This is a genomic window from Tabrizicola thermarum (assembly GCF_003574395.1).
Classification (GTDB): domain Bacteria; phylum Pseudomonadota; class Alphaproteobacteria; order Rhodobacterales; family Rhodobacteraceae; genus Tabrizicola; species Tabrizicola thermarum.
The window spans coordinates 55,399-108,337 of sequence record NZ_QMJY01000078.1 but is presented as its reverse complement, the minus strand read 5'-3'; the positions used below and the strand labels follow the sequence as shown (position 1 = coordinate 108,337).

61 protein-coding genes (2 of these 61 running past the window's edge) are annotated in these 52,939 nt (G+C 66.4%); 36 read left to right on the top strand and 25 right to left on the bottom strand.

What is annotated here, in order from left to right; genetic code table 11:
• Together hemF and D5084_RS12790 are read left to right on the top strand one after the other, a co-directional pair.
• Positions 1 to 606, top strand: the 3' portion of a protein-coding gene (gene hemF, locus D5084_RS12795) for an oxygen-dependent coproporphyrinogen oxidase (protein WP_128515881.1). Its footprint begins 255 nt before the window's first position; 606 of the gene's 861 nt are visible here — the last part of the coding sequence; its start codon lies beyond the left edge, outside the window; the stop codon is at positions 604 to 606.
• 4 nt (positions 607 to 610) lie between these two features.
• Entirely contained in the window at positions 611 to 964 is a 354-nt protein-coding gene (locus D5084_RS12790; RefSeq protein ID WP_128515880.1) for a hypothetical protein, read from the top strand.
• A gap of 54 nt (positions 965 to 1,018) precedes the next feature.
• On the opposite strand, the gene D5084_RS12785 is transcribed toward D5084_RS12790, so the two are convergent.
• Genes D5084_RS12785 through D5084_RS12760 form a run of 6 tightly spaced genes read right to left on the bottom strand, consistent with a single transcriptional unit; the run spans position 1,019 to position 4,302 of the window.
• The gene (locus tag D5084_RS12785; protein ID WP_128515879.1) at positions 1,019 to 1,294 is read right to left on the bottom strand and encodes a hypothetical protein; all 276 of its coding nucleotides are present in this window, start codon (positions 1,292 to 1,294) and stop codon (positions 1,019 to 1,021) included.
• Positions 1,291 to 1,965, bottom strand: a complete 675-nt coding sequence (locus D5084_RS12780) for a hypothetical protein (protein WP_128515878.1) — start codon at positions 1,963 to 1,965, stop codon at positions 1,291 to 1,293. Before D5084_RS12780 ends, D5084_RS12785 begins: the two co-directional genes overlap by 4 nt.
• A gap of 39 nt (positions 1,966 to 2,004) precedes the next feature.
• Positions 2,005 to 3,441: an APC family permease gene (locus D5084_RS12775; RefSeq protein ID WP_238382640.1), complete on the bottom strand. Its 1,437-nt coding sequence runs from the start codon at positions 3,439 to 3,441 to the stop codon at positions 2,005 to 2,007.
• Positions 3,434 to 3,619, bottom strand: coding sequence for a hypothetical protein (locus D5084_RS12770; RefSeq protein ID WP_128515877.1), 186 nt, complete (start codon positions 3,617 to 3,619; stop codon positions 3,434 to 3,436). Before D5084_RS12770 ends, D5084_RS12775 begins: the two co-directional genes overlap by 8 nt.
• Positions 3,620 to 3,625: 6 nt before the next feature.
• Complete coding sequence (locus tag D5084_RS12765) at positions 3,626 to 4,003, bottom strand: hypothetical protein (RefSeq protein WP_128515876.1); 378 nt, start codon at positions 4,001 to 4,003, stop codon at positions 3,626 to 3,628.
• Positions 4,003 to 4,302 (bottom strand): hypothetical protein, encoded by a 300-nt coding sequence (locus D5084_RS12760; RefSeq protein ID WP_238382639.1) that lies wholly within the window; start codon positions 4,300 to 4,302, stop codon positions 4,003 to 4,005. The genes D5084_RS12765 and D5084_RS12760 overlap by 1 nt, the downstream gene beginning before the upstream one ends.
• A 230-nt stretch (positions 4,303 to 4,532) precedes the next feature.
• Here D5084_RS12760 and D5084_RS12755 point away from each other — a divergent pair, with 230 nt between their 5' ends.
• From D5084_RS12755 to glnT, 4 genes are read left to right on the top strand one after another with little or no spacing between them, the layout of a single operon-like run.
• The gene (locus tag D5084_RS12755) at positions 4,533 to 5,429 is read left to right on the top strand and encodes a class II glutamine amidotransferase (protein ID WP_128515875.1); all 897 of its coding nucleotides are present in this window, start codon (positions 4,533 to 4,535) and stop codon (positions 5,427 to 5,429) included.
• Positions 5,430 to 5,433: 4 nt separating this feature from the next.
• Positions 5,434 to 6,123, top strand: coding sequence for a GltB/FmdC/FwdC-like GXGXG domain-containing protein (locus D5084_RS12750; RefSeq protein ID WP_128515874.1), 690 nt, complete (start codon positions 5,434 to 5,436; stop codon positions 6,121 to 6,123).
• Between the two features lie 10 nt (positions 6,124 to 6,133).
• Entirely contained in the window at positions 6,134 to 7,462 is a 1,329-nt protein-coding gene (locus D5084_RS12745) for an FMN-binding glutamate synthase family protein (RefSeq protein WP_128515873.1), read from the top strand.
• A gap of 47 nt (positions 7,463 to 7,509) precedes the next feature.
• Complete coding sequence (gene glnT, locus D5084_RS12740) at positions 7,510 to 8,817, top strand: type III glutamate--ammonia ligase (protein ID WP_128515872.1); 1,308 nt, start codon at positions 7,510 to 7,512, stop codon at positions 8,815 to 8,817.
• A 253-nt stretch (positions 8,818 to 9,070) separates the two neighbouring features.
• On the opposite strand, the gene D5084_RS12735 is transcribed toward glnT, so the two are convergent.
• On the bottom strand, positions 9,071 to 9,433 hold the full coding sequence (locus D5084_RS12735; RefSeq protein WP_128515871.1) for a cupin domain-containing protein: 363 nt from the start codon (positions 9,431 to 9,433) through the stop codon (positions 9,071 to 9,073).
• A 109-nt stretch (positions 9,434 to 9,542) separates the two neighbouring features.
• Here D5084_RS12735 and D5084_RS12730 point away from each other — a divergent pair, with 109 nt between their 5' ends.
• From D5084_RS12730 to D5084_RS12695, 8 genes are all read left to right on the top strand, one after another.
• Entirely contained in the window at positions 9,543 to 9,956 is a 414-nt protein-coding gene (locus D5084_RS12730; RefSeq protein ID WP_128515870.1) for a universal stress protein, read from the top strand.
• Positions 9,957 to 10,136: 180 nt separating this feature from the next.
• The gene (locus D5084_RS12725; RefSeq protein ID WP_128515869.1) at positions 10,137 to 11,480 is read left to right on the top strand and encodes a trimethylamine monooxygenase; all 1,344 of its coding nucleotides are present in this window, start codon (positions 10,137 to 10,139) and stop codon (positions 11,478 to 11,480) included.
• Between the two features lie 317 nt (positions 11,481 to 11,797).
• A complete protein-coding gene (locus D5084_RS12720) occupies positions 11,798 to 13,561 on the top strand; it encodes a trimethylamine N-oxide permease (protein WP_128515868.1) in 1,764 nt (587 codons plus the stop codon).
• Positions 13,562 to 13,718: 157 nt separating this feature from the next.
• On the top strand, positions 13,719 to 14,855 hold the full coding sequence (locus D5084_RS12715; protein WP_128515867.1) for an aminomethyl transferase family protein: 1,137 nt from the start codon (positions 13,719 to 13,721) through the stop codon (positions 14,853 to 14,855).
• Between the two features lie 55 nt (positions 14,856 to 14,910).
• Positions 14,911 to 15,537, top strand: a complete 627-nt coding sequence (locus tag D5084_RS12710) for a dimethylamine monooxygenase subunit DmmA family protein (protein WP_128515866.1) — start codon at positions 14,911 to 14,913, stop codon at positions 15,535 to 15,537.
• Positions 15,534 to 16,496: a PDR/VanB family oxidoreductase gene (locus D5084_RS12705; RefSeq protein ID WP_128515865.1), complete on the top strand. Its 963-nt coding sequence runs from the start codon at positions 15,534 to 15,536 to the stop codon at positions 16,494 to 16,496. The genes D5084_RS12710 and D5084_RS12705 overlap by 4 nt, the downstream gene beginning before the upstream one ends.
• Positions 16,497 to 16,505: 9 nt before the next feature.
• A complete protein-coding gene (locus D5084_RS12700) occupies positions 16,506 to 17,576 on the top strand; it encodes a heme-dependent oxidative N-demethylase family protein (protein ID WP_128515864.1) in 1,071 nt (356 codons plus the stop codon).
• Positions 17,569 to 18,573: a GlxA family transcriptional regulator gene (locus D5084_RS12695; protein ID WP_128515863.1), complete on the top strand. Its 1,005-nt coding sequence runs from the start codon at positions 17,569 to 17,571 to the stop codon at positions 18,571 to 18,573. The genes D5084_RS12700 and D5084_RS12695 overlap by 8 nt, the downstream gene beginning before the upstream one ends.
• Here D5084_RS12695 and D5084_RS12690 read toward each other — a convergent pair whose 3' ends face one another.
• Positions 18,574 to 19,431, bottom strand: a complete 858-nt coding sequence (locus D5084_RS12690; RefSeq protein WP_128515862.1) for an EamA family transporter — start codon at positions 19,429 to 19,431, stop codon at positions 18,574 to 18,576.
• A 126-nt stretch (positions 19,432 to 19,557) separates the two neighbouring features.
• Here D5084_RS12690 and D5084_RS12685 point away from each other — a divergent pair, with 126 nt between their 5' ends.
• The gene (locus tag D5084_RS12685; RefSeq protein ID WP_128515861.1) at positions 19,558 to 21,927 is read left to right on the top strand and encodes a trimethylamine N-oxide demethylase; all 2,370 of its coding nucleotides are present in this window, start codon (positions 19,558 to 19,560) and stop codon (positions 21,925 to 21,927) included.
• An 89-nt stretch (positions 21,928 to 22,016) separates the two neighbouring features.
• Positions 22,017 to 22,400 carry a group II truncated hemoglobin gene (locus D5084_RS12680; RefSeq protein ID WP_128515860.1) on the top strand — a complete coding sequence of 128 codons (384 nt, stop codon included), beginning with the start codon at positions 22,017 to 22,019 and terminating at the stop codon, positions 22,398 to 22,400.
• On the opposite strand, the gene D5084_RS12675 is transcribed toward D5084_RS12680, so the two are convergent.
• From D5084_RS12675 to cbiB, 3 genes are read right to left on the bottom strand one after another with little or no spacing between them, the layout of a single operon-like run.
• On the bottom strand, positions 22,397 to 23,302 hold the full coding sequence (locus tag D5084_RS12675; RefSeq protein WP_128515859.1) for a glycosyltransferase family 2 protein: 906 nt from the start codon (positions 23,300 to 23,302) through the stop codon (positions 22,397 to 22,399). The two genes, D5084_RS12680 and D5084_RS12675, sit on opposite strands and share 4 nt — an antisense overlap.
• The gene (locus D5084_RS12670; RefSeq protein ID WP_128515858.1) at positions 23,302 to 24,459 is read right to left on the bottom strand and encodes a lytic murein transglycosylase; all 1,158 of its coding nucleotides are present in this window, start codon (positions 24,457 to 24,459) and stop codon (positions 23,302 to 23,304) included. Before D5084_RS12670 ends, D5084_RS12675 begins: the two co-directional genes overlap by 1 nt.
• A 22-nt stretch (positions 24,460 to 24,481) precedes the next feature.
• Positions 24,482 to 25,381, bottom strand: a complete 900-nt coding sequence (gene cbiB, locus D5084_RS12665) for an adenosylcobinamide-phosphate synthase CbiB (RefSeq protein ID WP_128515894.1) — start codon at positions 25,379 to 25,381, stop codon at positions 24,482 to 24,484.
• A 223-nt stretch (positions 25,382 to 25,604) separates the two neighbouring features.
• On the opposite strand from cbiB, the gene D5084_RS12660 reads away from it, so the two are divergent.
• Positions 25,605 to 25,958: a hypothetical protein gene (locus D5084_RS12660; RefSeq protein WP_128515857.1), complete on the top strand. Its 354-nt coding sequence runs from the start codon at positions 25,605 to 25,607 to the stop codon at positions 25,956 to 25,958.
• A gap of 81 nt (positions 25,959 to 26,039) precedes the next feature.
• Here D5084_RS12660 and D5084_RS12655 read toward each other — a convergent pair whose 3' ends face one another.
• Positions 26,040 to 26,579 (bottom strand): L,D-transpeptidase family protein, encoded by a 540-nt coding sequence (locus D5084_RS12655; RefSeq protein ID WP_128515856.1) that lies wholly within the window; start codon positions 26,577 to 26,579, stop codon positions 26,040 to 26,042.
• On the bottom strand, positions 26,576 to 27,748 hold the full coding sequence (locus D5084_RS12650) for a MalY/PatB family protein (RefSeq protein ID WP_128515855.1): 1,173 nt from the start codon (positions 27,746 to 27,748) through the stop codon (positions 26,576 to 26,578). The genes D5084_RS12655 and D5084_RS12650 overlap by 4 nt, the downstream gene beginning before the upstream one ends.
• 206 nt (positions 27,749 to 27,954) lie before the next feature.
• On the opposite strand from D5084_RS12650, the gene def (D5084_RS12645) reads away from it, so the two are divergent.
• From def (D5084_RS12645) to D5084_RS12630, 4 genes are read left to right on the top strand one after another with little or no spacing between them, the layout of a single operon-like run.
• A complete protein-coding gene (gene def, locus D5084_RS12645) occupies positions 27,955 to 28,467 on the top strand; it encodes a peptide deformylase (RefSeq protein WP_128515854.1) in 513 nt (170 codons plus the stop codon).
• Positions 28,464 to 28,967, top strand: a complete 504-nt coding sequence (gene def, locus D5084_RS12640; RefSeq protein WP_128515853.1) for a peptide deformylase — start codon at positions 28,464 to 28,466, stop codon at positions 28,965 to 28,967. The genes def (D5084_RS12645) and def (D5084_RS12640) overlap by 4 nt, the downstream gene beginning before the upstream one ends.
• Positions 28,964 to 29,854, top strand: a complete 891-nt coding sequence (gene fmt, locus D5084_RS12635; protein ID WP_128515852.1) for a methionyl-tRNA formyltransferase — start codon at positions 28,964 to 28,966, stop codon at positions 29,852 to 29,854. The genes def (D5084_RS12640) and fmt overlap by 4 nt, the downstream gene beginning before the upstream one ends.
• 52 nt (positions 29,855 to 29,906) lie before the next feature.
• Positions 29,907 to 30,140 (top strand): GlsB/YeaQ/YmgE family stress response membrane protein, encoded by a 234-nt coding sequence (locus D5084_RS12630; RefSeq protein ID WP_128515851.1) that lies wholly within the window; start codon positions 29,907 to 29,909, stop codon positions 30,138 to 30,140.
• Here D5084_RS12630 and D5084_RS12625 read toward each other — a convergent pair.
• The 8 genes from D5084_RS12625 to D5084_RS12590 form a co-directional block, all read right to left on the bottom strand.
• Positions 30,133 to 30,633 (bottom strand): transcriptional regulator, encoded by a 501-nt coding sequence (locus D5084_RS12625; RefSeq protein WP_128515850.1) that lies wholly within the window; start codon positions 30,631 to 30,633, stop codon positions 30,133 to 30,135. The two genes, D5084_RS12630 and D5084_RS12625, sit on opposite strands and share 8 nt — an antisense overlap.
• Positions 30,634 to 30,674: 41 nt before the next feature.
• On the bottom strand, positions 30,675 to 31,319 hold the full coding sequence (locus tag D5084_RS12620; protein ID WP_128515849.1) for a trimeric intracellular cation channel family protein: 645 nt from the start codon (positions 31,317 to 31,319) through the stop codon (positions 30,675 to 30,677).
• On the bottom strand, positions 31,319 to 31,777 hold the full coding sequence (rnhA, locus tag D5084_RS12615) for a ribonuclease HI (RefSeq protein ID WP_128515848.1): 459 nt from the start codon (positions 31,775 to 31,777) through the stop codon (positions 31,319 to 31,321). The genes D5084_RS12620 and rnhA overlap by 1 nt, the downstream gene beginning before the upstream one ends.
• Position 31,778: 1 nt before the next feature.
• The gene (locus D5084_RS12610; RefSeq protein WP_128515847.1) at positions 31,779 to 32,240 is read right to left on the bottom strand and encodes a DUF3429 domain-containing protein; all 462 of its coding nucleotides are present in this window, start codon (positions 32,238 to 32,240) and stop codon (positions 31,779 to 31,781) included.
• Between the two features lie 36 nt (positions 32,241 to 32,276).
• A complete protein-coding gene (locus tag D5084_RS12605) occupies positions 32,277 to 32,747 on the bottom strand; it encodes a hypothetical protein (protein WP_128515846.1) in 471 nt (156 codons plus the stop codon).
• Entirely contained in the window at positions 32,747 to 33,700 is a 954-nt protein-coding gene (gene ispH / locus D5084_RS12600) for a 4-hydroxy-3-methylbut-2-enyl diphosphate reductase (protein ID WP_128515845.1), read from the bottom strand. Before ispH ends, D5084_RS12605 begins: the two co-directional genes overlap by 1 nt.
• A gap of 227 nt (positions 33,701 to 33,927) precedes the next feature.
• Positions 33,928 to 34,356 (bottom strand): YqaA family protein, encoded by a 429-nt coding sequence (locus D5084_RS12595; RefSeq protein ID WP_128515844.1) that lies wholly within the window; start codon positions 34,354 to 34,356, stop codon positions 33,928 to 33,930.
• Between the two features lie 46 nt (positions 34,357 to 34,402).
• Positions 34,403 to 34,978: a LabA-like NYN domain-containing protein gene (locus tag D5084_RS12590; RefSeq protein ID WP_128515843.1), complete on the bottom strand. Its 576-nt coding sequence runs from the start codon at positions 34,976 to 34,978 to the stop codon at positions 34,403 to 34,405.
• Between the two features lie 155 nt (positions 34,979 to 35,133).
• Between D5084_RS12590 and folK the strand changes: the two genes are divergently transcribed.
• The 12 genes from folK to D5084_RS12530 all read left to right on the top strand — a co-directional run bounded on the left by folK (position 35,134) and on the right by D5084_RS12530 (position 45,457).
• On the top strand, positions 35,134 to 35,694 hold the full coding sequence (folK, locus tag D5084_RS12585) for a 2-amino-4-hydroxy-6-hydroxymethyldihydropteridine diphosphokinase (protein WP_238382638.1): 561 nt from the start codon (positions 35,134 to 35,136) through the stop codon (positions 35,692 to 35,694).
• A gap of 111 nt (positions 35,695 to 35,805) precedes the next feature.
• Positions 35,806 to 36,159 (top strand): DNA-directed RNA polymerase subunit omega, encoded by a 354-nt coding sequence (gene rpoZ / locus D5084_RS12580; RefSeq protein WP_128515841.1) that lies wholly within the window; start codon positions 35,806 to 35,808, stop codon positions 36,157 to 36,159.
• Positions 36,160 to 36,186: 27 nt separating this feature from the next.
• Positions 36,187 to 38,304, top strand: coding sequence for a RelA/SpoT family protein (locus tag D5084_RS12575; RefSeq protein WP_128515840.1), 2,118 nt, complete (start codon positions 36,187 to 36,189; stop codon positions 38,302 to 38,304).
• Between the two features lie 40 nt (positions 38,305 to 38,344).
• Positions 38,345 to 39,049: a DUF2062 domain-containing protein gene (locus D5084_RS12570; RefSeq protein ID WP_128515839.1), complete on the top strand. Its 705-nt coding sequence runs from the start codon at positions 38,345 to 38,347 to the stop codon at positions 39,047 to 39,049.
• A 39-nt stretch (positions 39,050 to 39,088) separates the two neighbouring features.
• Complete coding sequence (locus D5084_RS12565) at positions 39,089 to 39,844, top strand: pyridoxine 5'-phosphate synthase (RefSeq protein ID WP_128515893.1); 756 nt, start codon at positions 39,089 to 39,091, stop codon at positions 39,842 to 39,844.
• The gene (gene acpS / locus D5084_RS12560) at positions 39,844 to 40,257 is read left to right on the top strand and encodes a holo-ACP synthase (protein WP_128515838.1); all 414 of its coding nucleotides are present in this window, start codon (positions 39,844 to 39,846) and stop codon (positions 40,255 to 40,257) included. The genes D5084_RS12565 and acpS overlap by 1 nt, the downstream gene beginning before the upstream one ends.
• Before the next feature lie 108 nt (positions 40,258 to 40,365).
• Positions 40,366 to 41,169, top strand: coding sequence for a signal peptidase I (lepB, locus tag D5084_RS12555; protein ID WP_128515837.1), 804 nt, complete (start codon positions 40,366 to 40,368; stop codon positions 41,167 to 41,169).
• A 38-nt stretch (positions 41,170 to 41,207) separates the two neighbouring features.
• Positions 41,208 to 41,894: a ribonuclease III gene (rnc, locus tag D5084_RS12550; protein ID WP_128515836.1), complete on the top strand. Its 687-nt coding sequence runs from the start codon at positions 41,208 to 41,210 to the stop codon at positions 41,892 to 41,894.
• A 147-nt stretch (positions 41,895 to 42,041) separates the two neighbouring features.
• On the top strand, positions 42,042 to 42,953 hold the full coding sequence (gene era / locus D5084_RS12545) for a GTPase Era (protein WP_128515835.1): 912 nt from the start codon (positions 42,042 to 42,044) through the stop codon (positions 42,951 to 42,953).
• Positions 42,954 to 43,079: 126 nt separating this feature from the next.
• Complete coding sequence (locus D5084_RS12540) at positions 43,080 to 43,415, top strand: DUF1491 family protein (protein WP_128515834.1); 336 nt, start codon at positions 43,080 to 43,082, stop codon at positions 43,413 to 43,415.
• Between the two features lie 36 nt (positions 43,416 to 43,451).
• Positions 43,452 to 44,171, top strand: coding sequence for a DNA repair protein RecO (gene recO / locus D5084_RS12535; protein WP_128515833.1), 720 nt, complete (start codon positions 43,452 to 43,454; stop codon positions 44,169 to 44,171).
• Positions 44,172 to 44,233: 62 nt separating this feature from the next.
• A complete protein-coding gene (locus D5084_RS12530) occupies positions 44,234 to 45,457 on the top strand; it encodes an MFS transporter (RefSeq protein WP_128515832.1) in 1,224 nt (407 codons plus the stop codon).
• On the opposite strand, the gene D5084_RS12525 is transcribed toward D5084_RS12530, so the two are convergent.
• From D5084_RS12525 to D5084_RS12515, 3 genes are all read right to left on the bottom strand, one after another.
• The gene (locus D5084_RS12525; protein ID WP_128515831.1) at positions 45,454 to 46,467 is read right to left on the bottom strand and encodes an SDR family oxidoreductase; all 1,014 of its coding nucleotides are present in this window, start codon (positions 46,465 to 46,467) and stop codon (positions 45,454 to 45,456) included. The two genes, D5084_RS12530 and D5084_RS12525, sit on opposite strands and share 4 nt — an antisense overlap.
• A gap of 79 nt (positions 46,468 to 46,546) precedes the next feature.
• Positions 46,547 to 48,208: an acyl-CoA dehydrogenase family protein gene (locus D5084_RS12520; RefSeq protein WP_128515830.1), complete on the bottom strand. Its 1,662-nt coding sequence runs from the start codon at positions 48,206 to 48,208 to the stop codon at positions 46,547 to 46,549.
• 112 nt (positions 48,209 to 48,320) lie between these two features.
• The gene (locus D5084_RS12515; protein WP_128515829.1) at positions 48,321 to 48,836 is read right to left on the bottom strand and encodes a DUF3859 domain-containing protein; all 516 of its coding nucleotides are present in this window, start codon (positions 48,834 to 48,836) and stop codon (positions 48,321 to 48,323) included.
• A 69-nt stretch (positions 48,837 to 48,905) separates the two neighbouring features.
• Here D5084_RS12515 and D5084_RS12510 point away from each other — a divergent pair, with 69 nt between their 5' ends.
• On the top strand, positions 48,906 to 49,676 hold the full coding sequence (locus D5084_RS12510; protein ID WP_128515828.1) for a sulfite exporter TauE/SafE family protein: 771 nt from the start codon (positions 48,906 to 48,908) through the stop codon (positions 49,674 to 49,676).
• A gap of 75 nt (positions 49,677 to 49,751) precedes the next feature.
• Here D5084_RS12510 and D5084_RS12505 read toward each other — a convergent pair whose 3' ends face one another.
• Positions 49,752 to 51,350 (bottom strand): phosphoenolpyruvate carboxykinase, encoded by a 1,599-nt coding sequence (locus tag D5084_RS12505; RefSeq protein ID WP_128515827.1) that lies wholly within the window; start codon positions 51,348 to 51,350, stop codon positions 49,752 to 49,754.
• Between the two features lie 355 nt (positions 51,351 to 51,705).
• Between D5084_RS12505 and D5084_RS12500 the strand changes: the two genes are divergently transcribed.
• Positions 51,706 to 52,407, top strand: coding sequence for a response regulator transcription factor (locus tag D5084_RS12500; RefSeq protein ID WP_128515826.1), 702 nt, complete (start codon positions 51,706 to 51,708; stop codon positions 52,405 to 52,407).
• 11 nt (positions 52,408 to 52,418) lie between these two features.
• Positions 52,419 to 52,939, top strand: the beginning of a protein-coding gene (locus D5084_RS12495; RefSeq protein ID WP_128515825.1) for a sensor histidine kinase. 1,174 nt of this gene lie beyond the right edge of the window; 521 of the gene's 1,695 nt are visible here — the first part of the coding sequence; the start codon lies at positions 52,419 to 52,421; its stop codon lies beyond the right edge, outside the window.

Genomic DNA, 52,939 nt, shown 5'->3' with positions numbered 1-52,939 from the left:
CGCGCCATGGCCGCGCGAGGCGTGCCGGGGATGGACAAGGACCCGCGGTTCTGGGCGTCGGGCATTTCGCTCGTTGCCCACATGGTCAACCCGCATGCGCCCGCCGTCCACATGAACACCCGGATGTTCTGGACCCCTGGCGCCTGGTGGTTCGGGGGGGGATCGGACCTGAACCCCTGCATCGAATATGCCGAGGACACCGCGCATTTCCATGCCGAGATGAAGAAGGCCTGCGATGCCCATTCGCCCGACTACTACCCGAAGTTCAAGGCCTGGGCGGACGAATACTTCTTCATCCCGCATCGCGGCCGGGCGCGGGGCGTGGGCGGCATCTTCTATGACGACCTGAACACCGGCGACTGGCACCGCGACTTCGCCTTCACCCGGTCCGTGGGCGAGGCCTTCCTGCCCGCCTTCCTGCCCGTGACCGAACGCCGGGTTCAGACGCCCTGGACCGAGGCCGACCGCGAGGTGCAGTTGCAGCATCGGGGGCTCTATGCCGAATACAACCTGGTCTATGACCGGGGCACGAAGTTCGGGCTGGAAACCGGGCACGACGCAAACGCGGTGCTGATGAGCCTGCCGCCCGTCGCCAAGTGGTATTGAGGCAATGGCCGACATCACGGTGAAGGCGGCCTATGGCTCGGTCGTCGAGGACGAGGGGATGCTGTTCGTAGGCTTCGCTGCGGGCGAGGATGAGGCGGATGGCTATGTGCTGTTCCGTCAGCCGGTGGGCGGCGGACCGGTCTGGTTCGAGGCGAGCGACGAGACCTTCGGGGCCGAGGATGCCATCGAAAGCGTGGTCGCAGGGCCGAAGGGGTTCGAGGTGACGATCCGCCCGGAAAAGCGCGCCGCTTTTGGCTTTGCGGCGACGGTGGCTGTCAGGGTCGGGCCAGGCTGCGAGGACGGGGCCGAGGCTCTGGCCGCTTTGCACGGCATGCTCGGGGCGCTGTGGCGGGAATAGAAGGCCAAAAGTCTTCGAAGACTTTTGCAAATTCCTTCGAAGGAATTTGGCCTCTTACGGCTTCTGGTGTGAATGGCTCCACACCGCGTGGCGGATGCGCGCGGTCTTGTAGGCATCCAGCACCGCCATCGCCCAGACGAACAGACCCCCGGCAATCTTCCCCACGAAGGAAACCTCCGGGGCGGCGGTCTTCAGGGTGAAGGCCCCCAGCAGGATCGCAAAGCAGACGAAGATCAGCCCGCGCACCGGCTGGCGGTTCAGGACCTGACCGACGCCCGGCAGGATGATTGCCACGACCAGGACGAGGTAGGGGTTCGGCGGCTGTTTCATCTGGTGTCCTTCAGGGCCAGCACATCCTTGCGGATCGCGGCCAGCCTGTCGAGCAGCGGCGTCAGCCGCGCGGGGGCAAGCGGGATGCGCCCCATCTCGGCCTCGCGGAAGATCAGATAGCGGCCGCGGTCGGCCTCTTCGGCCAGGATCACGATGCGCAGGCCCCTGGGGGACAGGACCAGTTCCTTGACGCGGGGGTCGCGGAACAGGTCGGCATGGCGCGCGATCAGGTCCGGCGTTGGGATGCGCCTCGCGTCATCGCTGCGGATGGCGATCTCTCCCGGCAACCCCGGCGGGGTAGGTAGTGATTGGGGCAGGGTGGCGAACCTGGTGAAGGGCTCGTTTCCCGAGGGGCGCGCCATGAGGTCCAGCGTGGCCTCCAGCGGCAGGGGTTCGACAAGCGTCACCATGACCCAAAGCGCAGGCAGCTTGCGGAACGTCAGCGTGTCGGGGACGGCCTTAAGGTCGAAGGCAAGACCCGCGCGGCGGCCGGTCATGCGGGGAAAGCTCGTGGGTTCCAGGCGCGTCTCGCCGCCGTCGAACAGGGGTTTCACGGCGTCGAAATAGGCGGCGCGGCTCAGCGCTCGGGCGCGGCTTTCGCGGACAAGGCGGAACGCCAGCCAGAGGCCGAGGGCGGCGAGGGCAAGACCAGGGGGGAGGAGAGGGGACATGGCAAAAGGCCCGCCCCTTCCGGGACGGGCCGCTGTCTTTCAATAGCCGCGCGGTTTCGGCCAGGGCATGGTGAACTGCGCCCCCCGGTTCACGAAGCGGTAGCGCCAGAAGTGGAACCACAGCGACACCACGATGTAGAAGCCGATCATCGCCACCAGCTGCGTCCCGTAACCCAGGAACACCGCGAAGAAGGTCACGCCGCACAGGGTAAGAAGCGTGATCGCGGGGATCGGGTGGAACGGGTGCTCATAGCCACGCTTGATCGTCTCCAGCGGCCACTTGCGGCGGAACATGATGATGTTCAGCGGCATGAAGGTATAGCCGAGGAGCCCCGAGAGGATCGAGAAGGTGATGACCTGATCCAGCGGCGCGCCAAGGGCGAAGATCAGCGCGATGGGGACCAGAAAGACGATGGCCCGGTAAGGCGTGCGATAGCGCGGATGCACCGCGCCGAACCAGCCGGGCAGATACTTGTCGCGGCCCATGGCGAACCAGGCGCGGCTGGCGTCGTTGATGCAGCCGTTGGCGCTGGCGAGGGTGGCGAAGAGGGTGCCGAAGCCCAGAAGCCAGACCAGAGCCGTGGAACCCGACAGCCGCGCCGCGTCGAACAGCGGCGCCACCGCCCCGTCCACCCCGTCGCCCAGATATTCCCAGGGCAGGATGCCGGAACAGACATACCAGGTCAGCGTGGCCGCGATCAGCAGCGTCATGATCCCCGCCAAGGTTCCGAACGGCAGCGCGCGGGCGGGAGAGCGGACTTCCTCGGCCGCCTGCGTGGTCCCCTCGATGCCCAGGTAGTACCAGAGGCCGAAGTGCATGGCCGCCAGAACGCCGATCCAGCCGTAGGGCAGTTCGTGGCCCTCGAACAGCGCGGCGTGTTCCATGATCCCGCCGCCGAGGACGCCGCTGGTGGACAGGAACAGGACGATGATGGCGCAGAAGGCCACGGCGGTGATGACGAGGTTGAAGGTCAGCGTCGCCAGCACGCCGCGATAGTTCAGCCATGCCAGGAACATGATGACCAGGATGATGAAGGGCCGCTGGTCAAGTTCCGCCGCGTGCCCGGTCATCGAGGCCACGACCGAGAAGAGGTAACCCGCGGTGATGGCGTTCGCCGCCTCCAGCATCGTGTAGGCGAAGACGAGGTAGAGGCCGACGTTGAACGCCATCAGCGGCCCGATGATGTGCTTGGCCTGGGTATATTGCCCGCCTGCGGAAGCGACCGTGGAGGTCACTTCGGAATCGATCATGGCGACGCAGGAATAGAGGATCCCCGCGAACCAGCAGGCGATCAGCGCCGCATAGGCGCCGCCCTTTCCCACGGCGAAGTTCCAGCCCATGTATTCGCCGACCAGCACGATGCCGACCCCCAGCGCCCAGACATGCGCCGGGCCGAGAACGCGCAGCAGGCCGACCTTGGTGCCGTGCGGCCCCATGCCGTCCATGGTCTGCGAGGTGATGTCCACGTCAGCCATGATGTGCGCCTCCGGCCTTGTGCTGTTCGGCCAGGGCCTCGATCTCGCCCTCGCGCGAGGAGGTGAGGACCTCTTCCGAATAGGTCGAGTCGGTCCTCAGCCAGTCGAAGACCATGTGCAGCCCCAACAGGGCCGAAAGCCCCCAGGCGCCGTATTCAAGCCAGATCCACAGGTCCATGGCGGCTTACTCCCCGAATTTTTCTGAAATGACCTCGCGGTATTCCACTTCGGAAAACCGCAGGATCAGGAAGTAGTAAAGCAGGATGACTGCAACCATCGTCAGCAGCGCCATCCCCGAGAAGCCGTAGTCGAACCGCGCGAGGATCAGGTCATGCGCGGTCTCGGGCGTATAGCCCAGCGCCTCGTATTTCGCGGCCTGCGCGGCGTTCTGGCCCAGGGCCTCCCAGGTCGCCTCGGTGGCGGGGTTCGTCACCGACTTCGCGGCGCCGGCCATGTTCAGCCACAGGGGTACGAACAGCGCGCCGATGGTCATCACGACCAGCACCACGACATCGATCAGCTGGCTGGTCTTGCCCTGTTTTGGGGGTTGGTAACGCGCCATCAGCGTTTCCCCCCAGTCTTCATTCCTCGGGCTTCGTCCTGGAACCTGATGTCGAGGCCGTACATGAAATCGCGGTCCTCGCGGTAGTGCCGCAGCATCGCCAGGATCGCGGCGGTGTTGAAGATCAGGACGATGGCGCCGCCGATCAACAGCAGGGTCCGCGCCCCTCCCGTCGGCGCAAGGTCCCAGGTCGCTATGGCAACGAAGATCACGGCAAACCAGAGGCCGACCACGAACGCCCATGCCACCAGCACGTCGCGTTTGTGCATCGCCTCGATCCGCTGATTAAGGTCTCCCATACTCCCTCCCTTGGGCGCTTGGCTTCTCCGTGCAACGCGGCCCCGACGTTTCCCCGCACGGAAAATTTGTTTTCCGAAGGGAAAGGCACCTGCGACAATCTGTCAAGAAAAACCGCACATGCCCAATCCTTGCGCAGCAATTTTCCCGACAGGTGAAAATTGTTTCTTACCAGTTGATAGGCGGAAAAAGCGGTGCTAGCGTCATTTCAACCATGTGAAGGAGACTCACCATGTGCGGCATCGTTGGCCTGTTCCTGAAGGACCCGAAGCTGGAACCGCAGCTCGGTGCCATGCTGACGGACATGCTGATCACCATGACCGACCGCGGCCCCGACAGCGCGGGCATCGCGATCTACAGCGGGGCGAAGGACGGGTTGGGCAAGCTGACGATCCAGTCGGCGGACCCGGCGAAGGATTTCAAGGACCTGGACGGCGATCTGCATGAGGCCCTCGGCCAGCCCGTGACCATGAAGGTCAAGTCCACCCATGCAGTGCTGGAAGTGCCGCTGGACCAGATGGAGGCCGCCCGCTCGGCCCTTGCGCATCTGCGCCCGGGCGTGAAGGTGATGAGCGCGGGCGATTCCATCGAGATCTTCAAGGAAGTCGGCCTGCCCAAGGACGTGGCCGCCCGGTTCGATCTGTCGAAGATGAGGGGCACCCATGGCATCGGCCATACCCGCATGGCCACCGAATCGGCCGTGACCACCATGGGCGCGCATCCGTTTTCCACCGGCGCGGACCAGTGCCTTGTCCACAACGGCAGCCTGTCGAACCACAACGGCGTCCGGCGCGAGCTGATCCGCAAGGGCATGACCTTCGAGACCCAGAACGACACCGAGGTCGCCGCCGCCTATGTCAGCCAGAAGCTGAAGGAAGGCGAGGATCTGGGCTCGGCGCTGGAAGCGGGACTGGAGGATCTGGACGGATTCTACACCTTCGTCGTCGGCACCCGGAACGGCTTCGGCGTCGTGCGCGACCCCATCGCCTGCAAGCCCGCGGTGATGGCCGAAACCGACCAGTATGTCGCCTTCGGCAGCGAATACCGGGCGCTGGTCAACCTGCCGGGGATCGAGGACGCCCGCGTCTGGGAACCGGAACCCGCCACTGTCTATTTCTGGGAGCGTTGAGAGAATGCAGACCTTCGACCTTGAACGCGAGGGCCTCCGCGCGCTCAATTCCTCGCTGCATGCCCTGAAGGGCCAGACCAACATGACGGCCTGGGAGGTCATCAACCCCAGGGGCGCCCACGCAATCGCCGCCGGGGTGGACGCGCCGGTGGACATCACGGTGCGCGGCTCCACCGGCTATTACTGCGCGGGGATGAACAAGCAGGCGACGATCCGCATCAAGGGCTCGGCGGGCCCCGGCGTGGCCGAAAACATGATGAGCGGCACCGTCATCATCGACGGCGACGCCAGCCAGTATGCCGGAGCCACGGGCCGTGGCGGGCTTCTGGTCATCAAGGGCAATGCCTCCAGCCGCTGCGGCATCTCGATGAAGGGCATCGACATCGTGGTGCATGGCAACATCGGCCACATGTCGGCCTTCATGGCGCAGTCGGGGAACCTTGTGGTGCTGGGCGACGCGGGCGAGGCGCTGGGCGACTCGCTCTACGAGGCGCGGATCTTCGTGCGCGGCAAGGTCAAGTCGCTGGGTGCCGACTGCATCGAGAAGGAGATGCGGCCGGAACATATCGCGCTGCTCGCCGATCTGCTGAAGCGCGGCGAGGCGGACGGCAAGGCCAGGCCAGAAGAGTTCAGGCGCTACGGCAGCGCCCGGAAACTGTACAATTTCAACATCGACAATGCGTCGTCGTACTGAGGCAGTCTGAATGACCGACTTTCCCCGCACCCCGCCGCGCTATTCGGCCACCTTCACCCCTGCGGTGAACGCCGAAATCCGCCGCGCCGCGGCAACCGGCATCTACGATATCCGCGGCGGCGGCACGAAACGGCACCTGCCGCATTTCGACGACCTCCTGTTCCTCGGCGCCTCGATCAGCCGCTACCCGCTGGAAGGCTACCGCGAGAAATGCGCGACCGATGTCTGGCTCGGCACCCGCTTTGCCAGGAAGCCGATCCACCTGGAGATCCCGATCACCATCGCCGGGATGAGCTTCGGCGCGCTGTCTGGCCCGGCGAAAGAGGCCCTGGGCCGGGGCGCGACCGCCGCCGGCACCTCGACCACCACCGGCGACGGCGGCATGACCGAGGAGGAACGCGGCCATTCCAAGACGCTGGTCTATCAGTATCTGCCCAGCCGCTATGGCATGAACCCCGACGACCTGCGCCGGGCGGACGCGATCGAGGTGGTCGTGGGGCAGGGGGCGAAGCCCGGCGGCGGGGGCATGCTGCTGGGCCAGAAGATTTCCGACCGCGTGGCGCAGATGCGCAACCTGCCCAAGGGGATCGACCAGCGCTCGGCCTGCCGTCACCCGGACTGGACCGGGCCGGATGACCTTGAGATCAAGATCCACGAACTGCGCGAGATCACCGACTGGGAAAAGCCGATCTATGTGAAGGTCGGCGGCGCGCGGCCCTATTACGACACGGCGCTGGCGGTGAAGGCGGGCGCGGATGTGGTGGTGGTGGACGGGATGCAGGGCGGCACGGCGGCAACGCAGGATGTGTTCATCGAACATGTCGGGATGCCGATCCTGGCCTGCATTCCGCAGGCGGTGAAGGCGCTTCAGGACCTTGGGATGCACCGCAAGGTGCAGCTGATCGTCTCGGGCGGGATCCGGTCGGGCGCGGATGTGGCCAAGGCGCTTGCCCTGGGGGCGGATGCGGTGGCCATCGGCACGGCGGCGCTGATTGCGCTCGGCGACAACGACCCGAAATGGGAAGAGGAATACCAGAAGCTCGGCACCACGGCCGACGCCTATGACGACTGGCACGAAGGCCGCGACCCGGCCGGGATCACCACGCAGGACCCCGAGCTTTACTCGCGCTTCGATCCCATTCTCGGCGGGCGCAGGCTGAAGAACTATCTCAAGGTGATGACGCTGGAGGCGCAGACCATCGCGCGGGCCTGCGGCAAGAGCCACCTGCACAATCTGGAACCCGAGGATCTGGTCTCGCTGACCATCGAGGCGGCGGCGATGGCGGGGGTTCCGCTGGCGGGCACCAACTGGATACCGGGACGGAACGGCGGCTGGTAAGGCCGCCGTTTCCACTTCAACGATAGAAAAGACCAGGGAGCGACAAGATGGCGAAAGACCTTGCCAAATGGGCCAGGGAAAAGGGCGTCAAGTATTTCATGATCTCCTACACCGACCTGTTCGGTGGGCAGCGTGCGAAACTGGTGCCGACGCAGGCGATCAATGACATGGCGGCGGAAGGGGCGGGCTTCGCGGGCTTTGCGACCTGGCTGGACCTGACGCCCGCGCATCCCGACCTGATGGCGGTGCCGGACCCCGACAGCGTGATCCAGCTGCCATGGAAGAAAGAGGTCGCCTGGGTCGCCGCCCGCGCGACGATGGAGGAGAAGCTCGTCGATCAGGCCCCGCGCAACGTGCTGGAAAAGCTGGTCGGCGAGGCCGCGAAGGAGGGTCTGCGCGTCAAGACCGGGGTCGAGCCCGAGTTCTTCATCCTGAACGCCGATGGCACCGGCATCTCGGACGTCTACGACACCGCCGAGAAGCCCTGCTACGACCAGCAGGCGGTGATGCGGCGGTATGACGTGATCTCGGAAATCTGCGACTACATGCTGGAAATGGGCTGGGAACCCTACCAGAACGACCACGAGGATGCGATCGGCCAGTTCGAGATGAACTGGAAATACGATGACGTGCTGGCCACGGCGGACAAGCATTCGTTCTTCAAGTTCATGGTCAAGTCGGTGGCCGAAAAGCACGGCTTCCGCGCCACCTTCATGCCGAAGCCGTTCAAGGGGCTGACCGGCTCGGGCTGCCACGCGCATATCTCGGTCTGGTCGCTGGACGGCAGGAAGAACGCCTTCGCCGACCCGAAGAAGGAGCTGGGCCTGTCGGATCAGGGGCGGCACTTCCTGGGCGGGATCATGAAGCACGCCTCGGCGCTGGCGGCGATCACCAACCCGACGGTGAACAGCTACAAGCGGATCAATGCGCCGCGGACGACCTCGGGCGCGACCTGGGCGCCGAATACGGTGACCTGGACGGGCAACAACCGGACCCACATGGTCCGCGTGCCGGGGCCGGGGCGGTTCGAGCTGCGGCTACCGGATGGAGCGGCGAACCCCTACCTGATGCAGGCGGTCATCCTGGCGGCCGGGCTGGACGGGATGCGGACCAAGGCGGACCCGGGCAAGCGGCACGACATCGACATGTATGCCGAGGGCTGGAAGGTGAAGGGGGCGCCGAAGCTGCCGCTGAACCTGCTGGACGCGCTGCGGGAGTATGACAAGGACCGCACCCTGAAGGCGATGATGGGGGAAGAGTTCAGCGCGGCCTACCTCAAGCTGAAGCACAAGGAATGGAACGACTACTGTTCGCATTTCTCGGCCTGGGAGACCCAGACGACGCTGGATATCTGAGGGCGCGCCGCGCGTGGCGCGGTTTTCGAGACCAGCGAAATCAATGGGTTGCCTGTGGGCATTTACCAACGGTTAAGACCCTGGCGGCGCGGCTTCGCCCCCCGCCCAGGGATGGCTTGCCTGACCTGAGCCCCCGACTTGCCCCGGAGCGATCCGGGGCTTTTCTTCTGCGCAACGGTGGGGCTCGTCGGCGACTTCGTCCCTCTTCGCGGGCCCACCGGCGAGACGCCGAAGGCGCACGAGAAGGCCCCGGTCATTCCAGCGGCGTCTCTGGCGCGGCGATGTGGACGGCCAGCAGGCAGCCGGTCGGAGTGTGGGAATTGTGTTCCGTCCCGTCGCGGTAGAACACCATGTCGCCTGCGCGCAGCACGGTGCCGTCGCTTTCGATCAGTTCGCCTTCCAGGATCAGGAACTGTTCGTGCCCGTTGTGGCGATGCCCGCGCGTCGTCATGCCGGGGGGCATCCGGTAAACATGGAAGCCGGTTCCAAGCGGGCGGTCGTCGTCCAGTTGCAGCACCGCATCCCCCAGCGCCACGCCGTCGGGGTAGACGAACGGCGTGAAGCTGGCCTGATGGATGTTGGCGATCCGGCGGTCCTTCGGGTCGATGGGCTGCATCGCGGGCTCCGTTCTTTTGCCTGAAGGTGAAATTTCTTGACCCAGGTCAAGGCTGAGGCGACGCTTTGATGATTGATGAAACCCGAGGACAATCACAAGGGGAAGACCGATGACCAGCAAGATTCTCTGCCCGACCGACGGGTCCGATCACGCGACAACGGGCGTCCTGCTTGCGGCGGAATTCGCCAAGGCGAGCGGCGCCCATCTGACGATCTGCGCGGTCAACATCGCCCATGGCGGCGTGCGCGGCCCGACGATCAGCCACTGGAGGCCGGAGGAGGTTCAGAAACTGCTGGCCGATGCCGAGGCCCTGGCGAAAGCCGAGGGTGCGACGGATGTGGGCACGCTGGAAGTCGTCGCCCGCGAGGCCGCCCCGGCGATCATCGCCTATGCCGAGCAGAACGGCTATGACCACATCGTCATGGGCACCGGCGACAAGCGCGGTTTGCAGCGGCTGGTGCTGGGGTCGGTGGCAAGCGAAGTGGCCACACGCGCGCATTGCACCGTGACCATTGCCCGCTGACACCGCATCTGCATAAACTTCGTGCAAGGGTTGCAAGTCCCGACCCCGGCGCCTCGCGTGCCGGGGCCAGTCTTGTTTACCGGCAGGAAGAAGATTTGACACAGGCGCAACATTGCCCCTAGGCTTGCCAAAAACCGGCGCCCCTGTGGCCGCCACGAATCCAGCACGCGGAGGTTGACCATGAAGAAAAGAGTTGCCGTCATCGGAGCGGGGCCGTCCGGCCTTGCGCAGTTGCGCGCGTTCCAGTCGGCGAAAGCTAAGGGCGAGGACATCCCCGAGGTCGTCTGTTTCGAGAAGCAGTCGAACTGGGGCGGCCTGTGGAATTACACCTGGCGCACGGGCCTGGATGAGCACGGCGAGCCGGTGCATTGCAGCATGTATCGCTATCTGTGGTCGAACGGACCGAAAGAGGGGCTGGAATTCGCCGACTATTCCTTCGAGGAGCATTTCGGCAAGCAGATCGCCAGCTACCCGCCGCGCGCCGTGCTGTTCGACTATATCGAGGGCCGGGTGAAGAAGGCGGGCGTGCGCGACTGGATCCGCTTCTCGACCACCGTGCGCATGGTCAACTACAATGCGGACAAGGGCAATTTCACCGTCACCGCGCATGACCTGAAGAACGACCGGATGTATTCCGAGGAGTTCGACAATGTCGTTGTCGCCTCGGGCCATTTCTCGGTGCCGAACGTCCCGGAATACCCCGGTTTCGACAAGTTCAACGGTCGCGTCCTGCATGCCCACGACTTCCGCGACGCGCGCGAATTCGCCGGCAAGGACATCTTGCTTCTGGGCTCCAGCTATTCGGCCGAGGACATCGGCAGCCAGTGCTGGAAATACGGTGCCAAGTCGGTGACGGTGGCTTATCGCCACGCGCCGATGGGCTACAACTGGCCGGAGAACTTCAAGGAAGTGCCAAAGCTGGAGCGGGTGGACGAGACCACCGCCTATTTCGCGGACGGCAGCTCGAAGAAGGTGGATGCGATCATCCTGTGCACCGGCTACAAGCACCACTTCCCGTTCCTGCCCGATGACCTGCGGCTGAAGACGGCGAACCGGCTGGCGACGGCGGACCTGTACAAGGGAGTGGTCTGGGTCCACAACCCGAAGCTGTTCTACATCGGGATGCAGGACCAGTGGTTCACCTTCAACATGTTCGACGCCCAGGCCTGGTGGGTCCGTGATGCGATCATGGGCAAGATCCGGATCCCCGAGGACAAGGCGGTGCTGCTGAAGGATGTCGAGGACCGGGTCGCGGCCGAGGATGCCTGCAAGGATGCCCACGACGCGATCCACTATCAGGGCGACTATGTGAAGGAGCTGATCGCCGAGACGGACTATCCCTCCTTCGACGTGGACGGCGCCTGCGAGGCCTTCTTCGAGTGGAAGGAGCACAAGGCGCAGGACATCATGGCCTTCCGCGACAACGCCTACAGATCGGTCATCACCGGCACGATGGCGCCCGTCCACCACACGCCCTGGAAGGACGCGCTGGAGGATTCGATGGAAAGCTATCTGCGCAACTGACGCGAGCTATGGCACGGCCCCAGGCCCCGGGGCCGTGCCTTGCCTGTTTAGCGGGCAGCGCAGTTCTGGGCGCAATTCAAGGGAAAAATACTTTCGCTTCGATGAAATTTTTCTCGCCACGGGCGATTGGCCGTGGTTTTGTTTGCGCAATCGGGCTGCGGGCGCTTGGCGTTGCCGTGGCGCGGGAATGAGGAAGGGAGACGACCGAGACCGACGTCCGGCGGGACGTCAGACCAATAATCAGGGTGCGGCGGAAGGAAGGGAAGGCGGCAAGACCTGCCCAGGCGACGCAAGCACTGTCCAACAGGAGAGAGGGAATGACGACTGAAACTGGATCGGGCCAGATGGTCCGGGCGCTGACGTGGAAGGGCGCCTTCTGGGTTGCGGCGGGGGTTCCGCCGCTGGTGCTGTTCTCTATCGGCGGGATCGCGGGGACGACGGGCAAGGTCGCCTTCGTGGTCTGGATCGTCTCGATGGTGATGGGGTTCCTGCAAAGTTTCACCTATGCCGAGATGGCGGGGATGTTCGGCAACAAGTCGGGCGGGACCAGCGTCTATGGCGCGACGGCCTGGCTGCGCTATGGCAAGCTGATCGCGCCCCTGTCGGTCTGGTGCAACTGGTTCGCCTGGTCGCCGGTCCTGTCGCTCGGCGGCGCCATCGCGGCGGGATACATCCTGAATGCCCTGTTCCCGATCCCGCTGGCCGACAGCCAGCCGGTGCTGGACTGGGTGACGGCGAACCTGGCGAACTATAGCGCCGAAACGCCCTCGGTCGTGCAGTACATGGCCGACAATGCCGGGGTGACGGCAGAGGCGGCGATCCAGGCCGTGGCCTCGGCCGATGCGGTCAGTGCGCTGACGCCCTGGTTCCGGGTCTACGAGGCGTTCCAGATCTCCATCCCGGGCCTCGGCACGCTGCATTTCAACTCGACCTTCATCATCGGCGTGATCCTGATGCTGATGATCCTGGCGATCCAGGAGCGCGGCATCGCCAACACGGCCAGCGCGCAGAAATGGCTGGCGATCATCGTGCTGACGCCGCTCTTGCTCGTTGGCCTGGTGCCGCTGCTGACCGGGGCGATCGACTGGATGAACGTCACCAACATCGTCCCCCCCACGGCGGCCTATTCCGGCGTGGACGGGGAATGGAACCTGGGCGGCTGGACGCTGGTCCTGGGCGGCCTTTACATCGCGGCCTGGTCCACCTACGGCTTCGAGACGGCGGTCTGCTACACGCGCGAGCTGAAGGACCCCAAGCGCGACACCTTCCGGGCGATCTTCTACTCGGGCCTGTTGTGCATGGTGTTCTTCTTCCTGATCCCCTTCTCGTTCCAGGGGGTTCTGGGGCAAGAGGGGATGCTGGCCGCCGGGATCGTGGACGGCACCGGGATCGGCGAGGCCTTGGGCAACATGATCGGCGGTGGGCCGGTCATCACCCAGATCTTCGTGATCCTGATGATCCTCGCTCTGTTCCTGGCGATCATGACCGCGATGGCCGGCTCGTCGCGGACGCTGTATCAGGGCAGCCGCGACGGCTGGCTGCCGGGCTATCTGTCCAAGCTGAACGACCATGGCGTGCCGCGCCGGGCGATGTGGACGGACGTCGCCTTCAACGTGTTCCTGCTGGCGCTGGCCTCGGACACGGGCGGGTATTTCTACGTTCTCGCGATCTCGAACGTCGGCTACATCCTGTTCAATTTCCTGAACCTGAACGCCGGCTGGATCCACCGGATCGACAACGCGCATATGGAGCGGCCCTGGAAGGCGCCGACCTGGCTGATCGGGCTGAACACGGTGCTTGCCTTCGTCAATGCGCTGTTCCTCGGCGCCGGTGCAAAGGTCTGGGGCTACGAGAACGCGCTGTGGTCCGGCCTGATCTTCGCGGCCTTCATCTTCCCGGTGTTCTGGTATCGCCACTATCTGGTGGACGGGGGCAAGTTCCCGAAAGAGGCCTATGAGGACCTGGGCCTGCCCTATGGCGAGATGGGCGAAAGGAAGGCCGGGATGCTGCCCTATCTGGCGCTTGCGGCCGGGGCCGTGGTCGTTCTCTGGGCCAACTGGTTCTTCGTCCTGCCTGCCTGACAGGGGTAAACCGCTTTGGGAAAGGCCGTCCTGCGGGGCGGCCTTTTTCTTGGGCGAATGTTTTCTGGCAAGAAAGATTGTTGCACTTCATTATTGCTTTCTGGCGGGAATCGCCTGACACTCGGCGAAAATGAAAGCCCACTGGGAGGGACTGCGCATGACGAATTCCTGGCGTTTCTCGGCACTGATGGACCGGCATCGGGCGCTTGGCTCGAACCTGGAAGACTGGAGCGGAATGGGCACGGCCTGGTCCTACTCCAAGGGCGACCCGAATGCGGAATACATGGCGATCCGCACCAAGGCGGGGCTGATGGACGTGTCGGGCCTGAAGAAGGTGCATATCACCGGCCACGCCGCCAGCCACATCATCGACCGGGCGACGACGCGCGACCCGGAGAAGATCGCGCCGGGCAAGTCGCTTTACGCCTGCATGCTGAACGACGCGGGCAAGTTCATCGACGACTGCATCATCTACCGCTTCGGCCCGAACACCTATACGGTGGTGCATGGATCCGGTCAGGGGCATGAGCAGCTGACCATGGCGGCGACGGGGCGCGATGTGTCGATCCGCTTCGACGACAACCTGCACGACCTGTCGCTGCAGGGGCCCCTGGCGGTGGACTATCTGGAAAAGCATATCCCGGGCGTGCGGGCGTTGCCTTACATGGGCCATATGCCCGCGATGCTGTTCGGCAAGCCGATCACCCTGTCGCGGACGGGGTATACGGGTGAGCGGGGCTATGAGATCTTCTGCCGGGGTCAGGACGCAGGCGAGATCTGGGATCGTATTCTGGAAGAGGGCGCGAGCATGGGGATCATCCCCTGCCGCTTCACCACCTTGGACATGCTCCGGGCGGAAAGCTACCTGCTGTTCTACCCCTTCGACAATTCCGAGATGTATCCGTTCGAGAACGAAGGCCCGGGCGATACCCTGTGGGAGCTGGGCCTCGACTGGACGGTCAGCAAGGGCAAGACCGGCTTCCGCGGCGCGGAAGAGCATTACCGCCTGCAAGGCAAGGAACGCTTCAAGATCTCGGGCCTGAAGTTCGAAGGCAAGAAGGTTCCGGGCAACGCGCCGATCTACAAGGGCGACAGGAAGGTCGGCGTGGTGACGCAGCCGATGTATTCGCCGCTGAACGACTGGGTGGTGGCGATTGCGCGGCTGGACGTGGACTGCGCCAACAACGGCACCGAGCTGGAGGTGCGCTGCGGCACGCATGGGCCGCTGAAGGCGGTCTCGGCGCCGCTGCCGTTCTATGACGTGGAGAAGAAGCGCCGGACGGCGAAGGACTGATGTTTTCGGGGCCTGCCGGTCGGTGGGCCCCGTTCGACCCAAGGGAAGTGGCTCCGTGAAAGTAGACCTGACCCCGGTGAATGCCCCCTCGATCCGCTCGCGCCCGGTCTATGCGACCCTGGAGCCGCGCCCGGGCAAGCTGCATGTGATCGTCGCCGACGACGAGGGCGCGGCGGCGGTGGTTGAGATGGTGGGCAAGGCGAATGACCGTTCGGGAATGCTGGCGGCGTCGCATGTGATGTATTGCCCCGGTCCGACGGGGACGGATCTTTCGGCGCAACTGGAGGTGCTGGGCGCGGCGCAGTTCTTCCGCGCGCCGACCATTCCCGCGCTCTTGCCGCGTCTGGTGCGAGTGCTGGCGGATGCGCATATGGGGACGCAGTTCTATCTGGCCGGGACCGAGGGGCTGATCGGCCAGGCCGAACGCGAGATCATGGCGACGGGCTTCCCCCATGCCTCGATCCAGAAGGAACAGCGCGGATCCACCCTGCGCCGGGTGCAATGCGTGCACTGCAAGGGGATCACCGAGAACGTGGCGACCGACCCGTTCAAATGCAGCCATTGCGGGCTGAATCTTTTTGTGCGCGATCATTATTCGCGCAGGATCGCGGCCTTCATGGGGGTCTGCATCGACGCGGAAGACCCCGGCCAGGTGCCCGAAAGCGTGGTGAGGTTCAGATGAGCGGCGGCGCGAAACTTCAGGTCCGCGTGGCCGAGGTTGTGGAGGTGAACGACCTTGTCAAGCGGTTCCGCTTCGTGTCGCGGGACGGCTCGCTGCTGCCCGCGTTTTCGGGCGGGGCGCATACCGTGGTCGAGATGGACGACCATGGGGTCCGCAGGCTGAACCCCTATTCGCTGATGTCCGACGCCGAGGATCGGTCGGGCTATGAGATTTCCGTCCGGCGCGACGATCAGGGGCGCGGGGGCTCGCTTTACATGCATCGGCATGTGGTGCCGGGGATGGAGATGACGCTGTCCTACCCCGTCAACCTCTTCCCGCTGGATAACCGGGCGCGGAAGCATCTGATGATCGCGGGCGGCATCGGGATCACGCCGTTCCTCGCCCAGATCGCGCAACTGACGCATTTCGGCGGCAGGTTCGAGCTGCATTATGCGGCGCGGTCAAAGGCGCTGGGGGCCTATATGGACCGGCTGACCTCGGCCCATCCCGACCGGGTGCATTGCTACTTCGACGACCAGAAGCAGGTGATCGATCTGGAAAAGGTGCTGGAAAATCAGCCGATCGGCACGCATCTTTACGTCTGCGGGCCGAAGGGGATGATCAACTGGGTCCTGTCCACCGCCGAGGCCATGGGCTGGCCGAAACAGGCGCTGCACCACGAGGAATTCCTGGCCCCCGGCACCGGCCTGCCGTTCACGGTGGAACTGGCCGCCAGCGGCAAGACGATCACGGTGGGCCCGACGCAAAGCCTGCTGGAGGCGATGGAGGCCGCCGGAGTGGAGGCGCCCTACCTTTGTCGTGGCGGGGCCTGCGGGCAATGCGAAACGGTCGTTCGGAAATGCGACGGGACGATCCTTCACCGCGACCACTGGCTGACGCCGGAAGAGCAGGCGGCGAACACCAAGATCATGCCCTGCGTCAGCCGCTTCGAGGGCAAGACCCTTGTCATTGACCGATAGGAGAGAACCATGAGCCTTGATTTCAAGTTCGCTCCCGACGATTTCGGCGGCTTCTTCCGGGACGAGACGTTCCGCGACACCTTCACCTACCGCAACAGCGACCCGCGCCGGTTCCCGTTCCCCTTCGACCGGGACGACTACATGTATTCGGTCAACATGGAGCCGCATGTCCCGGGCCGGAAGGGCACGGCCTTCGAGCACATGCTGGACGTGGACGAACATTACATCGCCGAGATGATCGACCGCGCCAAGGTGCTGGCCGAGGACCCGCTGCGCTGCCAGTCGCTGCCGCACATGACGCTGGCCGGCTGGGATACGCTGGAGCTGATCATGGAGGCGAAGGCGCGGGATTATCCGCAGTGGTTCAGCCTGACCAAGGACGGCAACCGCTGGCATTGGGTGAACCGCCCGCTGGGAATCGAACAGTCGTTCACATTCCTGGACGAAAGCACGCTGCCCTATCCGCCCTTCGAATACATCATGCGGCAGACGCAGGGCGACTGGACCTTGCAGGACGAACGCGACGGGACGCTGTGGATGGATGCGGGGATCGCCACCTCGCAGGCCGACTGGTCGGTGGATTTCGATGTCGGCATGAACTTTCACGAATGGCACGCGCCCGTGCCTCTGGCGCATGAGAAGGGCGTGTTCGACCGGGCGCTGAAGTTTCTTCTGAAACTCCAGCACGGCGCGCCGGTGCGGCGGTTCAACTGGACGATGACGGTCAACCCGCTTCTGGACACCGCGCCCGAGACCTATCCCAAGTGGGGGCCGTCCAAGACCACGATCACGCAGGAGAACATGGGGAAGAAGCAGCACCTGCGGGTCGAGCTGCAGAGCCTCTACCGTCTGCCCCGGTCCAATGCCATCGCCTTCGACATCCGCTGCTATCTGTGCAGCTTCGAGCAGATCGTCACGGTCCCGAAATGGGCCCGCCGCCTGCACCGGGTGATCCGCGACCTGCCGGTGGAGCTGGCGACCTACAAGGGATTCATCCGCAACCGCGATGCGATGGTGGAATGGCTGTCGCAATACGACGATGGCGCGCCCACCTCCCCCGGCTGGTTCCCCGATGACTGAACGCGGCCCCCTGCGGCTGGGGTTCCTGATGTTCCCCGGCTTTCCCATGGCCTGCCTGACTTCGGCCATCGAACCCCTGCGCGCGGCGAACGAGATCACCGGGCGTAGGGAGTTCGTCTGGCAACTGGTGGCCGAAGCGCCCAGCCCGGTGCGGTCCTCGGCCGAGATCGGCTTTGACCCGGATGTCACGTTGCAGGATCTGCAGGGGATCGACCAGCTTTACCTCCTGTCGCCCCCGACGGCGGCCTTCGCCGATCCGCGCCGCAGCCCGGCGAAACTGCGCTGGCTGGACCGGACGGGAGTGACGCTTGGCGCCTTCTCGGGCGGGATCTTTCCGCTGGCGCGGGCAGGGCTGATGGAGGGGCGGCCCTGTTCGGTGCATTGGTGCTATGAGGCGGCCTTCAAGGCGGATTTCCCGGCGGTGGAGGCCCGCGAGGTCACGATCCTGCGCGAAGGCCGCCGGATCACGGCCAGCGGCTCGGGGGCGGTCTTCGACCTGATGCTGCACCTGATCGAAGAACGGCTCGGCCGCGACTGCATGACCGAGGTCGCCTGCTGGTTCCAGCATCCCTTCGTGCGCGATGCCGATGCCAGCCAGAAGGTGCCCGTCCCGCGCGCCGGGGGGACGACCGATGCCCTTCCGGCCGCGATCCGCGCGGCGATCCGGCTGTTCGAGACCCATGTCGAGGACCCGTTGCGCATCCCGGATGTGGCGGCGGCGGTGGGCCTTTCCGGGCGGCATTTCGAGCGGATGTTCAAGCGCGAGACCGGGCAGAGCCCGTTGCGCTATTACCATCACCTGCGATTGCAGAAGGCGCGACAGCGGGTGCTTTATTCCAACGACTCCTTCCGCGAGATCGCGGCCTCGGTCGGCTACATGACCACCAGCCCGATGATCCGGCATTACACGGAGTTCTTCGGCGTTTCTCCGCGCGATGAGCGGCGGCTGACGCAGACGATGCGGCGGGCCCCGTTGCGGGTCGAGGCGGCGGAATAGTCAGCCCTGCAGGCCAAGGGCGGCGATGCCGGAAAAGACCGCGGCGATGCCGAGCCACTGGATCGGCCGGACGCGCTCTTTCAGGAACCATGCAGCCAGCAGCACGGTCAGCACCCCGAAGAGCGACGAGGCGACCGAGGCGTATTCGGCGCGCGGCAGGCCGCCGGAGGCCGTGACCAGACCCAGCGCCAGCGCGTCGAGAAGTCCCATCAGGGCCAGGACGCAGAACTGCCGTCGCTGCGGGGCAAGCTGTCCCCGGTGCCAGACCAGAAGGGTCAGAATGGTGGCCAGCGCCACCGCGCGGCCCAGCAGGATCACCGGCAGTTCCGCGCCGAGCCGCGCGGCCTCCTGGGCCAGGGAAAAGGTCGCCGCGAAGCCCACTGCCGACAGGGCGGCCCAGGCGATGGCCACAGCGGGCGAGGCGGCATAGCCTTCCGGCGCGTCGTCGCGCGCGGCGATGGCGACGATGGCAATCCCGACCACGATGGCCCCGACGGAAAGCCAGTCGCCCGTGGTGACCCCTCGCCCCTGGGCCGCCGCGATCAGCAGGGTCAGCAGCGGATAGGCCCCGACAACCGGTGAGACGACCCGGACCGGCGCAAGGCTGAAGGCCCGGTACAGCCCTCCGATCGCCACCGCGAAGGCAAGGCCGGACAGCGCGGCCACGCCCCAGGCCGCACCCGTCATGGCCCCCCAGCCGCCCTGCCACAGCGCGACGGGCAGAAGGCCCAGCGTTCCGGTGGCCAGAACGACCGTGAGGATCGGCAGAAGCGCCGCGCCCTGGCTGAGCTTGCGCGCCAGAAGGTCATGCACCGCCCAGAGAAGCGCAGCCGTCAGGCCGAAGGTGAGAGCCAGCATTCCGTCGCCTTTTCCTCTGCTGCCGCTTGTGTCAGTCTTACCCTGAGGCTATTCTTGGGGATGAACAAGTTTTATCCTCATTAAACGGCTCCGGTCCTTCGGGCCGGTCCGACCACGGGGAGCGCCATGCTGGGCACGATCTATCCGACTGTGGTTCCCGGTCCACCCCGGCCGTCGCGGATTCTGACGCCCAGAGGGTTTTCGCGTCACCACGGACAGGAACGGCACGTGGTTCCCGGGGCTGGGGCGCTGATGTTGCAGGTCTTTGCGGGCGACCGGGTGACGCTGGTCAACGACGAGGGCGGGCAGCCGGTGGAACTGGTGGCGGCTGCGAAGGACGGGCGGATCGATGCGGGCCTTCTCGGTCAGGCGGCGAACGCGACGGCCGAGGGGCTGAAGGCGATGCTTGCGTCCGGCGACGAAAGCCTGGTGCGGCTGCGCAAGGGGCTGGCGGCGCGGAAGATCGACCTGGGCCGCGCGGGGGCGGTGCGGCTGTTCTCGGCCGAAACTCCAGCGGGCACGCGGGCCGATCTGGTGGCGCAGCACGAGGGGTGGCTGGTCGTCTGCGCCCCGGGTTTGCCGATGGCGCCGGAGGCGCAGGACACGGCGACGTCGGTGACGGTTCTGCTGCAACGGGCCAGGCCGCGTTTGGTGGGGCATTACGACCTGCCCGATCCGCTGGCGGACCCGATCCTGGACCTGCGGGTGAAGTCGGCCACGGCGGAGAGCTATTTCGTCAAGGCGGGGGATTACATCCAGATCCTGGATGTGGATGGGCGGCAGTGCACGGATTTCCAGTGCTTTGACGCGCGCAAGCTGGACCGGGGCATCCAGCACGCGCTGGACGTGACGACATCTCGCACCCTTATGGGGCACGCCTATTCGATGCCGGGGCTGCATTCGAAATACTACGATCAGGACTGGGTGCCGCTGGTCGAGGTGGTGCAGGACACCGTGGGGCGGCACGATGCCTTCGCCATGGCCTGTGCGTCGAAGTATTACGACGAGATCGGCTATCCCGGCCATGTCAACTGTTCGGACAACTTCAACAAGGCACTGGCGCCGCATGGGGTGGACCCTCGCCCCGGCTGGATGGCGGTGAACCTGTTCTTCAATACGAACATCGATTCACATGGCGTCCTCATCAGCGACGAGCCCTGGTCGCGGCCCGGCGATTATGTGCTGTTCCGCGCGCTGACCGACATCGTCTGCGTCAATTCCGCCTGCCCGGACGATACCTCTCCGGCCAATGGCTGGTATCTCAGCGACATCCATGTCCGCACCTATTCGGGGGCGGAAAAGTTCAGCCGGGCCATCGCCTGGCGCCCCACGCCCGATGCGGAGCCGAAGATGACCAAGGAAACCGCCTTCCATTCCCGCATTGTCGAAAGGACCCGCCATCACGTCGAATACAAGGGCTACTGGCTGCCGCAGGTCTATTCCGCGAACGGCGCGCTGGAGGAATACTGGGCCTGCCGGCAGGCGGCCGTGGTGCTGGACCTGTCGCCCCTGCGCAAGTGGGAGATCACCGGGCCGGATGCGGAAGCCCTGATGCAATGGGTGCTGACGCGGGACGTGAAGAAGCTTGCCCAAGGCCAGGTGGTCTATTCGGCGATGTGTTATCCGCATGGCGGCATGATCGACGACGGGACGCTGTTCCGGCTGGGCCGCGATCAGTTCCGCTGGATCGGCGGGGATGACTACGGCGGGGTCTGGATCCGGGAGCAGGCCGAGAAGCTGGGGCTGAAGGTGATGGTCCGCAGTTCCACGGACCAGCTGCACAATCTGGCGGTGCAGGGGCCGAACAGCCGCGAGATCATGAAACGCATGATCTGGACCGCGCCGCACCAGCCGACGATCGAGGAGCTGGGCTGGTTCCGGTTCACGGTGGGGCGGATCGGCGGGCCGTCGGGGGCGCCCGTGGTGGTGTCGCGCACGGGCTACACGGGCGAGCTTGGCTTCGAGGTCTTCTGCCACCCGAAGGACGGCACGGCGGTCTATGACGCGGTCTGGGAGCATGGGGCCGATCTGGGGCTGAAGCCGATGGGTCTGGCCGCGCTGGACATGGTGCGGATCGAGGCGGGGCTGATCTTCGCGGGCTACGATTTCTCCGACCAGACCGACCCGTTCGAGGCCGGGATCGGCTTCACGGTGCCCTTGAAGTCCAAGACCGATGACTTCATCGGCCGCGAGGCGCTGATCCGGCGGAAGGAGCACCCAGCGCGCCGCTTCGTCGGGCTGGAGATCGACGCGAATGTCGATGTGGGCCACGGCGACCCGCTGCATGTCGGGCGGGCGCAGGTGGGGGAGGTCACGTCCGCGGTCCGCTCGCCCGTGCTTGGCAAGAACATCGCGCTGGCGCGGGTGGATGTGGCGCACAGCGAGGTCGGGACGGCGCTGGAAGTGGGCAAGCTGGACGGCCAGCAGAAGCGGCTGCCGGCGGTGATCGTGCCCCTGTCGCACTACGACCCGAAGAAGACCCGGCCGCAGAGCTGAAGGGCGCCGGACTTTTCGAAAAGTCCGGTTCGGAGCCTTTGCAGGCTCCGGGCCGATTTCTTCGAAGAAATCGGCGAGAGGAGGATGCGATGGAGCCGATGATCGACCGGATCGGGGGAGAGCCGCAGGTCAGGCTGCTGGTGAATCATTTCTACGACCTGATCGAGACCCTGCCGCAGGGCCGCGCGATCCTGGAGATGCATCTGAAAGGCCACGGGCTTTCCCATGTCCGGCCCGAGCAGTTCGACTTTCTCTGCGGTTTCTTCGGGGGGCGGCGCTATTACCACGAACGGCACGGGCACATGAACCTGCGGGAAATCCATGCGCATGTGGAGATCCGCCGTCAGGACGCCGAGGACTGGCTGGCGGTGATGCAGCAGGCGATGGTCGAGACCGGCGTGGGTGAGCGTGAGTGCCGCGAGATCATGGCCACCTTCCGGCGCGCGGCCCTGATGCTGGTGAACACGGACTAAAGCGTGCCGTCCCGCAGGGCCTGCACCTTGGCGCGCAGGGAAAGATCCGCAACGATGACCCGGCCGACCCGGACCAGTTCATCGCGCAGGTCGAGGGGCAGGATCTGCGTGCGCCGGTAGAAGCGGTCGATCTCTTCGGGCGGGGCCTCGGCGAGGAAGGCCTGCAATTCCGGCCGGAACTGGTAGGCGCCCTTCGTCATCCGGAAGGGCAGCGCCGCCAGCCAGGCGGCCTTGTCCTGGGCATGAAAGTGCAGAAGCCGGATCTCCGGTTGCCAGTCCGGGGTCCGGACGAATTCGCCATCGACCATCACCGCATGCAGCCGCGGCAGGAGCCCGGGGACGCGGGTGCGGTAGATCATCTTGCCGACCGAATGGGACAGCATCCCGTCGCGGATCACCTTGCGATAGGGACCAAGGGCCGCGCGGCGGCGGGGCCAGTGTTCATGGCGCAGCGCGCCGCGAAACTCGCGCGAGGTGTAGATGTCGTCGGGCAGAAGCGGATCGTGCATCGCCTCGAAGGGCTCCAGCTTCAGCGCGATGGTCTCGTCCGGGGTGTCGTCCAGAACCTCTGCGATCGGGCGCGGGGATAGCAGGAACTCGTCCACGTCGATATGGACGATCCAGTCCGAGGTCACCCGCGCGCGGTAGGTCAGGCGGGCGTTCTGGGTCTGCCGGTTCTGGTGCTGCGGCGGGCGTTTCTTGCCGACCGTCTGCCAGTGCGCATCATCGCAGAGGCTGACGGTCACCCGGGGATGGGCGCTCAGCGGCGCGGGGATCGGCTGGTCGGGGTCGTCGAAGTAGAGCCACAGATGATCGGCGCCAAGCGACAGATGATGGGCGGCGAAGGCGAGAACCTTCTCTTCCGGCGCCTTCATGGTGGAGACGACGGCCCAACTGGCCATCAGAGCGCGTCCAGCAGCGCAAGTGTCGGCCAGCCGTCGGCGGGCAGGCCGAGGCGGGCCTGTTCCGTCTGCACCGCCCTGCGGGTGCCCGCGCCGAGAATGCCGTCGATCTGGCCGACGTCATGGCCAAGGGCGGTCAGCCTTTCCTGCAATCGCTTCATCCGGTCGAGGTCAAGCGCGGGGTCGGGGGTGCCTGCGGCATAGGGGCGCGCGCCCTCGATCCTTGTGGCGAAATAGGCGGCGGTGGTGACGTAGACGAAGCTCTGGTTCCAGTCGAAAAGGACGCGGTAGTTCGGATAGGCCAGGAAGGCCGGGCCCTTGCGGCCCTGCGGCAGAAGGATCGAGGCGGAGAGGCCCGGCGCCAGCGGTCCGTTGCGAGGGGTGACGCCAAGCGCCTGCCAGTCCTCGGTCGGGCGTTCCGTCTCGAGGCCCGTCAGCGACCAGTCGAAGGTATCGGGCAGCTTGACCTCGGCCAGCCAGGGCTCATTCGCGCGCCAGCCGTGGTGCTGAAGCAGCCGCGCGCCTGAAAGGATCGCGTCGGCCGGCGAGGTCTTGAGCAGGATCAGCCCGTCGCCATCGCCATCGACGCCGCGTTCCAGGATGTCCTTCGGCAGCATCTGGACCATGCCGATCTCGCCCGCCCAGGCGCCGGTGGTGTCCAGCGGGAAGTCGCCCATCGCGTAGAGTTGCGCGGCGGCGAGGACCTGGGGCTGGAACAGATCGGGGCGGCGGCAGTCGTGGGCAAGGGTGAGCAGCGCGTTGCGGGTGTTGAAGTCGCCCTGAACCTGGCCGAAGTCGGTCTCGAAGGCCCAGAAGGCCAGCAGGATGCCGCGGCCGACGCCGTAGTCGGCCTCGGCGCGGGTGAAGATGTCGTCCAGGCTTTCGGCCTTCTGGCGGGCGGTGGAGAGGCGCTGTTTCGAGATGAGCGACTGCGAGAAGTCGAGGAAGGTCTTGCGGAAGACGCCCTGACTGCGGTCGGCCTTCAGCACCCTGGGGTCCTGCTGCGCGCCCGCGAAGAAGGCGGCGGCCTTGTCGGCCGGGGTGCCGCTGGCCACGGCCTCGGCCTCCATCGTCTTGAGGAAGTCGCCGAAGTCACCGCCACAGGGGGCCGCGGCGGCGGGAGAGGTCAGCAGCAGGGCAACAAGGGCGGCGCGCATGAGATCTCCTTCAGGCCTGGCCCTAGAAGATGACGATCAGCGCGGCGATGGCAAGCACCGCGGCCCAGACCCGCCAGAGCGCATCGGCGGCGGCGTCGATGTCGTCCGGTCCGGGGTCGCGTCGGCCCTCGGGCCAGACCCAGGGATAGTCCTTGCGGACACCGTTGTAGCTGCGCGGGCCGGAGAGGGCGACGTTGAGGACCGGCGCGAGGGCGGATTCGGGCCAGCCGGCGTTCGGGCTGCGGTGCTTGGGCGCGTCGCGGAGGATCGGGGCGGGGTCCACCCAGCCATGGGTCAGCGCGATGAGAAGAGCGGTCAGGCGCGCGGGGATCAGGTTCAGCACATCGTCAAGGCGGGCCGAGGCCCAGCCGAAGTCGCGGTACTGCGGCGTCATGTGGCCGATCATGCTGTCGGCGGTGTTCACCAGCTTGTAGGCCAGAATCCCCGGCAGGCCCAGCAAGAGATACCAGAAGACCGGGGCGACCACGCCGTCCGACAGGTTCTCGGCCGCGCTTTCGATGGCGGCGCGGGCGATGTCGGGGCCGGTCATCTGCGCGGTGTCGCGGCCGACGATCATCGCGACGGCCCGGCGGCCTTCGGGCACCGAACGGCGCAGCGCGCTGGCCACGGCGCGGACATGTTCGACCAGGCTTTTCTGCGCGATCAGGATGGCGACGGTGATCGCTTCAAGCAGGCCGTGGTCGGGAATCAGGTGGATCAGCCAGCCAAGCGCGAGGCCGGTCAGGGCAAGACCCGCGGCGACCAGGGTGCCCTTGAGCTTGCGGTCCTCGCCGCGGTTGAACCGGCTGTCGCACCAGCCGACGAGACGCCCCATCAGGACGGCAGGATGCGGCAGGCGGTCCCAGAGCCAGCGCGGCTCGCCGAAGGCGGCGTCAAGAAGGAGGGCGGCGATCAGGATCATGCGCAGGGCTATTCCGCCGCCGGTGCCGATTCGCAAGCGCAACTGCTGCGTTGCGGCGTTTTCGCCGCGCAGCATGGCGGGATCGAGCGGGATCAACCAGAGGTTGCCATGCCCCTTGCCCGAACGCACATGCAGCCTTCATATTCCGGTAATACCCTTGTGGCAGCTTGATTTTCCGAAGGTCGTCCCCAAACTTCGGATTGGGGGAGAGGGTGAGGTTGCCATGCTTGAGTTTCTGCCGGCGGAAGTGCGCGAGGGGCTGGACGCCGCACGCAAGCGTGACCAGAAGCGCAAGTCGAAGCTGCGCGTGCAGGTTGGCGAAGCGGTCTATCCCGTGCTGCGGTTCTGGGACAACGGCTTTGCGCTGGATGCGGATTTCAGCCCGGGCAAGCTGCGCGGTCTGGTCGATGTGTTCGACGGCTCTCGCCATGTGTTCCAGTGCCTGATCGTCGCCTCCGGCATCGAGCATGGCGAGCTGGTCTGCGACTTCAAGCGCGCGACCGCCGTGACGGAACGGGCGCCGCTGGACTTCTGGCGCGACGAGAACGCGCCGGTGGGATACCTGTCCAAGGCGTGATGGCCTGGCCGCCTTCTCTCCTGCGGCTTCGTCGTCTTGTCGGGGCGACACGGCCCGGCGCGACGAGGCAAAGGGCGCGCGTCAGGGCCTGATTTCCACCCTGGTCCCGATGGGGGTGACGGCCCAGACCTCGCGCATCTCGGCATTGGTCAGGGCAATGCAGCCCGCCGTCCAGTCGCCTTTCAGCTTGAACCCTTCCGGCAGCGCGTTCGGCTGGCCGTGGATGAAGATGTCCCCGCCCGGAGAATAACCGCTCTTCGCCGCGCGGGCGCGGTCCGCGGGTCGCGGGTAGTCAAGCCCGAGCGACAGGTGAAAAGCACTTTCATCGTTGCGGCGGTCGATGGTGAATTCGCCCTCGGGCGTCTTGCCATCGCCCTGACGGATCTTGTCGCCCTCGGGCGTGAACCCAAGGGCGATCCGGTAGGTGCGCACCGGTTTGCCGTCCTGGAAAAGCTGCATCCGGCGGGCGGCCTTTTCGATCACGATCCGGTCCACCGTGCCGCTGAGCGGCGGGGGCGGCGGTGCGGCGACCCGCACCGGCGGGCTGTAGAGGGAAGCGGCGATGAAGCCGAGGACGGCCAGCAGAACAAGGTAAAGGACAAGGCGCAGGAAGCGGATCATTGCAGGTCGGCGAAGGCCCTTTGCAGCCGGCCGACCGCCTCGGCCACCTGGGCGCGCGGGCAGGCGAGGTTGAAGCGCAGGAAGTTCTCGCCCCCGGTGCCGAAGGCCGAGCCGTGGTTGGTGGCGATCCTGGCCTGTTTTTCGACCCGCGCGATGAATTCGGCCGGGGCCATGCCAGTGCCCGAAAAGTCGACCCAGGCGAGATAGGTCGCCTCCAGCGGCGTCGAGCGCAGTCCGGGGATTGCCGCGATGCCGGCGTCGAAAAGCTGCCGGTTGGCGTCGAGGTAGGGCATCAGCGCGTCGAGCCATGCGGCGCCTTCGGGCGAATAGGCGGCGGTGGCCATGTGCATCCCGAAGGAATTGGGCGAGATGCCCATCGCCATCATCGTGTCCGCGAAGGTCTTGCGCAGGGCGGGATCGGCGATGATGACATTGCCGATATGGGCGCCGGCGATGTTGAAGGTCTTGGTAGAGGCCGTCATCATCACCAGCCGGTCGGCGATCCCGGGCGCGGCGAGGGGCATGACGGTATGTTTCTGCCCGGGAAAGACGAGGTCGTGGTGGATCTCGTCCGAGACCAGGATCAGGTCGTGCCTGACGCAGAAATCCGCCACGGCGCGGAGTTCGTCCGGGGTCCAGACCCGGCCGCCCGGATTGTGCGGCGAGCAGAGGATCAGCATGGTCTCGCGCCCGGTGAGACGCTGTTCCCAGGCGGCGAAATCCATCCGGGCGGTGCCATCGACGAGGGCGAGCGGGCATTCCACCACCTCGCGCCCGGCGGCTTTGATGATCCGGGAAAAGGCGTGGTAGACCGGGGTCATCAGGATGATGCCATCACCCGGTTGCGTGAAGCTGTGGATGCACAGTGCGGTGCCGTTCACCAGGCCATGGGTGGTGAAGATCCAGTCCGGCTGCACCTCCCAGCCGTGGCGGGTGGACATCCACCAGCGGATCGCCTGAAGATAGGCGCGGTCGTCGCCGAAATAGCCGTAGACGCCGTGGTCGAGCATCCTTTGCAGCGCGTCCTGCACCACCTGCGGCGGCCGGAACTCCATGTCCGCAACCCACATCGCCAGGCCCTCGTCGGGCTTCAGGCCGTAAAGGGGTTCCAGCATGTCCCACTTGACGCAATGGGAGCCCGCGCGGGAGATTGGAGTGTCGAAGGTCATTTCACCTGGCCTGAGGTTTGGGATTTTCATCCGATTATTGCATCCTGATCGGGAAGTCATCCCGATTTTTCGTATTATAGTGGAACATGAATCCAGTATTTCGCCTATATCCGGAACGAATGTATTTCGAGTCCGTCTGCCGGTTCGGGGCCGCGGATCTGCGCCAGCCTCTTGCCATCGCGGGTCCGCTTTCGTAGATCGCTGTCATGATCCGCCCCATCCTGATCCATCCTGACCCGCGCCTCAAGAAGGTCTGCGATCCCGTGGGCGAAATCACCCCCGAGATCAGGCAGCTGGCCGCCGACATGCTGGAGACGATGTATGACGCGCCCGGCATCGGCCTGGCCGCGCCGCAGGTGGGGGTGACGAAGCGGCTGATCGTGATGGACTGCATCAAGGAGGGCGACCCGGAGCCGATGGCGCTGGTCAACCCCCAGATCGTCTGGTCCTCCGAAGACCTGTCCACCTACGAGGAAGGCTGCCTGTCGATCCCCGAGCAATACGCCGAGGTGAAGCGCCCCGCCGAAGTCAGGGTGCGCTGGCGGGCGCTGGACGGGTCGGAGCAGGAGCGGCAGTTCTCGGGCCTCTGGGCGACCTGCGTGCAGCACGAGATCGACCATCTGGATGGCAAGCTGTTCATCGACTATCTGGGCCCGCTGAAGCGGCAGATGATCACCCGCAAGATGGAAAAGCTGAAGCGGGAACGGGCGCGGGCGTGACGGTCCGGCGCTGCGTTCCCTGGCCTGCGGCGGTGTTGCGGACACCGGCTGCGGATGTGGCGGCGATCAGCGATGAGGTCCGCACAATCTGGGCCGACATGATCGACACGATGGAGGCGATGCCGGGCTATGGTCTGGCGGCGGTGCAGATCGGGGTGCCGTTGCGGCTGGCGGTGGTGGACTGTTCCGAAAGCCGGGGGCAGGCGGTGCGGATGGCGAACCCTTCGGTGCTGCACGCAAGCGGGCAGATGCGCGAGCATGAGGAAGCCTCGCCCAACCTGCCGGGCGTCTCGGCGGTGATTTCCCGCCCGCGGGCGGTGACGGTGCGGTTTCTGAATGAGAGGGGCGAGGTCGAGGAGCGGGATTTCGTCGGGCTTTGGGCGACGAGCGTGCAGCATCAGATCGACCATCTGGCGGGGAAGATGTATTTCGACCACCTCTCGCCCCTGAAGCGGAAGATGCTGATCGCAAAGGCGCAAAAGCTGGGGCGGCGCGGATGAAAGTCGTTTTCATGGGCACGCCGGAGTTTTCCGTCCCGGTGCTGGAGGCGCTGCACGCCCGGCATCGGATCGTCGCGGTCTATTGCCAGCCGCCGCGTCCGGCGGGTCGGGGCAAGGCGGACCGGCCAAGCCCGGTGCAGGCGCGGGCCGAGGCCCTGGGGCTGACCGTGCGCCATCCGGTCAGCCTGCGCAGCGAGGAGGCGCAGCGGGACTTCGCCGCCCTGGATGCGGATGTCGCGGTTGTGGTCGCCTATGGGCTGATCCTGCCGCAGGCGGTGCTGGACGCGCCGCGCCTGGGGTGTCTGAACATTCACGCAAGCCTCTTGCCCCGTTGGCGCGGCGCGGCGCCGATCCATCGGGCGATCATGGCCGGCGACCGGGAAACCGGGGTCTGCATCATGCAGATGGAGGCGGGGCTTGATACCGGGCCGGTCCTTCTGCGCGAGGCCGTGGGGATCGGCGCCGAGGAGACGACGGCCGAGCTGCACGACCGGCTGAGTGCGCTGGGCGCGCGGCTGATCGTGCAGGCGCTGGACAGCTTGCCGCTGCCCGCCACGCCGCAGCCCGAGGCGGGCGTGACCTATGCCGCCAAGATCGACAAGGCCGAGGCGCGGGTGGACTGGACCCGCCCGGCGGTCGAGGTGGACCGGCTGATCCGCGGCCTGTCGCCCTTTCCCGGAGCCTGGACCGAAGTCAACGGCGAGAGGGTGAAGCTGCTTCGCTCGCGGCTGGCCGATGGGCAGGGCACGCCGGGGCAGGTCCTCGGCGGCTTTACCGTGGCCTGTGGCGAGGGCGCCGTCGAGGTGCTGGAAGCACAGCGCGAGGGCAAGCGACCGATGCCCGCAGCCGAAGTGCTGCGCGGTCTGATTCTGCCTGCGGCGCTATAGCGCGGGGGTATCGGGGTTCCCATATTCCGCTGACAAGGGTGGGAGGGACGCCATGCCGCTAGTTGCTCTCTTGATCGTCGGGGTTGCCGCGGGCTTTCTGGCCAGCCGCATCCTGAAGGTGAACATGGACACGCCGTCCACCATCGCGCTGGGCGTGCTGGGCGCGCTGATCGGGACCGTGGTCCTGCGCGGGCTGGTGATGCTGGCGGGGATCGGGGCCGGGTTCGTCGGGGCGCTGCTGGGGGCGCTGGTGCTGATCTGGGCGTGGAAATCCTGGGTCAGGTAAGCCGTTTCACCGCATCCTTCAGGCGCAGGTCCGTCGGCCCCGCCGCCGACCAGAGCTCCAGGCCCTGCCAGGCGGCAAACAGAAGCGCCGCGCTTTCGCGGGCCTTGGTGCCAGAGCCGAGCCGTTCGGCCAGCGCGGCCTCGACCCCTGCGCGCCAGGCCGCTGCGCGCTGCGCGAGGTCGGGATCGCGCAGATCTGCGGCAATTTCCGTGACCTTGACCGGGCCGATCGCCTTCAACAGCCCCTGCGGCCCCTTGCCGGCGGTTGCGGCCACCGCTTCGCCCGTCCGCTGGTCCAGCGCATCCCAGAAGGCCAGCCGCGCCGCGCGCACCATCGCATCGCGGCTGCCATAGCGCTGCACCAGGGTCGGCGGCGCAAGGCCGGTCGCGGTGGCGACAGAGCCGAAGGAGACCGCCTTGTCGCCGCCCTCTTCCAGCAGGCGCTGGATGATGCCAAAGACGGTTGCGTCCGGGATGATGCGTTTGCGCGCCATTCCCCGAACCTAAACGAATGTTCGTTCACGGATCAAGCCCGCTAGCGCTTTGGCGCCCCCGGGCGCGGGGGTTGCGACCTGTAGACCGGGAGCCGCCAGCCCAATGCGATGCTGCCCGCGCGCAAGGTAAAGACGAGCGCGGCGCAGATCACCAGCGACAGGCCGTCCCCCAGCCCGGCCAGGCCTGCCAGGACCGCCCCAAGCGACCCGGCCATGGCGCAGGTGGCGTAAAGCTCGCCCTGTTTCAGGATCAGCGGCACTTCGTTGCAGACCACATCGCGCAGAAGGCCGCCCATGCAGCCTGTCAGCATCCCCATCACCAGGACGATGGGCCAGCCCTGACCCTCGGCCAGGGCCACGGCGACCCCGGCGGGGACGGCGACGGCAAGGGCGAAGGCGTCGAACCACAAAAGCGCGCGATAGCGGCTTTCCAGAAGATGCGCGGAGAAGAAGACCAGGATCGCGGCGGCGGTGGCTACGCCCAGCGGCAGGGGATCGGCGACCCAGAACACCTCGCGGTTCAGGATCGTGTCGCGCAGGGTGCCGCCGCCGACGGCCGTCAGGCAGGCGATGAAGATGAAGCCCACGATGTCAAGCTGCGACCGGCTGGCCGCCAGCGCTCCGGTCAGCGCAAAGACCAGAACCGAGGCATAGTCGAGCCCATCCTGAAGCGTGAAAGCCGACATCAGGCCGGGGCCTTGAACGGCGCCATCCCGGCACGGGCCAGGGCATCGGCGCGTTCGTTTTCCGCGTGGCCCGCATGGCCCTTGATCCAGCGCCAGGTTACCTTGTGCCGGGCGGCGGCAGCCTCAAGCCGTTGCCAAAGCTCGACATTCTTGACCGGAGAGCCCCCCGCCGTGCGCCAGCCCTTGCGCTTCCAGCCGTCCAGCCATTCGGTGATGCCGTTCTTCACATAGGCGCTGTCGGTGACGATGGTCACTTCGGAGGGCCGGGTCAGAGCTTCCAGCGCCGAGATCGCGGCGAGGAGTTCCATCCGGTTGTTGGTGGTCAGCGCCTCGCCGCCGGAAAGCTCGCGTTCCTTGACGACGGTGCCGTTCTCGCGGGCGATCAGCAGCACGCCCCAGCCGCCCGGGCCGGGGTTGCCGGAACAGGCGCCATCGGTATAGGCGAAAAGTTCGGCCATCTCAGGCCTGCAAGGGGATGGCGAGGCAGGCCAGGACCACCACGGTCAGCATGACCCTGAGGCGCAGCCACCAGCGCGGGGCAAGGCCCCAGGCGGAAAACATCGCGTCGAGCAGAAGGAGACCGACGAAGCCCGCCGCGAGGAAGATCCTCGAGCTGTCGGAGGCGTCGGTCACCATGAAGAATGCCCAGAGCGCGGGGATGACCGAGAGCGTGTAGGCCAGGGTCGCCTCACGACCTTCGGCCCTGGTCGCAAAGCCCCAGAGGACGCCGGACATGAAGGCGAGGATGACGGTGCCGTAGGTCAGCCCGACATAGGCGCCCAGGAACATCGGGGAAAGCCATTGCCCGGCCATGCCCGACAGGGCCGGGGACAGGTGCGTGGCGGCCGACCAGAGGAACGGGATCAGCCCGGCAAGGCCGAGCAAGAGGGCGGGACGGGGAATGCGGGTGTCGTCGGTCATGGCGCTGATCTAGCCTGAGGTGCGGCGCAAGGCCAGTCAGTCCGGGTCGGTGAAACGGTTGAAGCGTGGCGGGATCGCGGCGGCGATGGCGGCCAGGACCTTGCCGACACGCTCGACATCGGCGTCGCGGGGCTGGGAGGGAAGGTCGACCGTGCCCTCGGCAAGGGTCACGCGCCCCCAGGCCAGCCCCCCGCCGACAATCGGGGTATCCGTCTCACGGGCGGGCCTTGCGACCAGGCCGCTTTCCCTGGCTGCCGTCCGGATCGCGTCCAGCGCGGCCTCGGGAACCTTGGCGCGGCGCAGTTTGCAGGCCGGGCCTTCCGTCTCATATCCCTTGCAGTGCTTCAGCTCCAGCTGCCCGTCCTCGCGGATCAGGATGCTGGTCTCCCAGGCATATTCCGGGGGAAGGCTGCCGTTGTTGGTCCAATAGTTGACGAGGACCGGGGCGAGTTCGTCGGCTTGGACGGGCAGGCTCAGGGCGAGAAAGAGGGCGAGGCGACGCAACATCAGACAGGCTCGCGCAGGATGCGGGGGACCTTGAATTCGATGTCCTCGACGGCGGTCTCCACCAGATCGAGGGTAACATCGTAGCGGGCGCGGAAGGCGTCGATGACTTCGGTGACAAGGACCTCGGGCGCGCTGGCCCCGGCGGTCAGGCCGATGGCACGGGCGCCTTGGAGGGCGCGCCAGTCGATGTCGGCGGCGCGCTGGATCAGCATGGAATAGGGGCAGCCGGCGGCGGTGCCGACCTCGACCAGGCGTCGGGAGTTCGAGGAATTGGGGGCGCCGATCACGAGGAGAGCGTCGATCTTCGGCGCCATCGCCTTGACGGCGGCCTGGCGGTTGGTGGTGGCGTAGCAGATGTCGTCGTGGGCGGGGGCGTGGATGAGCGGGAAGCGTGCCTTCAGGGCGGCGGCGATCTCGGCGGTGTCGTCGACCGAGAGGGTGGTCTGGGTGATGAAGGCGAGTTTCGCAGGGTCGCGGACCGTGAGCTTCGCCACGTCCTCGACGGTCTCGACCAGCAGGACCTCGCCCGGTGGGAGCTGGCCCATGGTGCCGATGGTCTCGGGGTGGCCGGCGTGGCCGATGTAGATCATCTGGGTCCCGGCCTCGTGGTGGCGGGCGGCTTCGTTGTGGACCTTGGTGACGAGGGGGCAGGTCGCGTCCACCGCGATCATGTTCCGGGCGGCGGCCTCGGCGGGGACGGATTTGGGGACGCCGTGAGCGGAGAAGACCACGGGGCGGTCGGTGGGGCAGTCTGCCAGGTCCTCGACGAAGATCGCGCCTTTCGCCTTCAGGGCGTCGACCACAAACCTGTTGTGGACGATCTCGTGCCGGACGTAGACGGGGGCGCCCCATTTCTGCAGGGCCATCTCGACGATCTTGATCGCCCGGTCCACCCCGGCGCAAAAGCCGCGGGGGGCGGCGAGGGAGAGGGTGAGGGGGGGCAGGTCGGGCATGGGGCGGGTTCCGGCAGGGGTCGGGCACAGGTTTAGGGGGTGAAGGCAGCCGCGTCCAGCGCCGCGCGCGGCGCGATTTGCGGGGTGAGGGATTTCAAGGGGTTGGCTGTGGGCGTTAGGGATCGGTTAACTTCTACGCCTTCTCGTCCGCCTCCTCGTTCGACTTCGTCTCCTCGTCGGGTGGGACCCGAGCGAGGAGGCCCGAAGGGGGCCGTCGAGCGGTGTGGTCAGGCGCCGAAGGCTGCGGCCCCGAGCCAACCCAGCGCGATATAGCGGCCGGTCTTGGCGATGGCGACGAGGAGGAGGAACACCGCAAACGGCACGCGCAGCACCCCGGACAGGGCCACGATCATGTCGCCGAACGGCGCCCAGCTGAGCAGCAGCAGCCACAGGCCCCAGCGCGCCCACCAGCCTTCGGCCCGCGCCATCCGGGCGGGCTTCAAGGGAAACCAGCGGTGGTCGCGCTGGTCCGAGAGCCAGCGGCCAAGGCCATAGGTCACGCAGGACCCGAGCGTGTTGCCGACAGAGGCGACAACGACCAGCCAGAACGTCTCTGATCCCGCAGCCTGAAGGCCGAGGAACACCACTTCCGACTGAAACGGAACCGGCGTCGCGGCCAGAAAGGCCGCGACGAACAGGCCTGACAGCGCGATCATGCCGCGATCACGAGGCGCTCCCCAGCCACCCCGGTGATCCCGGACCTCACTTCGCCTCGACCGCGACCTCTTCGCCGACCACCGGGCGCGGTTCGCGCGGCGGGCGGCCGATGACTTCGCGCAGCTCGTCCAGCTCGATGAAGTTGTCGGCCTGGCGGCGGAGTTCGTCCGCGATCATCGGCGGCTGGCTGCGGATGGTGGACACCACCGACACCCGAACCCCCTGACGTTGCAGGCTTTCCACCAGCGGACGGAAGTCGCCGTCGCCGGAGAAGAGCACCACATGATCGACGCGCGCCGCAAGCTCCATGGCATCGACGCACAGTTCGATGTCCATGTTGCCCTTCACCTTCCGGCGACCCTGGCTGTCGGTGTATTCCTTCGCCGGTTTCGTGCGCATGGTGAAGCCGTTGTAGTGCAGCCAGTCCACCAGCGGCCGGATCGGCGAGTAGTCGTCGTTTTCCAGCAGTGCGGTGTAGTAGAAGGCGCGGAGCAGTTTGCCCCGACGCATGAACTCCATCCGCAACAGCTTGTAGTCGATGTCGAAACCAAGCGCCTTGGCGGCCGCGTAAAGGTTCGAACCATCAATGAACAGCGCTAGCCGTTCGTCCTTGTAAAACATGTAAAGGTCCCCTCAATGTCGCCGCGGAAGCAATGTGTCGTGTCTTGTGCACGGCCAAAATGGAATTTCGCGCGGCTAACCCCTTGTGAATAGCAGTCGGACGAGGTTTCCGACAAGTGAAGTATAGGAAAATAATCCCGGCGATGGTGAACTCCATGCACGCACTGGTTGCACTCGGCGCAAACCTGCCATTCCGGGGCGATCCCCCGGAGACGACTTTGGCGCGCGCTCTCAAAGCGCTTTCCGAAGAAGGCCTTTCGCTTCTTGCGGTTAGCCGATTCTTCGCGACGCCCTGCTTTCCGGCGGGCGCCGGGCCGGACTATGTGAATGCCGCGGCGATGCTGACGGTCGATGCGGAAAGTGACGCAACGGCAATTCTGGCTGTGCTGCACCGGGTCGAAGAGCGGTTCGGCCGCAGGCGCGACACCCGCTGGGGCATGCGGACGCTGGACATCGACCTTCTGGCCCTGGGCGATTCGGTCCTGCCGGATGGGGATGCGCAGGACGAATGGCGCAATCTGTCGCCGGACCGCCAGATCGGAAGTGCCCCGGATCGCCTGATCCTGCCGCATCCGCGGCTACAGGATCGGGCCTTCGTGCTGGTGCCCCTGGCGGAGGTGGCGCCGGACTGGGTGCATCCGCGCACCGGGCAGACCGTCGCCGCGATGCTGGCGGCCCTGCCTGCCGCGGATGTCGCGGCGGTGAAGCCGTTGTGATCGCCTTGCAGGATCAAACCCCCTGAATTTGGCCGATTTGCCGCTTGTCAAGCCTGTCCGGGCGGCATAAAGAGGCGTCTTCCAGCGAAGTTTGCCGATTGGAGTATCCCCATGGCCCGCGTGACGGTCGAAGATTGCGTTGACAAGGTCCCGAACCGGTTCGAGCTGGTGATGCTGGCCGCCCACCGGGCGCGCGAGATCGCTGCGGGCTCGCCCGTCCTGGTGGATCGCGACAACGACAAGAACCCGGTCGTCGCGCTGCGCGAGATCGCGGAAGAGGCGATTTCGGCCGAGGTTCTGCGCGAGCGGATGATCGAAAGCTATCAGACCCAGATCGAGGTCGACGAGCCGGAAGAGGATCAGATGGCGCTGCTCATGGGTGGCGAGATCGATCGTCCGATGGCCGACGACATGTCGGAAGAAAAGCTGCTGCGCGCGCTGATGGAAGCCCAGGGCGAGTTCTGACGGGGGTTTCCCCGCGAAGGGGCGGTGATGATCGACGTCGAAGACCTCATCGCCCTGGTCCGCAACTACAACCCGCGGTGCAATGCCGACCTGATCCGCCGGGCCTATGCCTATGGCCTGAAGATGCATGAGGGCCAGTTCCGCAAATCGGGCGAGCCCTATTTCACCCATCCCGTCGCGGTGGCGGCGATCCTGACCGAGCAGCGGCTGGATGATGCGACGATCGTCACCGCCCTGCTGCACGACACGATCGAGGACACGCGGTCGACCTATGCCGATCTTGCGGCCCAGTTCGGCGAGGAAGTGGCCGAGCTGGTCGACGGCGTGACCAAGCTGACGAACCTGCAACTGTCCAGCACCGAAAGCCAGCAGGCCGAGAACTTCCGCAAGCTGTTCATGGCGATGTCCCGCGACCTGCGGGTCATCCTGGTGAAACTGGCCGACCGTCTGCACAACATGCGGACGATCAAGTCGATGAGCCCGGAGAAGCAGGCCCAGAAGGCGCGCGAGACGATGGAGATCTTCGCTCCGCTGGCGGGCCGGATGGGGATGCAGTGGATGCGCGAGGAGCTGGAGGATCTGTCCTTCAAGGTCCTGAACCCCGAGGCGCGCAATTCGATCATGCGCCGCTTCCTGACCTTGCAGCGCGAGACCGGCGATGTGGTCCACCAGATCAGCGGCGACATCCGGCACGAGCTGGAGAAGGCGCGGATCGAGGCCGACGTGTTCGGCCGCGCGAAGAAGCCCTACAGCATCTGGCGCAAGATGCAGGAGAAGGACCTGGCCTTCAGCCGGCTGTCCGACATCTACGGGTTCCGGGTGATCTGTTCCTCGGTCGCGGATTGCTACCGGATTCTGGGCGTGATCCACCAGCGCTGGCGCGCGGTGCCGGGGCGGTTCAAGGATTACATCAGCCAGCCGAAGAACAACGGCTATCGGTCGATCCACACCACGGTCAGCGGCCGCGACGGCAAGCGGGTCGAGGTGCAGATCCGCACGCGCGAGATGCACGAGGTGGCCGAGGCAGGCGTTGCGGCGCACTGGTCCTACCGCGAGGGCGTGCGGGCGGTGAACCCCTTCGCGGTGGACCCGGCCAAGTGGATCGCGGCGCTGACGGAACGGCTGGACGAGGGCGACACGGACGAGTTCCTGGAGCACGTCAAGCTGGAGATGTATTCCGACCAGGTCTTCTGCTTCACGCCGAAGGGCGACGTGATCCAGTTGCCGCGCGGGGCGACTCCGCTGGATTTCGCCTATGCGATCCATACGCGGATCGGCAATTCCTGCGTCTCGGCCAAGATCGACGGCATCCGGGTGCCCCTGTGGACGCGGCTGAAGAACGGCCAGTCGGTCGAGATCATCACGGCGGAAGGGCAGCGGCCGCAGGCGTCGTGGATCGACATCGTGACCACGGGCCGGGCGAAGGCGGCGATCCGGCGCAGCCTGCGCGAGGAGGACCGGGGGCGGTTCGTCAAGCTGGGTCAGGAGCTGGCGCGGGCGGCCTTCGACCATGTCGGCAAGAAGGCAACCGACAAGGCCCTGCGCACGGCGGCCAAGATGCTGGGGCTGGCCGACGAGAACGACCTTCTGGCACGGGTCGGGTCGGCCGAACTGCCGGCGCGGCGGGTGGTGGAGACGCTGTATCCCGAACTGGCGCAGGCGGTGGCGGAAGAAGTGGACTCCGGCCGCCCGGTCGCCGGGCTGACCGCGGATCAGGCCTTCCGGCGGGCGAACTGCTGCCAGCCGGTGCCGGGAGAGCGGATCGTGGGAATCACCTACCGGGGGCAGGGCGTGGTGGTCCATGCCATCGACTGCCCCGCGCTGGAAGAGTTCGAGGACCAGACCTCGCGCTGGGTCGATCTGCACTGGCATTCTGGCCGTCACAAGCCGGTGTTCACGGTCAGCCTGGACATGACGATTTCGAACGACGCGGGCGTCCTGGGGCGCATCTGCACGCTGATCGGCGAGCAGAAGGCCAATATCAGCGACCTGCGCTTTACCGACCGGAAACCGGACTTCTATCGCCTCATTGTTGACGTGGACCTGCGGGATGTTGAGCATCTGCACATGGTCATGACCGCACTGGAAGCCGAAACCGACGTGGCGCAGATATCGCGTCATCGGGATTTGACACGGCGGCCATAGGACAGCAGAACGGGCTTAATCGGGTCGAAGAGGCAGTCAGTTGGTTTTCAAGCGCAGGGATCCGGTCGGTTGGGGCGAATGGCTGCGCGAGCAGGTCTATCCGAAATCGGGCTTCAAGCGCGCGACGCGCTATGTGATCTACCGCATGCGGCGCCTGCCCGACCAGCCGCACCGGGTGGCGCGCGGGGTCTTTGCCGGCTTCTTCATCGGCTTCCTGCCCCTGCCGGGGATGCAGTTCCTGGCGGCCTGGGGCATGGCCCGGCTGATGCGCGGCAATGTGCTGGCGGCCCTGCTGGGCACCTTCAACACCAACCCGCTGACCACGCCGCCCTTCACGGTCTTTTCGGTCTGGCTGGGCCACTGGATCCTCGGGATCGAGGCGCCTTTGAACTTCAAGTACATCTGGAGCGCGCTGGAAAACGCGGGCCATGACCTGTGGTTCAACTTCATGGCCCTGTTCGGGCCGGAGAAGGCGCAGTGGGACGGGCTGATCCAGTTCTGGAACGAGATCTACCTGCCCTGGTTCATCGGCGCGCTTGGCCCGGCCATCGTCATCAGCGCCATCGCCTATTACATCACCATCCCCCTGGTCGAAGCCTATCAGAAGGCCCGTGCCGCCACCGCGCACGAGCGGGCCGAGCGGCGCACGAAGATGCGCGCCAAGCTGGCCGAGGCGGCGGCAAAGCTGAAACGCCGCAGCGAAAAGGGCGACGATGGTGATGACGACAGCCTTGGGGCGCCCTAGACTTTCGGAAAAAGCGGGAAGGCAGAGATGACCCATCCAATGCAAATGCCGGGCAAGCTGCGACTTGGTGTGAACATCGACCATGTCGCCACGGTGCGGAATGCGCGCGGCGCGGCCTGGCCTGACCCGCTGCGCGCGGCGCTCCTGGCCGAGACGGCGGGAGCGGACGGGATCACCGCGCATCTGCGCGAGGATCGCCGCCACATCCGCGACGCCGACATCGACGCGCTGATGGCGGCCTTGACGGTGCCGCTGAATTTCGAATGTGCCGCGACGGCGGAAATGCAGGCCATCGTATTGCGCCACCGGCCCCATGCCGTCTGCCTGGTCCCCGAAAAGCGCGAAGAGCGCACGACCGAGGGCGGCCTCGACGTGGCCGGCGACCAGAGCCGGCTGGCCGATTTCATCGCGCCGCTGCGCGAAGCCGGTTGCCGGGTGTCGATGTTCATCAGCCACGACCCCCGCCAGATCGAGGCGAGCGCGCGCATCGGCGCGGCGGTGGTGGAGCTGCATACGGGGCTATACTCGGACCTTCTGGCCGATGGCGAAACCGCGCTGGCCGAGCGGGAGCTTGCCGCGCTGCGGTCGGGGGCCGAGTTCGCCGCAAGTCTGGGGCTGGAGGTCCATGCCGGGCATGGGCTGACCTATGAAAACGTGGAACCCATCGCCGCGATCCCGGAGCTGATGGAGCTGAACATCGGGCATTTCCTGGTGGGCGAGGCGATCTTCCGCGGCCTGGGCCCCGCGATCGAGGAGATGCGCCGCAGGATGGATCTGGCGCGCGGGATCATCTGATGATCCTGGGGATCGGCAGCGATCTGTGCAACATCGAGCGGATCGAGGCGGTGCTGGCCCGCCATGGCGATCGTTTCAGGGACCGGGTCTTCACCGAGGCCGAGCAGAAGAAGGCCGAAAGCCGGGCGCGGGCGGTGGCGGCGACCTATGCGAAACGCTGGGCGGCGAAGGAGGCCTGCTCCAAGGCGCTGGGGACGGGGCTGCGCATGGGGATCTCGTGGCGCGACATGGCGGTCACCAACCTGCGTTCGGGCCAGCCGGTGATGCATGTCACGGGCTGGGCGGCGGACCGGCTGCGCGCCATGACGCCCGCGGGCCATGAGGCGGTGATCCATGTCTCCCTGACCGACGACCACCCCTGGGCGCAGGCTTTCGTGGTGATCGAGGCAAGGCCGGTTGCGGACAGGGGGTAGGCCAGGCCCCGGCCCTTGCGTCCCGACCGCGCGGTCACGGCCGGTTGCCTTGACTTCGCCCCGCGCTTGCGCGCAAGAAGCGGCAAACCGGATGAGGCAGGACAGAGAATGGCAAGCAGGGACAAGGGCGATGGCGGCATCGTCGAGACGATCAAGACGGTCTTCTGGGCCCTGGTGATCGCCATCGGCTTCCGGTCGGTGTTCTTCCAGCCGTTCTGGATCCCCTCGGAGTCGATGAAGGACACGCTCTTGATCGGCGACTTCCTGTTCGTCAACAAGATGGCCTACGGCTATTCGCGTTATTCCTGCGAGATCCCGTTCACCACGATCAGCCTCTGCCCCTTCGAGGACCGCTTCCTGGGGTCCGAGCCGGAACGCGGCGATGTGGTGGTGTTCCGTCATCCCACGGCGGGGACGGATTACATCAAGCGGCTGATCGGGCTGCCGGGTGACACGATCCAGATGAAGGAGGGTGTGCTCTACATCAACGGCACCGCCGCGCCGCAGGTGCCCGACGGGGTCTTCGAGGAGGTGTTCGAGCCGCAGGGCCCGATGCGCAACCGTCCGCGCTGCGAGAACGGGGCGGTCGGCGATGGCGGCATCTGCCAGAAATCCCGCTTCATCGAGACGCTGCCGGGGGGGCGTCAGCACCACATCCTGAACATCGATGCCCGGGGGCCGGGCGACAACACGGATGTGTTCACCGTTCCGCCGGGCCATTACTTCGTGATGGGCGACAACCGCGACAACTCCACCGACAGCCGGTTCGCGCAGGCGGTGGGCGGGGTCGGGATGCTGCCCGCGAAGTATCTGATCGGTCGGGCGGATCGGGTGATCTTCTCTTCGGCGGGGACCAGCCTGTTCTATGTCTGGACGTGGCGGGCCGACCGTTTCTTCAAGGCGATCGAGTGAGGCTGGGCGAGTGAGGCCGGGCGATTGACGGGGCGCGCGTGAGGCTGTCGGCGGACCTTCTGGCCTTTCAGGACCGGCTGGGGCACCGGTTCCGCAAGCCCGACCTGTTGCTGCGCGCGGTGACGCATGCGTCCATCGGCACGGCCACGCGGCCCGACAACCAGCGGCTGGAGTTTCTGGGCGACCGGGTGCTGGGGCTGGTGATGGCCGAGGCGCTGCTTGCCGCCGACGAGGGCGCGCGGGAGGGGCAGCTCGCGCCACGCTTCAACGCGCTGGTGCGCAAGGAGACCTGCGCGGACGTGGCGCGCGAGGTGGGCCTGGGCGATGTGCTGAAGCTGGGCCGGTCAGAGATGCTGACGGGCGGACGGCGGAAAGAGGCTTTGCTGGGCGATGCGATGGAGGCGGTGATCGCCGCCGTCTACCAGGACGCGGGCTTCGAGGCGGCGAAGGCGCTGGTCCTGCGGCTGTGGGGCGCCCGCATCGCGGCGGTGGAGCCCGACGCGCGGGATGCCAAGACCAGTTTGCAGGAATGGGCTCAGGGGCGGGGGATGGTGCCCCCGGCCTATGAGGAAGCAGGCCGGTCCGGCCCCGACCACGCGCCGAAGTTCACGGTGCGGGTGCGGCTTGCCAGCGGCGAGACGGCCGAGGCCACGGCGGGCTCGAAACGGGTGGCGGAACAGGCGGCGGCCAGGGCGCTTCTGGATCGGCTGGAGCGGGAGGGCTAGACGGCCCGCTCGTCGTGCTCTTCCCGCTGTGCGGCAGCGACGCGCGCACGACCTGCCCGACGAGGTTTTCGGGCTGCGTCGATTGCCAACTGGCCTTTTTCCCGGCTTTCGCCTATGGGGAGAGCCTGAGGAAAGGGTTGCCACCACATGACCACACGCGCGGGCTTCGTTGCCCTGATCGGAGAGCCGAACGCCGGCAAGTCCACGCTTCTGAACCGGATGGTCGGGGCGAAGGTCAGTATCGTCACGCACAAGGTGCAGACGACGCGGGCGCGGATCCGGGGAATCGCGATGGCGGGCGAGGCGCAGATCGTCTTTGTCGACACTCCCGGCATCTTCCGGCCCCGGCGGCGGCTGGACCGATCCATGGTCAAGGCGGCCTGGGGCGGGGCTTCGGATGCCGATGTGATCGTCCTTCTGATCGAGGCGCATCGCGGGTTGACCGAAGGGGCACGGGCGATCATCGAGCGGCTGCGCGACGAGATGCCGAAGGGCAAGCCGGTGGCGCTGGCGATCAACAAGATCGACCGGGTGAAGGCCGAGACGCTGCTGGCGCTGGCCGAGGAGGCGAACCAAGCATTTCCGTTTGCGAAGACTTTCATGATCAGTGCGGAACGCGGCTACGGCGTCGAGGACCTGAAGGACTGGCTGGGGGCCACCTTGCCCGAGGGTCCGTGGTTCTACCCCGAGGACCAGATCGCCGACCTGCCGATGCGGATGATCGCGGCCGAGATCACGCGCGAGAAGCTGACGCTGCGGCTGCATGAGGAGCTGCCCTATCAGCTGACGGTCGAGACCGAGAAATGGGAGGACAAACCCGACGGGACGACCCGGATCGACCAGGTGGTCTATGTCGCGCGGGACGGGCACAAGGGGATCGTCCTGGGCAACAAGGGCGAGACGATCAAATCCATCGGCCAGGCAGCACGGGCGGAGATTTCCGAGTTCCTGGGGCGGACGGTGCACCTGTTCCTGCAGGTCAAGGTGCGGCCGAACTGGCTGGACGAGCCGGAGCGCTATTCCGAGATGGGGTTGGATTTCAAGGACGGCGATGCGTGAGGGGAGCAAAAGTCTTCGAAGACTTTTGCAAATTCCTTCGAAGGAATTTGCGACTCTCCTGACGCGGCGGCACGGGGGGACGCGTTGGCGCCTCCGGCGGGAGTATTTGCGAAAAGGGCAAGTTGCATGAGCGCGCGGTTGGCGAGCGGAGTCTGGGTCTCGGCTTACCTCACGCGGCTGCGGTTGGCCGACATTCCGGCCTATGTCACCGCGAAGGGGGATCCGACGGCGGGGGCGGTGGTGGTCAAGGTGGCGCTTCTGGACGGGACCGCGCGGGCCTATGAGCGGCGGTCGGACCTGATGACCGGGGCGCGGGCCTGGATCGTGCTGGCCGAGGGGCCGGAGGCGGAGGTGGATGCGCTGGTCGCCCGGACGAAGGGGAGGGACCCGGACCTCTGGGTGATCGAGCTGGAGGACCGGCAGGGGCGGACGCTGCTGGACGAGGACGGGCTGTCGGATTGAGTTGCGGACCGGGCGTTGTCGCCGGATAGTCCGGCCATGGACTGGCGCGACGAAGGCATCCTTCTGTCCATGCGGCCGCATGGGGAAAGCTCGGCGATCATCGAGGTGATGACGGCGGGGCATGGTCGGCACATGGGCGTGGTGCGCGGGGGGGCCTCGCGCCGGATGGCGGCGGTGTTGCAGCCGGGGACGGGGCTGGTGCTGGAGTGGCGGGCGCGGCTGGACGACCATATCGGCAGCTTCACCGTGGAGCCCTTGCAGAGCCGCGCGCATCTGTTGGGGGACCGGCTGGCGCTGGCGGGGTTGCTGGCGGTCTGTACGTTGTTGCACGAGGCGCTGCCCGAGCGCGCGCCGCATCCGGCGCTGTGGCAGCGGACGCGCGTGCTGATGGACAGGCTGGGGCAGGAGGGCTGGACGGCGGACTATGTGCGCTGGGAGCTGTGCCTTCTGGAGGAGATCGGCTTCGGCCTCGACCTTGCCGCCTGTGCGGTCACGGGGGCGACCGAGGGGTTGGCCTATGTCAGCCCGAAATCGGGGCGCGCGGTGACGGAAAGCGGGGCGGGAGAGTGGGCGGATCGGCTGCTTCCCTTGCCCGAGGGGCTGGCGGGAAGCGGCCCCCTGTCGCCCGAGGCGGTGGTGGCCGGGCTGCGGCTGACAGGGTTCTTTCTGGACCGCGAGTTGCGCCCGGTGCTGCACGACCGGCCGCTGCCCGAGGCCCGGTCGCGCCTGGTCGACCTTCTGACGCGTCTGGCGTGATGCGACGGAAGATGTCGGGTTTGTGACAGACGGACCGAGGGGGTGGCCGTCCAAGTGGTGGCATGGCCTACCGTTACATTCCGCTGGCGCTGCGTCACAGCCCCACGCCCAGGATCGAGCATTTCGCCCTGCTTTCCGGGTTGGACGCGTCGATCCGGGGGATGCTGATCTCGACCATGCCGCTGGTGGTCTATGACGCCCTGGGCGATGCGCAGGCGACTTCGGTTGCGTTCTTCCTGTCGGGTGTGGTGGCGCTGGTCTGGGGGCTGATGGTGCCCTGGGCGGCGCGGAAGATCCCGCGGCGCTGGACCTATACCGGGGGTGTGTGCCTGTATCTGGTGGGCAATACGCTGGGAGCGATCGGGACCGTGTGGTCCGTGCCGATGGCGCTGATCTGCAATGCGATGGCGACGGTGACGATCTTCGTCTGCCTGAACGCCTATGTGCTGGACTATGTGGACCGGGCGAACCTGGGGAAAAGCCAGTCGACGCAGATGGTCTATGCGGCGGCTCCCTGGGCGGTGGGGCCGATGGCGGGGGTCTGGCTTTACCATCAGGGCCATGCGCTGCCGTTCCTCGCCTCGGGCACCTTCGCCTGCATCCTTCTGGTCAGTTTCTGGGTTCTGCGGCTGGGCAACGGCAAGCAGATCGCGCGGGCCAAGCGGCCGGCGGTGAACCCGTTGGGCTATCTGGGGCGGTTCTTCAGCCAGCCCCGGCTGATCGCGGGCTGGATGTTCGCGGTGATGCGGTCCTGCGGCTGGTGGGTCTATGTGGTCTACCTGCCGATCTTCTGCATAGAGGCGGGACTGGGGGACAAGATCGGCGGCATCGCCCTGTCGATCACCAACGCCTCGCTGTTCGCGGCACCCGCGCTGAACCGGCTGGCGCGTCGGCTGTCGGTGCGTCGGTCGGTCCGCCTTGCCTTCGGGGCCTGCGGTGCGCTGTTCGTGGCGGCGGGGCTGTTGTCCTTCCTGCCCTGGGCCACGGTGGCGCTGGTCATGGCGGCGTCCATCTTTCTGGTCACGCTGGACGTGGTGGGGGGATTGCCCTTCCTGATGTCGGTCAAGCCCAGCGAGCGGACCGAGATGTCGGCGGTCTATTCCAGCTTCCGCGACGTGTCCTCGATCCTGACGCCCGGGGCGGCCTGGCTGGTCCTGTGGGTGGCGCCGCTGCCCGCGATCTTTGTGGCGGCGGGGGCAGGGCTGGTGGCGTCCTGGGCCGTGGCCGGGCGGTTGCATCCGCGACTGGGTGTGCAGCGGCCGTCACGCGGCGGGGCGGTCGCCTAGGCGCGGACCTTGCCGTGCTTGACCAGCCAGTCGGCCGAGGCCAGCAGCGCGGCCTTGGGGGCAATGAACTCCATCCCCATTTCGCTGACGGCGCGGGCATTGGACACGCGTTCGAGGTGGCCGAGCTTGGGCAGGATCGACTTGATCGTGGGATCGAACAGCGCCAGGGCGCGGACGATGAACTGCGGGGCTTCGCGGGTCGGGATGCGGCGGGTCGGGTAGGCGGCCTTGAGCGTGCGGGCCATGTCCACGAAGGCCATCGAGCCGGCGGCGGCGATGTAGCGGCGACCCTCCGTCTCGGGGCGCTGGAGGGCGCGGAGATGCATCTCGGCCACGTCGCGGACATCGACGATGGGAAAGCCCAGGGCGGGCAGCATCGGGTCCTTGCCCTTGAGCAAGCGTTCGACGAGGCCCAGCGAGGAGCCGTAATGTTCATCGAGCGGCGGTCCGAGGACGAGGCCGGGGTTGATCGTCGTCAGCCTGAGACCCCGGGCCTTGGCGATCTCCCACGCGGCGCGTTCGGCGAGGGTCTTGGACTTGGCGTAGGGCGTGGTCGTGGGCAGGTGCGTGTCGCACCAGTCGGCCTCGTCCTGAAGCGTGTCGGGCTTGGATTCGTTGAGGACGGCGACGGTCGAGGAGGTGAGGACGACGCGCGTGACCCCGGCGGCGGCGGCGGCCTTCAGAACGCGTTCGGTGCCTTCGACAGCCGGTCGGATCAGGACGGCGGGGTCCTTGGGCTGGGCAATGGGAAAGGGCGAGGCGGTGTGGACGAGGGCGGAGACCCCGGCCATTGCCTCGGCCCAGCCCGCGTCGGATTCGAGGTCGGTCTGGGCGAAGGTCAGTTCGCCCGCGTGTTCGGTCAGATAGGGGACAAGCGCCGCGCGGACCTCATCCGCCCGGTCCGGGCGGCGCAGGGTGCCGCGGACGTCGTATCCGGCGTTCAGAAGCTTCAGCGCGATATGCTTGGCAATGAAGCCGGAAACCCCGGTAAGAAGCACAGTTTCTGCCATTGCCTGCCCTGGTCTTTACGGTGTCGACACGCCCCGACATGGGACAGTGTCGCAGGCTGGCAAGGTCAAGGCAAGAAATTCACTCCAACAGCCGGCGCGCGATCACGGTGGCTTGGATCTCGGCCGCGCCTTCGAAGATGTTCAGGATGCGCGCGTCGCAGAGGATGCGGCTGATGCGGTATTCCAGCGCAAAGCCGTTGCCGCCGTGGATCTGCAACGCGTTGTCGGCCGCCGCCCAGGCGACGCGCGCGCCCAGCAGCTTGGCCATCCCGGCCTCGAGGTCGCAGCGGTGCCCGTGGTCCTTCTGCCAGGCGGAGAAGTAGGTCAGCTGACGGGCGATCATGATCTCGACGGCCATCATCGCCAGCTTGCCCGAGATGCGCGGGAAGGCGATCAGCGGCTTGCCGAACTGCTGGCGGTCGAGCGCGTACTGCATCCCCGTTTCCAGCGCGGACTGGGCGACGCCGATGGCCCGCGCGCCGGTCTGGATGCGGGCGGACTCAAACGTCTGCATCAGTTGCTTGAAGCCCTGGCCCTCGACGCCGCCGAGCAGGTTCTCGCCCTTCACGGCAAAGCCGTCGAAGTTGACGGTGTATTCCTTCATGCCGCGATAGCCCAGCACCTCGATCTCGCCGCCCGAGAGTCCGGGATCGACGAAGGGGGTCTCGTCGGTGCCGGGGGTCTTTTCGGCCAGGAACATCGACAGGCCGCGATAGTCGGTGGTGCCCTCGACGCTTCGGGCGAGGACGGTCATCACATGGGTGCGGGCGGCGTGGGTGATCCAGGTCTTGTTGCCGGTGATCTCCCAGTCCTCGCCCTTGCGGCGGGCACGGGTGCGAAGGCTGCCGAGGTCGGAGCCGGTGTTCGGTTCGGTGAAGACGGCGGTGGGCAGGATTTCACCGGAGGCGAGGCCGGGAAGCCATTTCTGCTTCTGCTCTTCGGTGCCGCCGCAGAGGATCAGTTCGGCGGCGATCTCGGTGCGGGTGCCAAGGCTGCCCACGCCGATATAGCCGCGCGAGAGTTCTTCGGACACGACGACCATCGACGCCTTGGAGAGGCCGAGGCCACCGTATTCCTCGGGGATGGTCAGGCCGAAGACGCCAAGCTCGGCCAGCTCGGCGATGATCTCCATCGGGATCAGTTCGTCCTTCAGGTGCCAGTCATGGGCGCGGGGGATGACCTTTTCGTCCGAGTAGCGGCGGAACTGGTCGCGGATCATCTCCAGCTCTTCATCGAGGCCGGTGGCGCCAAAGGTGGCGCGGCCGTGGTTGTCCCGCATCAGGGCCACAAGCGCCTCGCGCGACGGGGCGGTGTTGCCGTGGGCGATGAGGCGGGCGGCTTCGGGTCCGGGGGTCCAGCTCTGGCCAAGGTCGGACAGGCGGGCGATCTCGCCCTGGCTCATCGGCAGGCCGCCGGCGATCTGGGACAGATATTCGCCGAAGCCGATCTGCAGGATCAGCTGTTCCATCGGGCCGAACCGGCCGGCAGAGGACAGGCGACCGGCCCAGGCGTCCAGCTGGCGCAGCGATTCGAGATAGGTCGCCAGCCAGGCCAGCGCATGGGCCTGGAACTGCTGCGCCTCAAGCGCGGCGCCGGACAGCTTGCCGCCCACCGTGACCTGCGCCTTCAACCTGTCGCGCGCCTGAGCGAACAGCGCCTCTACCTCGGGCAGGGCGGCCCTGGTCAGCGCCTGGAGGTCGGCAAGGATCGGGGTCTGGGTCATGACTTGTCCGTCAGGCATGGGGCGGCTCCGGCGAGATTCTGCACCTGCGAAGAGGTAGCGCCTTCGCAGCGGCAGCGCAACAAGATTTCAATACTGGCGCAGCACAGGACTTAAAATGTCGCAGGCGATGTCAAGAGGTCGCGCCGCAGGCTTGGGCGATTTCGGGCAGGGCGGCGGCGGGGACAACCTCGAACTCGGCAGAGTAAAGCCGGGTCTCGCCCTCCCAGGCCTCGAACCGCCAGAGGCCGGGCAGGAGTTCGTCCTCGCGGTCAAAGCGGAAGAAACCGAACTGCTCGCCAGTGTCCGAGAAGGTGGTGTCCCAGGTTTCGGGGGTGGTGGCGCCGGGCCGATACACCCGCATCTCGCCCGAGGCGAAGACGCCGGGGACCATCCGCGACTTGACCCCGAAAGCCAGGCCAAGGACGGCGGGGACGACCCGGGCATCGGGCCAGTGAAAGTCGATCGGGCCGTCGGGGACGTGGATCCAGCCCGACAAGGTGCCGGGGGCGGGGCGCTGGTCCATCGCTTGCAGGGCGCAGAAGATGCCGAGCTTGAGGTAGGCCACCTCGGAGGCGGCCTGCGGCGGGGCGGGCTCTGCCCGCAGCGGCAGAGCGACCGTCAGGGCAAGGATCAGTCCGCGGAGCATTCGACGTCACCCTGTTGGCGCTTTCCCGGCACGCCTGATTGCGCCACAAGGGGAGGGAAAGGGCAAGTCATGTTCGATCTGGTCTCTGGCGGGCTGTCCGGTCAGGCCTTCGCGGCGGCGCTGGCGGTGACGCTGTTCGCGGGCTTCGTGAAGGGCGCGGTGGGCTTTGCGATGCCGATGATCCTGGTATCGGCCTTCGCGGTGTTCCTGCCGCAGCACCTGGCGCTGGCCGGGCTGATCCTGCCGACGCTGGCCACGAACCTTAGCCAAGCGTTTCGGCAAGGCGTGGGTCCCGCGGTCGAGACGGCGCGGACCTATCGGCGTTTCCTGCTGGCGACGGTGGTGTTCATCGCGGTTTCCGCACCTTTCGCCGAGGCGATCCCGCGCTGGCTGTACCTGCTGATGCTGGGGGTGCCGATCTCGGCCTTCGCGGCGCTGCAACTGGCCGGGCGAAGCCTGGCGATCCCGGTGCGCAACCGGGTGTGGGCAGAGTGGGGGCTGGGGGTGATCGGCGGGCTGTATGGCGGCGTGTCGGGGATCTGGGGGCCGCCGCTTCTGGTGCTTCTGCTGTCCACGGGGGCGGACAAGCTGACGATGATCCGGGCGCAGGGGGTGGTGTTCCTGATCGGAGCGGTGGCGCTCTTGGTCTCGCATCTGGGGACCGGGGTGGCGAATGGCGCGAGCCTGGGGTTTTCGGCCGCGCTGTCGGTTCCGGCGCTGGTGGGGCTGTATGCGGGCTATTGGGTGCAGGACCGGCTGGACCAGGCGCGGTTCCGGCGCTGGACGCAGGCGCTGCTGGTCGTGACGGGGCTGAACATGGTGCGGCTGGCGCTTGGGTGACGGTTCGTCGCGCACTTCGCTTCCGCTCGCCGGGGTTCAGCGAGAAGAAGCAGAAGGCGCGCGACGAGGGGGCGGTCAGCCGATGGCGGCGGCCTTCACGTCGGCGTCGATGAAGGGCACATACTGGGCGAAGTTCTTCTGGAACATGGCCACCAGTTTCGCCGCCTGCGCGTCATAGGCGGCCGGATCGGCCCAGGTGCGTCGCGGGTCGAGAAGGGCGGCATCGACGCCGGGGACTTCGACGGGAACCTCGAAACCGAAGGTCGGATCCTTGCGGAACGTCGCCGCGCCAAGCGAGCCATCCAGCGCAGCGGCCAGCAGCGCCCGCGTCGCCTTGATCGGCATCCGGCGGCCCGTGCCGTAGGCCCCGCCGGTCCAGCCGGTGTTCACCAGCCAGCAGGAGGCGCCGTGCTTGGCGATCTTGGCTTGCAGGAGCTTGCCGTAGACCTCGGGCCGGCGCGGCATGAAGGGGGCGCCGAAGCAGGTGGAGAAGGTGGGCTGCGGTTCGGTGATGCCGCGTTCGGTCCCGGCGGCCTTGGAGGTGAAGCCGGAGAGGAAGTGGTACATCGCCTGCGCCGGGGACAGCCGCGCGATGGGGGGCAACACGCCGAAGGCATCGCAGGTCAGCATCACCACATGGCGGGGATGGCCGCCGAGGCCGGTGGCGCTGGCGTTCGAAATCGCTTCGAGCGGATAGGCGCAGCGGGTGTTTTCGGTGAGGCTGCGGTTGGAAAAGTCCAGTTCCAGCGTTTCGGGATCGTAGACCATGTTTTCCACCACGGTGCCGAAACGGTGGGTGGTGGCGTAGATCTCGGGCTCGGCCTCGGGGGACAGGTCGATGGTCTTGGCGTAGCAGCCGCCCTCGAAGTTGAAGATGCCGCGGTCGGACCAGCCGTGTTCGTCATCGCCGATCAGCGTGCGGTCGGGGCTGGCCGAAAGCGTGGTCTTGCCGGTGCCCGAGAGGCCGAAGAAAACGGCCGCGTCGACCGGGTTGCCGATGGCGTGGTTGGCGCTGCAATGCATTGCCATCACGCCCTTTTCCGGCAGAAGGTAGTTGAGGACGGTGAACACCGCCTTCTTGTTTTCGCCCGCATAGGCGGTGTTGGCGATCAGCACCGTCTTTTCGTCGAAGTTCAGCACGATGGCGGTTTCCGTGCGGGTGCCGTGGCGCGCGGGGTCGGCCTTGAAGCTGGGCAGGTTGATGACCGTCCATTCGGGGGTGAAGCCGTCCAGTTCCGAACGCTCGGGGCGGCGGAGGAGATGGCGGATGAAGAGGCTGTGCCAGGCGAGCTCTGTCACCACGCGGACGTCAAGCCGGTGGATCGGGTCGGCCCCGGCGTAGAGGTCCTGCACGAAAAGCTCACGCCCCTGCACATGCGCCAGCATGTCGGCCTTGAGGCGTGCGTAGGCGTCCGGCGTCATCGCGGCGTTGTTGTCCCACCAGATCGTGCTTTCGGTCGTGGCCGTGCGGACGACGAACTTGTCCTTCGGCGAGCGGCCGGTGAACTGGCCGGTGGAGCACAGGAACGCCCCGCCGCGGCCCAGACGACCCTCGCCCCGCTTGACCGCCGCCTCGACCAGAGCCGCCTCGACATAGTTGTAGTGGGCGACCGCCGCACCCGTGATGCCGTGGTGTTCAAGTGTCTGGGTGGGGTTCACGCGACCGTGGTTCATCCTGCAAGCTCCCTTTGCCACAAGCGACATGTGGCGGTTCAAATGCGTCGGCACCCGGGCCAATGAATGCCGTGACAAGCCCCGGCGGGGACCGGCCATAATGGGCCTATAGCACGGGATTTTCGCACGGGAATAGCGTGATTTCAAACAGTTAGCGCAATCATTCCGCCGTTAGCGCCACCATCGCCCGGCAAACCCGGATGGGTTGCAGAATTGTCGCCCGCCTGGGCGAAATTGTCACCACCCGGGCCATTGTTTCGGGGGTGATTCGGATTTCTGTTGATTATCCCGGTGGCAGCCCTGAAAATGCTTGGAAAATAAAGACAAGGCAGCAGCAGTATAGGGAGGCACGAAGATGTCCCGCATCGCCCTGGTCGACGATGACCGGAATATCCTGACCTCGGTCGCGATGACCCTGGAAGCCGAAGGGTTCGAGGTCGAGACCTACAATGACGGCCAGTCCGCGTTCGAGGCCTTCAGCCGCCGGATGCCGGACATGGCTGTCCTGGACATAAAGATGCCGCGCATGGACGGGATGGACCTGTTGCAGCGGATGCGGCAGAAGACCTCGATCCCGGTGATCTTCCTGACCTCGAAGGATGACGAGATCGACGAGGTCCTGGGCCTGCGGATGGGCGCGGACGATTATGTGAAGAAACCCTTCAGCCAGCGCCTGCTGGTGGAACGCATCCGCGCGCTGTTGCGCCGGCAGGAGGCGATCAATACCGGCGAGGCTGCCGCCACCGAAGAGACCCGGATGATGGAGCGGGGCAACCTGCGGATGGACCCCCTGCGCCATTCGGTGACCTGGAAGGGCAAGGAGGTCGCGCTGACGGTGACTGAGTTCCTGCTGTTGCAGGCGCTGGCCCAGCGGCCGGGTTTCGTGAAAAGCCGCGATCAGCTGATGGACGTGGCCTATGACGATCAGGTCTATGTCGACGACAGGACCATCGACAGCCACATCAAGCGGCTGCGCAAGAAGATGCGGTCAGTCGATGACACGTTTTCGGCCATCGAGACGCTGTATGGTATCGGCTACCGCTACAACGAAGAGTAACAGCCGCCGCCATGTCATCGGCCCCGAGGATCGCCCCCAATGATGTCCGGCCCAAGCGGTCGGGTGACGTTCTGCTGGGCGAGGACTGGGTATCGCCAGACGCCACTGTCGAGCGGCTGAAGGAAGGCCGGGGCGGGCGCAGCATCGTCGGGCTCAACCGCTCGCCCCTGGCCCGGAAGATCGTCGTCTTCAACCTGATGGCGCTGGTCCTTCTGGCGGTGGGGGTCCTGTTCATGAACCCGTTCCGCGACAGCCTGGCCTTGCAGCGGCAGCTGGGCATGGTGCGGCAGGCGGAACTGATCGCCTCGGTCTACGAGGCGCATCTGAGCAAGGGCAGCACCGGCTTTGATTTCCGCATCCCGTTGCAGGACATCGAGCTGGACCCGGTGCTGGAGGTCTTCGTCTTTGATCCGACCGGCCAGCTTCTGGCGTCGCGCGTGGGGCAGGGAAGGGGGACGCTGGTCACCGACCCCGATCAGCCCACGATCGTGACCGATTTCCTGGAGCGCGTCTGGAATGTGGTGACGGTGCT

Bases quoted from the DNA above. Each gene is read 5' to 3' on its own strand.
- D5084_RS12670 (WP_128515858.1), bottom strand. From the start codon at position 24,459: ATGCGCGCCGCCCTTGTTGCCCTGCTGCTGACCTCTCCCGCCGCCGCG.
- D5084_RS12515 (WP_128515829.1), bottom strand. From the start codon at position 48,836: ATGCTCCGCGGACTGATCCTTGCCCTGACGGTCGCTCTGCCGCTGCGG.
- rnhA (WP_128515848.1), bottom strand. From the start codon at position 31,777: ATGGCCGAACTTTTCGCCTATACCGATGGCGCCTGTTCCGGCAACCCC.
- D5084_RS12750 (WP_128515874.1), top strand. From the start codon at position 5,434: ATGCAGACCTTCGACCTTGAACGCGAGGGCCTCCGCGCGCTCAATTCC.
- D5084_RS12660 (WP_128515857.1), top strand. From the start codon at position 25,605: ATGCTTGAGTTTCTGCCGGCGGAAGTGCGCGAGGGGCTGGACGCCGCA.
- D5084_RS12765 (WP_128515876.1), bottom strand. From the start codon at position 4,003: ATGGCGCGTTACCAACCCCCAAAACAGGGCAAGACCAGCCAGCTGATC.
- D5084_RS12610 (WP_128515847.1), bottom strand. From the start codon at position 32,240: ATGACCGACGACACCCGCATTCCCCGTCCCGCCCTCTTGCTCGGCCTT.
- D5084_RS12650 (WP_128515855.1), bottom strand. From the start codon at position 27,748: ATGACCTTCGACACTCCAATCTCCCGCGCGGGCTCCCATTGCGTCAAG.
- D5084_RS12695 (WP_128515863.1), top strand. From the start codon at position 17,569: ATGACTGAACGCGGCCCCCTGCGGCTGGGGTTCCTGATGTTCCCCGGC.
- D5084_RS12630 (WP_128515851.1), top strand. From the start codon at position 29,907: ATGCCGCTAGTTGCTCTCTTGATCGTCGGGGTTGCCGCGGGCTTTCTG.
- D5084_RS12785 (WP_128515879.1), bottom strand. From the start codon at position 1,294: ATGAAACAGCCGCCGAACCCCTACCTCGTCCTGGTCGTGGCAATCATC.
- D5084_RS12590 (WP_128515843.1), bottom strand. From the start codon at position 34,978: ATGTTTTACAAGGACGAACGGCTAGCGCTGTTCATTGATGGTTCGAAC.
- D5084_RS12595 (WP_128515844.1), bottom strand. From the start codon at position 34,356: ATGATCGCGCTGTCAGGCCTGTTCGTCGCGGCCTTTCTGGCCGCGACG.
- D5084_RS12680 (WP_128515860.1), top strand. From the start codon at position 22,017: ATGGAGCCGATGATCGACCGGATCGGGGGAGAGCCGCAGGTCAGGCTG.
- acpS (WP_128515838.1), top strand. From the start codon at position 39,844: ATGATCCTGGGGATCGGCAGCGATCTGTGCAACATCGAGCGGATCGAG.
- D5084_RS12730 (WP_128515870.1), top strand. From the start codon at position 9,543: ATGACCAGCAAGATTCTCTGCCCGACCGACGGGTCCGATCACGCGACA.
- D5084_RS12675 (WP_128515859.1), bottom strand. From the start codon at position 23,302: ATGGCCAGTTGGGCCGTCGTCTCCACCATGAAGGCGCCGGAAGAGAAG.
- D5084_RS12755 (WP_128515875.1), top strand. From the start codon at position 4,533: ATGTGCGGCATCGTTGGCCTGTTCCTGAAGGACCCGAAGCTGGAACCG.
- era (WP_128515835.1), top strand. From the start codon at position 42,042: ATGACCACACGCGCGGGCTTCGTTGCCCTGATCGGAGAGCCGAACGCC.
- D5084_RS12625 (WP_128515850.1), bottom strand. From the start codon at position 30,633: ATGGCGCGCAAACGCATCATCCCGGACGCAACCGTCTTTGGCATCATC.
- D5084_RS12705 (WP_128515865.1), top strand. From the start codon at position 15,534: ATGAGCGGCGGCGCGAAACTTCAGGTCCGCGTGGCCGAGGTTGTGGAG.
- lepB (WP_128515837.1), top strand. From the start codon at position 40,366: ATGGCAAGCAGGGACAAGGGCGATGGCGGCATCGTCGAGACGATCAAG.
- D5084_RS12700 (WP_128515864.1), top strand. From the start codon at position 16,506: ATGAGCCTTGATTTCAAGTTCGCTCCCGACGATTTCGGCGGCTTCTTC.
- D5084_RS12605 (WP_128515846.1), bottom strand. From the start codon at position 32,747: ATGTTGCGTCGCCTCGCCCTCTTTCTCGCCCTGAGCCTGCCCGTCCAA.
- def (WP_128515854.1), top strand. From the start codon at position 27,955: ATGATCCGCCCCATCCTGATCCATCCTGACCCGCGCCTCAAGAAGGTC.
- D5084_RS12500 (WP_128515826.1), top strand. From the start codon at position 51,706: ATGTCCCGCATCGCCCTGGTCGACGATGACCGGAATATCCTGACCTCG.
- D5084_RS12775 (WP_238382640.1), bottom strand. From the start codon at position 3,441: ATGGCTGACGTGGACATCACCTCGCAGACCATGGACGGCATGGGGCCG.
- D5084_RS12760 (WP_238382639.1), bottom strand. From the start codon at position 4,302: ATGGGAGACCTTAATCAGCGGATCGAGGCGATGCACAAACGCGACGTG.
- folK (WP_238382638.1), top strand. From the start codon at position 35,134: ATGCACGCACTGGTTGCACTCGGCGCAAACCTGCCATTCCGGGGCGAT.
- D5084_RS12745 (WP_128515873.1), top strand. From the start codon at position 6,134: ATGACCGACTTTCCCCGCACCCCGCCGCGCTATTCGGCCACCTTCACC.
- D5084_RS12715 (WP_128515867.1), top strand. From the start codon at position 13,719: ATGACGAATTCCTGGCGTTTCTCGGCACTGATGGACCGGCATCGGGCG.
- fmt (WP_128515852.1), top strand. From the start codon at position 28,964: ATGAAAGTCGTTTTCATGGGCACGCCGGAGTTTTCCGTCCCGGTGCTG.
- D5084_RS12685 (WP_128515861.1), top strand. From the start codon at position 19,558: ATGCTGGGCACGATCTATCCGACTGTGGTTCCCGGTCCACCCCGGCCG.
- rpoZ (WP_128515841.1), top strand. From the start codon at position 35,806: ATGGCCCGCGTGACGGTCGAAGATTGCGTTGACAAGGTCCCGAACCGG.
- D5084_RS12505 (WP_128515827.1), bottom strand. From the start codon at position 51,350: ATGAACCACGGTCGCGTGAACCCCACCCAGACACTTGAACACCACGGC.
- ispH (WP_128515845.1), bottom strand. From the start codon at position 33,700: ATGCCCGACCTGCCCCCCCTCACCCTCTCCCTCGCCGCCCCCCGCGGC.
- D5084_RS12520 (WP_128515830.1), bottom strand. From the start codon at position 48,208: ATGCCTGACGGACAAGTCATGACCCAGACCCCGATCCTTGCCGACCTC.
- D5084_RS12530 (WP_128515832.1), top strand. From the start codon at position 44,234: ATGGCCTACCGTTACATTCCGCTGGCGCTGCGTCACAGCCCCACGCCC.
- D5084_RS12620 (WP_128515849.1), bottom strand. From the start codon at position 31,319: ATGTCGGCTTTCACGCTTCAGGATGGGCTCGACTATGCCTCGGTTCTG.
- D5084_RS12780 (WP_128515878.1), bottom strand. From the start codon at position 1,965: ATGTCCCCTCTCCTCCCCCCTGGTCTTGCCCTCGCCGCCCTCGGCCTC.
- D5084_RS12540 (WP_128515834.1), top strand. From the start codon at position 43,080: ATGAGCGCGCGGTTGGCGAGCGGAGTCTGGGTCTCGGCTTACCTCACG.
- D5084_RS12565 (WP_128515893.1), top strand. From the start codon at position 39,089: ATGCAAATGCCGGGCAAGCTGCGACTTGGTGTGAACATCGACCATGTC.
- D5084_RS12790 (WP_128515880.1), top strand. From the start codon at position 611: ATGGCCGACATCACGGTGAAGGCGGCCTATGGCTCGGTCGTCGAGGAC.
- glnT (WP_128515872.1), top strand. From the start codon at position 7,510: ATGGCGAAAGACCTTGCCAAATGGGCCAGGGAAAAGGGCGTCAAGTAT.
- D5084_RS12735 (WP_128515871.1), bottom strand. From the start codon at position 9,433: ATGCAGCCCATCGACCCGAAGGACCGCCGGATCGCCAACATCCATCAG.
- cbiB (WP_128515894.1), bottom strand. From the start codon at position 25,381: ATGATCCTGATCGCCGCCCTCCTTCTTGACGCCGCCTTCGGCGAGCCG.
- D5084_RS12525 (WP_128515831.1), bottom strand. From the start codon at position 46,467: ATGGCAGAAACTGTGCTTCTTACCGGGGTTTCCGGCTTCATTGCCAAG.
- D5084_RS12770 (WP_128515877.1), bottom strand. From the start codon at position 3,619: ATGGACCTGTGGATCTGGCTTGAATACGGCGCCTGGGGGCTTTCGGCC.
- D5084_RS12725 (WP_128515869.1), top strand. From the start codon at position 10,137: ATGAAGAAAAGAGTTGCCGTCATCGGAGCGGGGCCGTCCGGCCTTGCG.
- D5084_RS12720 (WP_128515868.1), top strand. From the start codon at position 11,798: ATGACGACTGAAACTGGATCGGGCCAGATGGTCCGGGCGCTGACGTGG.
- D5084_RS12655 (WP_128515856.1), bottom strand. From the start codon at position 26,579: ATGATCCGCTTCCTGCGCCTTGTCCTTTACCTTGTTCTGCTGGCCGTC.
- recO (WP_128515833.1), top strand. From the start codon at position 43,452: ATGGACTGGCGCGACGAAGGCATCCTTCTGTCCATGCGGCCGCATGGG.
- D5084_RS12510 (WP_128515828.1), top strand. From the start codon at position 48,906: ATGTTCGATCTGGTCTCTGGCGGGCTGTCCGGTCAGGCCTTCGCGGCG.
- D5084_RS12690 (WP_128515862.1), bottom strand. From the start codon at position 19,431: ATGCTGGCTCTCACCTTCGGCCTGACGGCTGCGCTTCTCTGGGCGGTG.
- D5084_RS12575 (WP_128515840.1), top strand. From the start codon at position 36,187: ATGATCGACGTCGAAGACCTCATCGCCCTGGTCCGCAACTACAACCCG.